Origin of the sequence: Catenulispora yoronensis (assembly GCF_039531695.1) — a bacterium.
Taxonomy (GTDB): Bacteria; Actinomycetota; Actinomycetes; order Streptomycetales; family Catenulisporaceae; genus Catenulispora; species Catenulispora yoronensis.
In genome coordinates this window covers 115,344-159,271 of sequence record NZ_BAAAQN010000019.1, presented here as the reverse complement: position 1 = coordinate 159,271, position 43,928 = coordinate 115,344, and the positions used below count along the sequence as shown (strand labels likewise).

Here is a 43,928-nt window from a genome sequence, read left to right as displayed (position 1 = left end):
CCCCGCCCCTCCACACGCCCCCCACTCCCAGGCGGCCGCTCCAACGAAACAGCAGCCAACACATCCAAGATCCCCGCCCCATACCGCGCATCCCGCACAGCCCCATGCATATCAGCCGGCTTATCAGCAGTAGCCTCCAAAGCCGCCACCACCTCCCCAGCCGTCCACCCCGGATGCGCACTCCTCACCAAAGCCGCAGCCGCCGAAACATAAGCCGTAGCCTCCGAAGTCCCATCCGAATACCCCACCCTCCCCCGATTATCATCCCGCAAAATATGCACCCCAGGCGCCACCAAATCAACATCATCCCCCCAATTAGACCGATCCCACACCCGCCCCGAACTATCAATAGCCCCGACACCCACAACACCCGGCCAAGCCGCCGGATAGTACTGCCGCGAGGTCCCATCGTTACCAACAGCCGCAACAACGATAATGCCTCTAGACTTGGCGCGCATGATTGCATTATAGATTTCCGGGTCGTTGGCGGTGCTGGTTAAAGCTAGGTTGATAACCGTCGCATGGTTCGTGATCGCATAGTTAATTGCAGGTGTAATTCCGAAGACCAATCCGGCGCCCGGGCCATCAGATGCCTTGATTGGAAGGATGCGAGCCTCGGGTGCTAGGCCGTAAATTCCGTTCTGATTTGACCGTTTGACGCCTGCGATTAGACTGGCCTCGCCCGTGCCGTGGCCGTACTCATCGACATCAATGCGGCCGTCTCCAATCGAAGCGGTAGTCGACATGTTAGAGAAGTCGGCGCCTGCTAGTAGATTCAGAGACAGGTCGGCAATGGGCTCTACACCTGTATCCACTACAGCGATAGTTTGATGCGCGCCGCGTGTAGTGCTCCATACATCGGTCGCCCTCAGGAACTGTAACGCCCACTGATTTTGTGGGTTGAATCCAGTTGTGGAGATAAGAGGGGCAACCAGCGGAAGTACTATGAGCGCTTGAACCAGTCCGGCGTTAGGATACCGTCTGCTGGTGCGGCGATTGTTTCGGAGACCCATACGCTCTTTCGTTCTGTGAGGTATGCGGGGCGGGGGTTGCGGTTCCCTCTCCCATGCCCTGCTGATCCAATGACTCCGAACGAGGGTGGAATCATCCCCGGTTCCTGTTGGGCGTCGATTTTAACGACTCTGTGACGACTTGTCGATTGAGCTCCAATCGCCGCGGCTGCGTGGTCGCTTTGGCCGGATGAGAGATAGCTCGCCGTGGGCGTCATATCGGTAGGTTGGCGAATTCCTCTTCCATCCACGGTCATCTTGTTAATGCTCTCTGCGGGCCCACTCGGTGAGCTGACGGCTGTGCTGTTGTTGGGGCTGTAGTTATAGTGTGGACCAGGCTCAGGAGTGACAGTGCTATAAATGGGCCAGCCTTCATGGGTATAACTCTCATGCTGCTGAGTCGACGCATACATCCCGTCAGGACTGCTTTCTTTGTGCACTTCCTTAGTTGGGTCGAGGCCTACTTCTCGCGGGGTCTGCTCTCCCGGATGACTATCGATCTCACTCTTTGATAATGTGTGACTTGGGTTGCGATTTGACCACTGACTGCCTTGTTCGACGGTGAAGCTAGTGACTTGCGTGGTTTGTTCTTCTGGGGCGCCGGGATGACTAAAAGCGGGATCGAGATGGGAACCCCTCTCCGACCCTACTTTGAGGCCCGCGATGCCACTATTTACATTAGTGAAAGACTCTACTTTCAAGTACTCTTTAGCTTGCTTAAGTGTCATTGGCGTGCTTGCGATTAGAGTGGAGCTATTGGGTTTTCTATTCTCCTCGGCTTCATACTTAGCAGATGGGGGCGGAGTGTTTCGGGCTTGCGGGGAGTTGGATCTAGTGACCCTATCTGTAGGGGCTTGGTTACTTTCGACTCGCGGATTTAACGTGGAGAACTGTGTTTGATTCTCTTCCGCAAAATTCTCTCCACGTAGTGAAGTCGATGCCGCGAGTTGGCTCCGTGTTTCCACGTATTGCGCAGCGATACCATTGACAACTTGTACTGCCTGCTCGCGCGCCGACTGGTAAGCAGCATCTTGTCGAGCTGCCTCCAGCGCTTCCATTGAAGTGGCCGGCCGGTCGATTACAGCAGTTACACCCGGATCGGGAAGTTCGGGAATATTTGCCATCTGATGTTGCTGTTCGGCAACGATAGTTGCGCAGCGGCTTACCGCGGTTGCAGCGGCTAGGGCGCTGTCTTGAAAGTCTTGGGCTTCTGTTGCGGCGCGGCGGAGGGTGGCGGCTGCTTGGTCGGCGGCGGGGCCTTTCCACCAGTTGGGGAGGTCGGATTGGGCGCGGGTGAGGAGGTCGGCTACTTCGGCTACGCGGGTGGCTAGGTGGTGGAAGGTGTCGGGCATGGCTTGGAGGGTGGTTAGTTGGGGGGAGGTGGCTAGGGTGCGGAGTTCGTTGAGGGTGAGGTGGGAGTAGTTGAAGGTGGGTTCGGTCATGGGGTGGTGACTTTGGTGGCGGCTGTGGCGGTGGCTTCGTCGGCTGCTGTGTAGGTTGCGTGGGTGCGTTCGGCGGCTGTGGTTATGGCTGTGATGGTTTCTTGGATTTGGTGGTACCAGGCTTCGAGGCGGTGGACGGTTTCGGTGTGGGTGTCGCCCAGGGGGTCGGCCTCGGCCAGTAGTCCATATACATATGACGCGGTGTCGCCTTTGGTGGTGCGCCACGCCGCGGGGCCGAGGTGGAGGCGGGGGTCGATGGTGGGCCAGGTGTGGGAGTGGGGGGCGGTGAGGGTGGTTTCGAGGTCGGCGAGGGTGCGGCGGAGGGCGGCGAGGTGGTCGAGGCAGACGTGGAAGTCGTAGTTGGTGGTCATGGGGGCGTCCTCCTGAGGAGTGGAGAGGAGGGAGGGGGCGGGAGGATGTTGGTGGGCCGTGGCGGCCTATTGAGGCATATGGGTGTTATGGGTGATATGAGAGATACGGGACGTCGGGGGTGGTTGGCAATAGCTCTGCGGGTGGTTGCGGAGGGCCGCATAGCCAAAGAGTTGAAGGGGTGTTGAAGCGCCGGCTGGGTGAAGGAGCGGGGAAATGCCGCGCGCTGGGTAACGGGGGAGTGGGGAGCAAGCGACCGACACGCCGCTGCAGAGGTCGGTCGCCAAGCCGTCGGCCGGCCGGCAAGCAAGCCCGCCCCCGCCCACCCCGCAAAACCCCCACCAGAACGGTGGTACCGTAAACACTCGGCCGCGAGCTGGTGAAGTCCCCCGTGTAGACGACCGGGGGCGCTGGGCGGTCGGATCGCATACCTGACGAGGAGTGACGCGTGTCTCTGGACGCAGCCACCAAGAAGAAGATCATTGAGGACTACGGCACCAAGGCCGATGACACGGGCTCCCCGGAGGTGCAGATCGCTCTGCTGACCTACCGCATCAACGAGCTCACCGAGCACCTCAAGTTCCACAAGCACGACCACCACAGCCGTCGGGGTCTGCTGCTGCTCGTCGGTCAGCGGCGGCGGTTGCAGGGCTACCTGCAGCGGACCGACATTGTGCGGTACCGCGCGCTGATCGAGAAGCTGGGCCTGCGCCGCTAGTCGGTTCGGGAGTGTTGACGGGAGCGGTCCGTGGTCACGGACCGCTCCTGTTGCGTACCCGCTGCGCACATGGGCGGCCCAAGCTGCCGACTTTTCCGGTTAGAGTGGGTACCGGAAAAGTTCAAGACGTTTTAGGGAACTGAAGAGGCACTGCGCGAGTACGACCTGGCGTCTAAGTGGCCGGTTGGGCGCCGATCTTCGGTAGTGGCCTTCGGGACGGATGTGCCCCGGGGGCTTCGATCGAAGACCGGGCCGCCACACGGCGGCGTCAGCACCGACAGAGCCGCGTCCTCTTCAGCTCGCCATCGAACTGAGGAGTACCTCTTGTCTGAGGGTGTTTTCACCACCGAGGCCGTTATCGACAACGGTCCCTTCGGCACGCGGAGCGTGCGTTTCGAGACCGGCCGTCTGGCTCGCCAGGCCGCGGGGTCGGTCGTCGCTTATCTGGACGACGAGACGATGGTGCTCTCGGCCACCACCGCCTCCAAGTCGCCGAAGGACTCGCTCGACTTCTTCCCGCTGACGGTGGACGTCGAGGAGCGCATGTACGCCGTGGGCCGCATCCCCGGCTCGTTCTTCCGGCGGGAGGGCCGGCCCAGTGAGGACGCGATCCTCACCTGCCGGCTCATCGACCGTCCGCTGCGTCCGTCCTTCGCCAAGGGCCTGCGCAACGAGGTGCAGGTCGTGGCCACCGTCATGGCGCTGAACCCGGACCACCTGTACGACGTCGTGGCGATCAACGCCGCGTCCGCGTCGACGCAGCTGGCCGGCCTGCCGTTCTCCGGCCCCATCGGCGGCGTGCGGGTCGCGCTGATCCAGGACCGCTGGGTCGCCTTCCCCACCCACACCGAGCTGGAGGAGGCCGTCTTCGACATGGTCGTCGCCGGCCGGGTGCTGGACGACGGCGACGTCGCCATCATGATGGTCGAGGCCGAGGCCACCTCGCAGACCGTGGCCCTGGTGGCCGGCGGCTCCACCGCCCCCACCGAGGAGGTCGTCGCCGACGGCCTGGAGGCCGCCAAGCCCTTCATCAAGGCGCTGTGCGTCGCCCAGCAGGAGCTGGCCGCCTCCGCCGCCAAGGAGACCGCGGAGTTCCCGCGCTTCCTGGACTACCAGGACGACGTCCTGGAGGCGGTCTCCGCCACCGCCAAGACCGAGCTGGCCGCCGCGCTCACCATCGCGGGCAAGCACGAGCGCGAGGAGGAGCTGGACCGCGTCAAGGCGCTGGTCGTGGAGAAGCTCGCGCAGCAGTTCGAGGGCCGCGAGAAGGAGATCGGCGGCGCCTTCCGGGCGCTGACCAAGAAGCTGGTGCGCGAGCGCATCATCCGCGACCAGGTGCGCATCGACGGCCGCGGCGTGCGGGACATCCGCCCGCTGTCCGCCGAGGTCGAGGTGGTCCCGCGGGTCCACGGCTCGGCGCTGTTCGAGCGCGGCGAGACCCAGATCCTGGGCATCACCACGCTGAACATGCTCCGCATGGAGCAGCAGCTGGACACGCTGAACCCCGAGACGCGCAAGCGCTACATGCACAACTACAACTTCCCGCCGTACTCCACCGGCGAGACCGGCCGCGTGGGCTCGCCCAAGCGCCGCGAGATCGGCCACGGCGCCCTCGCCGAGCGCGCCCTGATCCCGGTCCTGCCCGCCCGCGAGGACTTCCCCTACGCGATCCGGCAGGTCTCCGAGGCGCTGAGCTCCAACGGCTCCACCTCGATGGGCTCGGTCTGCGCCTCGACCATGTCGCTGCTGAACGCCGGCGTGCCGCTGCGCGCCCCGGTGGCCGGCATCGCCATGGGCCTGGTCTCCGCGGAGATCGACGGCAAGACCGAGTACGTCGCGCTGACCGACATCCTCGGGGCCGAGGACGCCTACGGCGACATGGACTTCAAGGTGGCCGGCACCAAGGAGTTCGTCACCGCGCTCCAGCTGGACACCAAGCTCGACGGCATCCCGGCCTCGGTGCTGGCCGCCGCGCTGAAGCAGGCCAAGGACGCCCGCCTGCACATCCTGGACGTCATGATGGAGGCCATCGACGTCCCGGACGAGATGAGCGAGTTCGCCCCGCGGATCATCACGGTGAAGATCCCGGTGGACAAGATCGGCGAGGTCATCGGCCCGAAGGGCAAGATGATCAACCAGATCCAGGAGGACACCGGCGCCGAGATCACGATCGAGGACGACGGCACGATCTACATCGGCGCCGCCACCGGCTCGGCCGCCGAGGCCGCGCGGGCCACGATCAACCAGATCGCCAACCCGCAGATGCCCGAGGTCGGCGAGCGCTACCTGGGCACCGTGGTGAAGACCACGACCTTCGGCGCGTTCGTCTCGCTGATGCCCGGCCGCGACGGCCTGCTGCACGTCTCCCAGCTCAAGAAGCTGGCCGGCGGCAAGCGGGTGGAGAACGTCGAGGACGTGGTCAAGGTCGGCGACAAGCTCCAGGTGGAGATCGCCGAGATCGACTCGCGCGGCAAGCTCTCCCTGATCCCGGTGCTGCCGGAGGGCGAGGGCGACGCCGCCGAGGCCAAGGCTGCCGAGGCGAAGGCCGAGTAACAGCCTTGTACCCGGTTGAGACCCTGATCGCCGGGCAGAACGGCAACGGCACTGTGCGCCGTACCGTCCTGCCCGGCGGTCTGCGCGTGGTCACCCAGACCATGCCCTCGGTGCGCTCGGTGACGTTCGGCATCTGGACCGGCATCGGCTCGCGCGACGAGCACCCGGAGGAGTCCGGCGCCACGCACTACCTCGAACACCTGCTGTTCAAGGGCACGGCGAAGCGCTCCGCGCTGGAGATCTCCGCGGCCATCGACGCCGTGGGCGGTGAGATGAACGCCTTCACCGCCAAGGAGTACACCTGCTACTACGCGCGGGTGCTCGACGCCGACCTGCCGCTGGCCATCGACGTGATCTGCGACCTGGTCACCTCGGCGCTGATCCGGCCCGAGGACGTGGACTCCGAGCGCAACGTCATCCTCGAAGAGATGGCGATGACCGAGGACGAGCCCGCCGACCAGATCCACGACGAGTTCGCCTTCGCCCTGCTGGGCGACTCCCCGCTGGGCCGCCCGATCCTGGGCTCGGTCGAGTCGGTCAACGCCCTGACCCGGGACGCCATCGCGGAGTACTACCACTCCCACTACACCGACGACCACCTGGTGGTCTCGGCGGCCGGCAACCTGGACCACGACGTCGTGGTGGCCCTGGTCGACCAGGCCTTCGCCGCCGCGCGCGGCACCCGGGACCCGGACCGCTCGCCGGTGGTGCCGCGGATCGGCGGCGACGCCGGCACCGCGCACGCCGGTCTGCGCCTGCTGTCCAAGCAGACCGAGCAGACGCACGTCGTGCTGGGCGTGCCCGGCGTGGCCCGCACCGACCGCCGCCGCTACCCGCTGGGCATCCTGTCCACGGTCCTGGGCGGCGGCATGTCCTCCCGGCTGTTCCAGGAGGTCCGGGAGAAGCGCGGCCTGGCCTACTCGGTGTACAGCTTCTCCACGCACCACGCCGACTGCGGCATGTTCGGCGTCTACGCCGGCTGCCAGCCGGAGAACTTCACCGAGGTGCTGAAGATCTGCCGCGACGAGATCGCCAAGGTCGCCGAGGACGGCGTCACCGAGGAGGAGCTGCGCCGCGGCATCGGCCAGGTGCGCGGCTCCACGGTGCTCTCGCTGGAGGACACCGGCTCGCAGATGACGCGCATAGGGAAGAACGAGCTCGTCTACGGCGAGCACCTCACCGTCGAGGAACTGCTGGCCCGCGTGGAGGCGGTGACAGTCGACGACGTCAAGGCGGTGGCCGCGGACTTCCTCCGGCAGCCGCAGGCTGTCGCGGTCATCGGCGACTACGAGGACGCCTCGTCGTTCGCGGGGGTCCTGGACGGGACGGAAGGGGTGTCGCTGTGAGCGCCGCGCTGGAGCAGGCTGTCGTGAAGGTCGCGGTGTTCGGGGCGGCCGGCCGCATGGGCCAGGCGGTGTGCCGGGCCGTGCAGGAGGCCCCGGGCCTGGAGCTGGTCGCGCAGATCGACGTCGACGACGACCCGCGGCGCGCGGTCGAGGCCGGCGCCGAGGTCGCGGTCGATTTCACCCACCCCGGCGTGACCATGCAGAACATCGCGTTCTGTGCGAGCAACGGCATCGACGTCGTGGTCGGCACCTCGGGCTTCGACGAGGCCCGCCAGGCCGAGGTCCGGGCGCTGCTCGACGGCGGCGATGGCGGTCATGGCGGCGATGGCGGCGACGGCGGTCACGGCCGCTCGACCCGGGTCCTGGTGGCCCCGAACTTCTCCATCGGCGCCGTGCTGATGATGCGCTTCGCCGCGGCCGCCGCGCCGTACTTCGAGAGCGTCGAGATCGTCGAGCTGCACCACCCGGACAAGGTCGACGCCCCGTCGGGGACCGCGACCCGCACCGCCGAGCTGGTCGCCGAGGCCCGCGCGGCCGCGGGCAGCGCTCCGATGCCCGACGCGACGCTGCGTTCATCGACATCTCCTGCGCTCGACGGAGCCCGCGGCGCCGCCGTGGACGGCGTCCCGATCCACTCCGTCCGGCTGCGCGGCCTGATCGCGCACCAGGAGGTGCTGCTCGGCTCGGTCGGCGAGACGCTGACCGTCCGGCACGACTCGCTGGACCGCGCCTCGTTCATGCCGGGCGTGGTGCTGGGCTGCAAGAAGATCGCGACGCTGCCGGCCGGGTTGACCGTCGGCCTCGACGCGCTGCTGGACCTGTAGGACCTGTAGGAATTCCCGCACGGCATCGTTAGGCACCCTCATGCGCAACCGCACCACGGCCCTGGTCCTGGTCGTCATCCTGTGCTTCTACCTGCTGCTGGCCGTCCAGCGCGGGGTGTGGCTGGTGGCGACCGGCAAGCCGGTGCTGGTGCTGTTCGGCATCGGGGTGCTGATGCTGCCGGTGGTCGGGGCCTGGTTCGTGGTCACCGAGGTGCGGATCGGCAACGCCTCCTCCCGCCTCGGGGCCCGGCTGGAGGCCGAGGGCCGGTGGCCGACCGACGAGATCCCGACCCGGCCCTCGGGCCGGCCGGACCTGGCGGCCGCCGACGAGATCTTCGCCGAGCGCAAGGCCGAGGTCGAGGCCGATCCCGAGGACTGGCGCGGCTGGTACCGGCTCTCGCTGGCCTACAACGACGCCCGGGACCGGCCACGGGCCCGCAGGGCCCTGCGCCGGGCGATCGAGCTGGACCGGCAGCACAGGACCGCCCCGAACTCCGCCCTGAACCCTGCCCCGAACTCCGCCCCGAACTCCGCCCCGAACTCCGCCCTGAACCCTGGCCGGGACGCCGACGGCACCGCGCCGGACGGCGACCGGGACGCCGAGGCCGCCCGGAACCGCCAGCACAGCTGACGCGATCCGGCCATCGGACCTCCCTCGTATCGACAGTGCCCTGATACCGGGCTACTGTCCCACCCGCTGACGCCCAGGTCAGTGACCGGCCCATCGCTGCCAGTGATCAGCGTGGTCGGTCCCGGCGTTTTCGGGAGGAACTGTGAGGCTCAGACGCAAGTGGCCCGTCATCATCGGGCTTGTCGCGCTCGCCGCGTTCGCGGCGCCGTTCGCCAAGGCGGACCAGCGGACGCCGATCGCGTCCCCGGCCGCCCGGTCGGCGGTGAAACCCCTGGACTGCTCCACCAACCGCGCCATGTGCACCGAGGTCGACGACAGCGAGTTCGTGTTCGGGGAGGACCACTACGTCGGCCACGACGAGCCGGCGAACCTGTTCTACAGCGACACCCCGGGTGCGGGTAACGACAACACCTACTTCCTGCGCCTGCCCAAGGACCCGCCGCAGCAGCCGGTGCAGGACGGTTCCGGCTCCAGCTGGAACTTCCAGCTGCATCCGGCGTTCTGGTTCGGCATGGCGATGTGCGACGACCAGTCGGCGCCGGCGCCCGGCGCGAACGCGGCGTGCCGGCCCGACAGCGACAGCAACATCTACACCGACACCGACGTGAACTCGCCGCACTACATCGGCAAGCACCCCGGTGCCGGCTTCATGGAGATGCAGTTCTACCCGCCCGGCTGGGTGCCGTTCCCGAACGGCGTCAGCTGCGACCCGACCAAGTGGTGCGCCGCGCTGAACATCGACAGCTTGTCGCTGAACTACAACACCGGGACCTTGAACAACGCCGACTGCCTGAACAAGGCCGGCGAGGAGTACGTGAACTACGCGTTCCTCACCAACAGCGGCGCGGCCACTACCCCGGCCGACCCGACCAACAACGACCGGTTCACCGTCGACCCCGCGCACGACGCCTTCTACAGCTCCGGCGACGTGCTCAAGGTCCACATGTTCGACACCTCGGCCGGGTTCCGCGTCGAGGTCACGGACGTCACCCAGCACCGGGTCAGCTCGATGACGGCCTCGGCGGCCAACGGCTTCGCGCAGGTCGCGTTCCAGCCCGCCGCCACCACCTGCCAGACCGTCCCGTCGGCCTTCCACCCGATGTACTCCACCTCCAGCGAGGCCACCCGCGTGCCGTGGGCCGCGCACGGCTACAACATCGCCTTCTCCGACGAGATCGGCCACTTCGAGTACTGCGCCGCCGCCGATCCCGGCACCGGCAACTGCACGCAGGCCGCCGGAGGCGACGGCACCGTCGACGCCGACGACAACTTCTGCTTCAACCCGTCCGACTCGGTACTGGTGAAGATCGGGGGATGCGTCGGCGAGGCCCCGACCGACGACGACTACGACGGGGTCTCCTACACGAAGGCCTGGCCGGGCAGCGGCGGCACTACACCGACTCCGGACCCGATCGCCTTCAGCAGCCCGTTGATCCACGGGACCCGGAACTTCGAGCGCTCGGCCTTCGAGACCGACCTGCCGCGGATCGAGGACAACGACACCCTGCCGCTGCCCTGCAACCGGCAGACCGGCGTGAACTGCGTGAATCCGCCGCCCGGATCGCAGTTCTACCCGATCTTCGTCACGCACCAGCTCAACCCGGCGGCGTGCGTGTGGCAGGAGGGCGGGCCGGCGATCCCCGGCGCGTCGAAGACCTTCGGCGGGACGTCGCAGGCCGAGTTCGGGAGCCTGCTTCCGCTGTCGTATCCACGCCCCGGCGGCCCGACGACCGTCTACAACAACTTCCGGCGGGTGCTGCCGTCCAACCCGTGCTCGGCGCTGCCCGGCGAGGCGTTGGGAGCGTTGATGGGGCACAAGCTGTAGCGGGGGCCAGGTGAAACGGCGCGGCGGGCCGGATCCGTCCAGGCCCGCCGCGCCGTCGGCCTCAGGGGCCGCTGCGCCTAGATGATCGCGGTCGCCTCGACCTCGATCAGCGCGTCCGGCAGGAACAGGCTGGAGACCTCGACCGTGGTGCTGGTCGGCGGGGTGAGCCCGTCGAGGAACTCGGCGCGGACGTCGCCGTATTCGCTGATCCGCGAGATGTCGGTCAGGAATGTGCGCAGGTTGATGACATCTTTGTAGGTCGCGCCGTACGCTGCGAGCACTTGGCCGATCAGCTCCATGACGCGCCGCGACTGCGCGCGCATGTCGTCGACACCGACGATCTGGTGGTCGTCGCCCCAGGCCACCTGGCCGGCGAGCATCAACAGGGTGCGCTCGCCGAGCGGGACGACGGCGACGTTGGAGAAGGCTTTGTGCGGCGAGCTGGGCACACCGGCGGGGTTGTCGAGGGTGAAGTTGCTCATGGCCCGAAGGTATTTTCCGCACCGTGATACCACTAGCGAATAGTTGGCATGGTTGCCATTCCTGAGTCGCATGGATCGGCGTTAGCATGGCCGGTCATGGACACCGCGTTGCTCGAAGTCTTCCTGGAGGTCGCGCGGCGCGAGTCGTTCACGGCGGCGGCCGCGCCGCTGGGCTTCACGCAGTCCGCGGTGTCCCGACAGATCGCGACGCTGGAGGCGGCCGTCGGCGCGCCGCTGTTCGACCGGCTCCCACGGGGCGTACGGCTGACCGAGGAGGGCCGGGCCCTCCTGCCCCACGCGGAGGCCGTCGTGGGCCGTCTACGGGCCGCTGTGGGCGATGTACGGGCTGTGCGGATACTGGGCGGCGGGCGGCTGCGGCTCGGAGCGATCCCGACGGCCGAGATGGCGTTGGTGCCGCGAGCGATCGCGGCGTTCCGGCGGGCGCACCCGGGCGTGGCCGTGACGCACGCCGAGGGGCTCACCAGAGGACTGACTGCGGCGCTGCGGGCGGGGGACCTGGACCTCGCGGTCATCGGGACGCCGGATCCGGAGCCGGTGTTCGAGGGCGTACGGCTACGGCGCCTGATGGGCGATCCGCTGGCCGTCGCGCTGCCGGTCGGACACCGGCTGGCCGGCCGGGACGTGGTGCGGCTGGCCGACCTCGCCGGCGAGAACTGGATCGCCGGGCAGGCGCGGCCGGAGGAGACGCTGATCGCCGGTGTTCGGATCGCGCAGGACAAGAGCCTTCGAGGACGGGCTGCCGAAGCCGGCGCCGCCACCCGCGATGCCCAGGAGCCGGACGCGGCGTTCCGGCCGGTGATCGACTACGTGGTGCTGGAATGGGCGGCGAAGCAGGGCTTCGTCGCCGCCGGGCTGGGAGTGACGCTGATCCCGTCGCTCGCGGCCGCGGCCGTGCGGTCCGACGTGGTGGTCGTGGCGCTGGATCCCGAGGAGGTGGCTCCTCGGTCGGTGTTCGCGGCCACGCCGGAAGGGGTCGCGGACAGCGCGGCGGTGACGGCCTTCTTGAAGCTGCTGACGCCGATCCGCTGAGGTCGGCCCCGGGAAGACGGCTCGGACCCGGCCGGGAGCGCACCGTTCGGTGCCCGGTGACCGGTCCGAAATCCGCCGGTATCGGCCGTGCCGGGAGTGGAGCATTGAGGCATGCACACCGAACCCGGTATCAAAGTCCTGTACTTCGGAACCCCGGTCGTCCTCATCACCACGCGCAACGAGGACGGCACTGCCAATATCGCCCCCATGTCCTCGGCCTGGTGGCTGAGCAACAACGCGATGCTGGGCCTGGGGAACCACTCGCAGACCGCCATCAACATCGCCCGCGAGGGCGAGTGCGTCCTGAACCTGCCGTCCTCGGACATGGTCGAGTACGTCGACCGGATCGCCATGACCACCGGCAACCCGCAGATCTCGGCGCACCGGCTGGAGCAGGGGTATCGCACGGTCCGCGACAAGTTCGGCCTGGCCGGCCTCACCGAGCAGGCCTCGGACCTGGTCGCCCCGCCCCGGATCCGGGAGTGCCCGATCCAGATGGAGTGCCGCCTCACCGACGGCCACCCGATCGGCGCGGGGGCCCGGATGACGGCGTTCGAGGTCGAGGTCCTGCGCACGCATGTCGAGGAGCGGCTGGTGATACCCGGCACGCACTACATCGACCCGGTGGCCTGGGATCCGCTGATCATGAAGTTCTGCGAGTTCTTCGGCGGGGGAGTGCCGGTGCACTCCTCGAAGCTCGCGGTCGGCTGGCAGATGCCGCACCGGCTGGGGCCGGCCGCCGAGCAGCCGGCCCTCAGTGGGTCAGCGTCAGCTTGATCGCCAGTCCCGGCAGCAGCAGGCCGAACGCGGTGAAGGCCAGCGGGCCGTTGGCCCCGCAGTGCAGCCGCCGGGTCCCGCCCTCGCGCACCGCGACCGTGACCTTCTTGGAGTACATGCCGTCCAGGGACAGCTCGACCAGGTGGTCCCCGGGCTCGACGGCGAACTCGGCGGCGCCGTTGTGCGGGAGGCGGCCGACCGCGACGCCGTCGATCCACACCTTGTAGGGGCGGGGGCGCAGCTGGAAGCCGCTGCGGCGGGTGAGGGTTATCGTCCCGGACATGCGCAACCTGCTTAATTCGGACACTGGGGGTGCACAGGAGCATAAGCGGGCGGGGCGGCACCGGAATCCGGTGCCGCCCCGCCGTTGCGCGATCGTTGCCTACTCAGGACGCCGCCGCCGCTGCGAAGCGTGACATGGCGTGCTCCACCAGGCGGATGAGGGTCAGCTTGGTGGACTCCCGGCTGCGGGCGTCGCAGGTCACCACCGGGACGTCCGGCGGGATCGACAGCGCCTCGCGGACGTCGGCGACCTCGTGCGTGAGCATGCCGTCGAAGCAGTTCACGCCGACGATGTAGGGCAGGCCGGCGTCCTCGAAGTAGTCGATGGCCGAGAAGCAGTCGGCCAGCCGCCGGGTGTCGACCAGCACCACCGCGCCGATGGCGCCGCGGCACAGGTCGTCCCACATGAACCAGAAGCGGTTCTGGCCCGGGGTGCCGAACAGGTACAGGATCAGCTCGCGGTCCAGGGACACCCGGCCGAAGTCCATCGCCACCGTGGTGGTGACCTTGCCCGGCACCACCGTGAGGTCGTCCACGCCCTCCGACGCCGCGGTCATCACGGCCTCGGTGGTGAGCGGGGCGATTTCCGAGACCGCGCCGACGAAGGTGGTCTTGCCCACGCCGAAGCCGCCGGCGACGACGATCTTCACCGACGTGGTCGGACCCGCCGCGGGCTGCTGAGGTGCCGCGGGAGCCTGTCCGTACGGGGAGTAGTTCATTGCACGGCCTCCTTTCTACAGATTGCGGAGCCCGATGAGGACTCGTTCGAGGAGCGCGAGGTTGGGCTGGCCGTTGTCGGTCTCGCCGGGCTGCTGGATGGCCACCAGGCCGGCGTCGGACATGTCGCCCAGCAGCACCCTGACCACCCCCAGCGGCATCCGCATCAGCGCCGCCACCTCGGCGACCGACTTCAGCTCGACGCACAGCTCGCAGATGCGCTGGTGCTCCGGTTCACGCCCGGGGACACGCGACCGTCCGTTGTCCGTCGTCGACACCAGCGCCTCGATCGGCAGCTGGTAGCGGGCCCGTGTGCGGCCCCGGGTGAGCGCGTAGGGACGGACGAGGGGCGAGGAATCGTGCGCGCTGCTCACGGCCGCGTGCTCCTGTCGCTCGTCACAGCAGGGGGAAGGGTGGTCACCGGGCTTCCTCTCAGCGCGGCAGGGACGACTGGAGCTCGGCACGCAGCGCCGGCGTCAGGACGTCGCCGGCGCGCTCCACGAGCAGGGCCATCTCGTAGCCGATCAGACCCATGTCGCAGTCCGAGGAGGCGAGCACGGCCAGGGCCGAGCCGTCGGAGATGGCCATCACGAACAGGAAGCCGCGGACCATCTCCACGACGGTCTGCGTCACCGAGCCGCCCTCGAAGATCCGGGCCGCGCCGGAGGTCAGCGACGACAGCCCGCTGGCCACCGCCGCGAGCTGGTCGGCGCGGTCCCGGGGGAAGCCGTCGGACACCGCCAGCAGCAGGCCGTCGGAGCTGACCACCACGGTGTGCGCCACGCCCGGGACGCGGTCGACGAAGTTGGTGATCAGCCAGTTGAGATTCCGGGCGGCTTGGGTGAGGTTCGGGTCGTTCACGGTTGCTCAGTCCTGCTTTCCTGGCTCGGGGCACCGAAGGCGGCCGGGCCGTCGGACGCGGTGGGGTTGGTGGCGGTGTCGGTCGGCTGCGGGTCGCCGGGACCGCCGGCGGCGTCCCGGCCTTGGCGCAGCCCCTGGTGGAAGCTGGCCAGCCGGCTGCGCACGGCCTCGGCCGAGCGCGCCGGGATCGGCGGGGCGGCGGCCTTGGCGGCGCCGACGCCGTCGGCCGAACCCGGAACCAGGTTGGAGCGCGGGACGCGCTTGGGCAAGCCCTTCGGGGTCAGACCGGCCGCGACCGGCTTCTTCACCACCTCGGCGGCCCTCCACCCCTCGTCGCCCGGGGACTGCCAGGGCTGGCCCGCGGAGCTCTGGTCGTCGTTCATGGGCTCCTTGCGTTCCTCGTGCGGCGTGGCCTCGTGCGGTGCGGGAGCCGGCGCGGCGGGGCCGGCGCTCGGCGGGGTCGGGACGTCCGCGCCACCGCCGAACGGCGAGGCCGGAACGGTGGGCGGGACCGGCGGTGCGACCGGGGGTGCGGTCGGCGGTGCGGTCGGGGGCGCGGCCTGGAACGCGGCCTGCGGCGCCTCGGCCGCCGGAGCGGTCCGCGGGGCCTCGGGCTCCGGCGGGGCCGCCGGCGGCGGGAGGACCGTGGCGCCGGGCGGCACCACCGGGGACACCGGCGTGGCCGGGGCGACCGGCGTGCCCGGCGGCAGCGGCGCGGCGGCCGGCGGGGCGGCCTCCACCCGCGGCTCGGGGATGATCGGGCGGACCGGCTCCACCGGCACCGCGCCCGCCTCCAGAGCGCTCTGCGCCGGCGTGGCGCCCTGGGCGCGGACCCGGAACCACTCGGACTCGATCGCGTTGAAGATCGCGGTGTCGTGCGGGTCGGAGTCCATCGGGACCGACTCGATCGGCGCGGTCAGCGGGTCGGTCGCGAAGTCCAGGCCGGAGCCGGACAGCGGATCGGCCGGGGCCCCGTACGCCGGGCCCGCGAGCGGCTCGCCGGTCGGCGGCGCGAGGCCGTCGGCGGGGGCCGTGAACGGGTTGGCGGCGGCGTCGCTCAGCGGAGTGGCGAAGCCGGAGCCGGAGTCGGACAGCGGGGCGCTGAAGGAGCCGGTGTCGCCCAGCGGGGTGCCGAAGGACCCGGAGTCGCTCAGCGGCGTGCTGTAGGAGCCGGAGTCGCTCAGCGGCGTGCCGTAGGAGCCGGAGTCGCCGAGCGGGGTGTGGAAGCCGGATCCGGAGTCGGACAGCGCGTCGCCGGCCGGGGCGCCGGGGGCCGCGAACGGGTTCGCGGGGGCGTCGAAGCCGGCCAGCGGCTCACCGGTCGGGGCCGGGGGTCCGGCCGGCGCCGCGAAGGGGCTCGCGGCGGCGTCGGACAGCGGGGTGGCGAAGCCGGACCCGGAGTCCGACGGGCCGTCGCCGCCGGGGGCGAACGGGTTCCGCTGGAACGACGGGGACTGGCCGGCCGGGGCGCCCGGGTGGACGCCGAACGACGGGGCCTGGCCGCTCGGGGCGGCGAACGGGTTCACCGGCTCGGCGGGCGCCGCTCCTGGGTGCTGCCCGAACGACGGCGCGTCGCCGCCGGCCGGAGCGCCCTGGACCGGGTACTCGCCGCTGCCGAGCGCCGGGAACTCGCCGCTGCCCGGCGTCCCGAAGGCCGGGAACTCGCCGCTGCCGCCCGGACCGCCCGGGAGGTTGGTGGCGCCCGGGGTGGGGGCGCCCGGCGCCGGGTACTCGCCGCTGCCCTGCGGTTCCGGGAGGGCCGGAGCCTGCGGAGCGCTGCCGAACCCGCTGTCCCGGTGCCCGCCGAACGGGGTCATCCGCACCTCGCCCGGCGCCGCGAACGGATCGCCCGCCGCCAGCTCCGCGCCGAGGTCGTTGTTCATGCCGCTGCCGGACTGGGCCTCGCCGCTGCTCGGGCCGGTGCCCGGGCGGAAGTCCGCGGCCGTGGTGCCCGCCGGGGTCGGGCCGGAGCCGAAGCTCGGGCCGCTCGGCGGCGGCAGCAGCAGGTCGTCCGGCTGGTCCTGGGCGTCGCGGTAGGCCGCGAACTCGCCGGTCTGCTCCATCTCCGGGATGTTCGGCAGCAGGTCGTCGAAGCTGGAGCTGAGGTTCAGGCCGCCGGTCGGCGCCGGGGGCGCCGGCGGCGGGGTCGGGGCGTTCCCGACGTTGAAGTTCAGCCGCATGTCGCCGCCGTCGTCGGCGCTGATCCGGAACTGGCCGCTGTTCTCGGCCTGCTCCGGCGGCCCCGGGCGCCGGTCGGCGCCCGGGCGGAAGTCGTACGTCGCGGAGTTGTCCAGGGCCTCGGCCAGCCGGCCGTCGAGCTCCGGCTCCGGCACCGAGAAGGCCGGGCGCTCGAAGGCGCTGCCGGAGTCGCCGGCGTCGCCCTCGCGGATCACCGGCACCACGCCGCCGGACATCGGGTCGGTCTCGGCCAGCAGGTCGGCCAGGTCCGGCGGGGTGGAGCCGGTGCCGCGGTACGGCGGCGCCGCCGGGCTCACGTCCTCCCAGCCGTCGCCGGCGCCCGGGCCGCGGCCGCCGGGGCCGTCCAGGCCCAGCGGCGCGGCCGAGACCCGCTCGCCGCCGAACGGCCCCTGCGGGGGCTGCGGCAGCTGGGGCCGGCCCATCGGGGGCAGCTCCGGGGTCTGACCGGGCAGCTCGCGCTGGTCGGCGCGGACCGGGCCGCCGGGCCGCCGGGGCAGCCCGGTCGCGGTCACCGCCGGCTGCTGGCCGGTGTCGGTGGTCAGCTCGCCCAGCGCGTTGCGGCCGATGGCCGGGGCGTCGGCCAGGTTGCCGGCCAGCAGCGCGGCCGGCACCAGCACCAGGGCGGTGATGCCGCCGGTGGCCGAGCGGCGCAGCCGGACCTGGATGCCGTGCCGGGTGGCCAGCCGCCCGACCACGAACAGGCCCATGCGGCGGGAGATCGCCACGTCCACCACCGGCGGGTTGGCCAGTCGCTCGTTGGCGTCGTCCAGTTCCTCCGGGGTCATGCCGATCCCGGAGTCCTCGATCTCCAGCATCACGCCGCCGGTGTTCAGCAGGTTGCCGGTGACCGAGACCTTGGTCTCCGGCGCGGAGAACGAGGTCGCGTTCTCCAGCAGCTCGGCGACCAGGTGCACGACGTCGTTCACGGCGCGGCCGGCGACCTCGACGGTCGGCAGGTCGCGCAGCGTCACCCGCTCGTACTGCTCCACCTCGGAGGCCGCGGCGCGCAGCACGTCGATCAGCGGCACCGGCTGCGACCAGCGGCGGCCGGGCTCCTCGCCGGCGAGCACCAGCAGGTTCTCACCGTTGCGGCGCATACGGGTCGCCAGGTGGTCCAGCTTGAACAGCGAGGCCAGCTGGTCCGGGTCCTGCTCGGCGTTCTCCAGCTCGTCGATCAGCCGCAGCTGGCGCTGCACCAGCGACTGCGAGCGGCGCGAGAGGTTGGTGAACATCGCGTTGACGTTGTTCCGCAGCATGGCCTGCTCGGTCGCCAGCCGGACCGCCTCGCGGTGCACCTCGTCGAACGCGCGGGCCACCTGGCCCACCTCGTCGGTGCTGGTCAGGGCGATCGGGTTGATCGGCTCCAGGGGTTCGGAGCCGTCGGCGTCGCGCAGCCGGCGGACCATCTCCGGCAGCCGGCTGCCGGCGATCTCCAGCGCGGTGTTCTGCAGCACCCGCAGCGGCCGCACCAGCGACCGCGCGATCAGCGCGGTGGCGATCGACACGATGATCAGCACGCCGATGATGACGCCGATGTTCAAGTACATGGTGTTACGGGCGTCGTTGGCCAGCGCGTTGGCCCGGTCCACCAGGACCTTGGCCTGCGCGGCCCGGACCTTCTGGTACTTGTTCAGCACCGAGTCGTACTTGAAGTAGACGGTGCCGGGGACCAGCTGTACGCCGTTGTCGACGCCGCTGGCCAGCTCGTCACCGATGGTGGTCAGGTACTGGTTGGCGCCGGTGTAGGAGTCGCCGACGTCCACCGTGTCGCTGAGCATCTGCTGCATCTGCGAGCCGGCGATGGTCTTGAACTCGGCCCGGGTCGAGGCCAGGTCGGACACCAGGCCCTGGAGGGTGCTGCTGTTGTCCTTGGCCTGGTTGGGGTCGAAGTGCACGGACAGCGCGGTGAGGAACCCGCGCTCGCGCGAGGTGGTCTCGGTCATCTTCGCCAGGTCGCTCAGCGCCCGGGCGTTGTTGATCAGCTGCTGGTCGCCGGCGTCGGCGGCGACGAACTGGTACAGCGTGTTCAGGCTGTCCAGCAGCTTGTTGTACTGGTTGAAGACGTCCATCGGGTTCGAGAACGGGCGGTTCACCGCCTGGATGAGCGAGCTCTCGGTGGACATGTTCGCCTTGGCGTCGGCGATCGCCGCCAGCGTGTCCTTCGGGTAGCTGCCGTCGATCTTGTTCAGCACCGGCAGGATGGTCGCGCGCGCCTTGTCGGTGGTCTTGCGCAGCTGCTCCACGCCGGTGTTGAGGTTGCTCAAGGTGGCCTGGTCCGGGGTCTTCTGGTCCCGGAAGGCCATCATCTCCACGGAGTTGTCGCGCTCGTTGTGCAGGGCGTCGATCAGGTTCGACAGCGGGCCCTCGGCGGCGGCCATGGTCTTGGCGTGGTCGTAGGTCTGCACGTTGCCGACCTGCTGCGCGATCCGGGCCGCGGCGCCGACGATGGTGGCCACCAGCGGCACGATGACCAGCACCACGAGCCGGGTGCGCACGCGCCAGTTCTTGGGCGAGAAGCGGTTCGCCTGCCCGCTCGGCGGCGGGGGCGGCGGGGCCTGCCCGCCGGCGTCCCCGGCCGGATCGGCCGCGGGGATCGGACGCTGCCCGGGCAGGACCGAGTCCCGGGGTCCTCGGGGGACGGGGCGGCCAGCCGCCGCGTCGGATATCGATCCGCCGGACGGCGGCCCGTCCACACCGCGCTCCGGGAAGGGAGCCGGCGGACGGCGCGGGGTCACGGGTCGTGTCTGCACTGGCCCTCACAGCTTTCTTTGCGACCGGGCCTCGTCTGCGGCGGGTGGGGCGCTCATGGGCTCTCGGTCTCTAGGTTTCAAGCAACGCATTCCAGCACAGAGAAGCGAGCCCAGCCAAGGGCGGGGGTATGGCCCCGGGTGATTCGCATTCATAAAGCGGGATATAGCGGGCGACGACTCCCCGCATATGCGTACCCTTACTCGTCCGGGTGTGCTAGTCGATCTCAACGGCGCCGTGGGGGTGTGCGCGCCCATGTATTACGATGCGCCGACCGGAGTCATCAGAAACCTTTGCAGGGGGCAACGCAGTGCGAACAGCCAATCCTCGAGCGCGTTCGCGGCGGACGTCGGCGATCCTGCTGAGCGCGGTCCTCGCGATATCCGCGCTGGGGGTCGCCGCGTGCGGCGGAAGCTCCTCGTCCGGCGGCGCGAGCACGCCGGCCCACGGCCCGCTGGAACAGAACCATCTGCGCATCGGTGTCCCCAAGGACGAAATCGGGGCGCTTCCCATCTTCACCGGCGTGGACAAGGGCTACTTCAAGGACCAGGGCATCGACGTCACGGTCGACGACAGCTACCCGACCTACCAGGCCGCGCTCAAGGCGCTCACCGACGGCAAGGTCGACCTGGTCTACGACGACTATGTGCACGCCATTCTGGCGCAGTCCACCGGCACCATCCGACTGCAGCTGGTCGCCGAGGGCTACACCGCCGGCGACGGCAGCGTGCAGCTGCTGAGCAAGGTCACCGACAACCGCAGCGAGGCGCAGATCAAGGCGGTGTTCGGGGCGGCCGGCGGGTTCCTGACGCCGATGTCCGGCACCGGCGACGCCGACACCGAGTACACCGTCCCGACGGTGATGCTGATGACCCGGCTGCCGGACATCGCCAACAGCCTGAAGATCCGGGCCGACGCCACCGGTGAGGCCCACCTGAAGCCGATGACGGCGAACGCCATCGGCGACAAGCTGACCGGCACGGCGGACCCGAACGTGGCGGCGGTGCAGCCCGAGCCGTACTTCAGCTTCACGGCCGGCAACAACAAGGTCGTCAAGCTGATGGACCTGACCCGCGGCTCGACCCAGGCCATGCCGATGGGCGGCTACTTCACCAAGCAGGACTTCGCGGTGACCGACGTGAACCTGTTCAAGGCGTTCACCACCGCGCTGAACCAGGCGAAGGCGGTCACCGCCCAGCGGGCCACCGCCATGGCCGAGATGCAGGCGCACTACGGCACCATGGCCTCCTCCACGGTGGTCGCCAACATCTCCTTCGGCACCTTCCCGACCACGGTGAGCGTGGACCGGCTGGGCCGGGTGGTGACCCTGATGCAGGGCGTCGGCCTGGCACCGTATTACAACATCGACACGATGATGCCCCCGGACGCGGAGCGCGGGCAGGGCTGACATGCTCGTCATAGCGTCGGCATCAGCCGTTTCGGGCCGGTAGGCTCAACCGGTGAGTGATGCATTGGAGAACGTACGGTTCCGTTCCGACATGACGGTGGAACTGGTGAAGGCGTCGGCCTCGGACAGCGACGTGCTGTGGGCGGCCCGGGTCTCGACCAAGGGCGAGCAGTCGCTGGAGGACGCCGGCGCCGACCCGGCGCGCTCGGCCGGTTTCATCAACTTCCTCATGCGGGACCGGCACGGCTCGCCGTTCGAGCACTCGACCATGACCTTCCTGGTGTCCGCGCCGATCTTCGTCTTCCGGGAGTTCATGCGGCACCGGGTGTGGTCCTACAACGAGGAGAGCGGCCGGTACCGCAAGCTGGAGCCGGTGTTCTACGTGCCGGGCCCGGATCGGAACCTGGTGCAGGAGGGCAAGCCCGGCCGCTACGTGTTCGTGCCGGGCACCGCCGAGCAGCACAAGATCGCCGACGAGGCGGTGCGCCAGTCCTGCCGGGACTCCTACGCCACTTATCTGGAACTGCTGGAGGCCGGGATCGCCCGCGAGGTGGCCCGTACCGTGCTGCCGGTGGGCATCTACTCCTCCATGTACGCCACCTGCAACGCCCGCGCGCTCATGCACTTCCTGTCGCTGCGCACCAAGCGCGAGGACTCGACGTTCCCGTCCTTCCCGCAGCGGGAGATCGAGATGGTGGCCGAGCAGATGGAGGCGCACTTCGCCGAGCTGATGCCGCTGACCTACGCGTCGTGGCAGGCGAACGGCCGGGTCGCGCCGTAGCCTCGGCCCCCCCCGGAGAGTGGCATGTCACGGAACCTTCGCGCCCGGTAGTCCTAAAGAGTGAAAAACGACCGCCGCTGCCCGCTCCACCCGTAACGCCCCTGTCCGGCGCCGGTTATCCACGGCGGACCCCGTCCCCACCGGACCCCCGAGCGGTGGAGACGGGGTCCGTCCAGATTCAGCTGAGCTGTGCGATTCCCGTAAGCAGCGTCAGATATTCGATCACCCGGTCGGGCCGGTACCTTTAGCACCATGGCGCAGACCCCCACGGACGCTCGGTCCAGCACAGACTCCACCGCCTGGACCGCAGGCGCCCCGTTCGGCCGGATGATCACCGCGATGGTCACCCCGTTCCGGGCCGACGGCTCGCTGGACGCCGACGGCGCCCGCCGGCTGGCCGCGCACCTGGTCGACGCCGGGAACGACGCCCTGGTGATCTCCGGCACCACCGGCGAGTCGCCCACCACCTCCGACGCCGAGCAGGCCGAGCTGCTGGCCGCCGTCGTGGACCAGGTCGGGGACCGGGCCCGGATCCTGGCCGGGGTCGGCACCAACAACACGGCGCACACCCTGGAGCTGGCCCGGCAGGCCGAGGCCGCCGGCGCGCACGGGCTGCTGGTCGTCACCCCCTACTACAGCCGCCCGACCCAGGAGGGCCTGTTCCGGCACTTCACCGCGGTCGCCGACGCCACCGCGCTGCCGGTGATGCTCTACGACATCCCGGTACGCTCCGGGATCCCGATCGAGGTCGACACCCTGATCCGGCTGGCCGGGCACCCGAACGTGGTGGCGGTCAAGGACGCCAAGGCCGACCTGATCGCCGGGGCCACGGTCATCGCGAACACCGATCTGGCCTACTATTCGGGGGACGACCCGCTGACGCTGCCCTGGCTGGCGGTCGGCGCGGTGGGCGTGGTGAGCATGTCCTCGCACGTCGCGACGCCGCGCATCCGGGCGATGATCGCCGCCTACCTGGGTGGCGACGTTGCCGAGGCCACCCGTCTGCACCAAGAACTGCTGCCGGTGCACGCCGGTGTGACCCGCCTGCCAGGTGTGATCTCCCTCAAGGCGGCAATGAACATGCTGGGGCTTCCCGGCGGCCCGGTGCGGCTGCCCCTGGTCGACGCGACCGGCGAACAGGAAGCCGAGCTCAAGACGTATCTCGCCGCTGGCGGCGTGAAGATCTAGCAAGGAGCGGACCAGTGGTCCGCGGAACACAAAGGAAAACTGCATGAGCCATCCGCATCCGGAACTCTCCGGACCCCCGCCGCTGCCGGCCGGTGCGCTGCGCGTGACCCCGCTCGGCGGTCTCGGAGAGATCGGTCGCAACATGACCGTCTTCGAGTTCGGCGGCAAACTGCTCATCGTCGACTGCGGCGTCCTCTTCCCGGAGGAGGCCCAGCCGGGCGTGGATCTGATCCTGCCCGACTTCAGCTCCATCCGGGACCGGTTGGACGACGTGGTCGGCGTGGTGCTGACGCATGCCCACGAGGACCACATCGGCGGGGTTCCCTACCTGCTCAAGGAGTCCGGGGACATCCCGCTGATCGGCAGCAAGCTGACCCTGGCGCTGGTCGAGGCCAAACTGGCCGAGCACCGGATCCGGCCCTACTCGCTGCAGGTCGCCGAGGGCGACGTGGAGCAGATCGGGCCGTTCGCCTGCCGCTTCGTGGCGGTCAACCACTCCATCCCGGACGCCATGGCGGTGGCCATCACGACGCCGGCCGGCACCGTGTTCCACACCGGCGACTTCAAGATGGACCAGCTGCCGCTGGACAACCGGCTGACCGACCTGGCGACCATCGCCGAGCTCGGCAAGTCCGGGATCGACCTGCTGCTGTCGGACTCCACCAACGCCGAGGTGCCGGGCTTCGTCACCTCCGAACGGGAGATCACCCCGGTCCTGGACCGGGTGTTCGGCCGGGCCAAGGGCCGGATCATCGTGGCCTCCTTCGCCTCGCACGTGCACCGGGTGCAGCAGGTCTGCGACGTCGCCGCGGCGCACGGCCGCAAGGTGGCGTTGGTCGGCCGCTCCATGGTGCGCAACATGGCGGTGGCCCGGGACCTGGGCTACCTGAAGGTGCCGGCCGAGCTGATCATCGACCTCAAGGAGATCGACGATCTGCCGGACGACCGGGTGGTGCTGATGTGCACCGGCTCGCAGGGCGAGCCGATGGCGGCGCTGTCCCGCATGGCCAACCGGGACCACCAGGTCCGGATCACCGGCGAGGACACCGTGATCCTGGCCTCCTCGCTGATCCCGGGGAACGAGAACGCGGTGAACCGGGTGATCAACGGGCTCACCCGGTGGGGCGCCACGGTGGTGCACAAGGGCAACGCCATGGTGCACGTCTCCGGGCACGCAGCGGCCGGCGAGCTGCTGTACTTCTTCAACCTGGCCAAGCCGCGCAACTTCATGCCGGTGCACGGCGAGTGGCGCCACCTGCGGGCCGCCGCCGACCTGGCGATCAAGACCGGCGTGCCGCGGGACCGGGTGGTGATCGCCGAGGACGGCGTCACCGTGGACCTGGTCGAAGGGGTCGCGCGGATCACCGGCAAGGTCGAGGCCGGCTACGTCTACGTGGACGGCAGCTCGGTCGGCTCGGTGACCGAGGCCTCGCTGAAGGACCGGCGGATCCTGGGCGACGAGGGCTTCGTGTCGGTGTTCGTGGCGGTCTCGGCCGACACCGGGAGCATCGTCACCGGCCCGGTGATCACCGCCCGCGGCTTCGGCCTGGACGACCAGACGCTGGAGCAGGCCAAGCCGCTGATCGTGGACGCGCTGGCGACCGCGGCCGCCGAGGGCATCGGCGACACCCACCAGCTGCAGCAGCTGGTGCGGCGCGCGGTGGGCCGCTGGGTGTCCAACACCACCCGGCGCCGGCCGATGATCCTGCCGGTGGTGGTCGAGGTCTGACCGCCTGACCCGCCGGGCCGGCGTCCGGCGATACCCCTACGGGCCATCCTTTCGGTGCTCCATCGAAAGGATGGCCCGCGTCGTCGCGTCCGGCTCTAATGGATGACGGGAGAGCGACGGCCTTCGTGGGGCGGAGCCGACGCTCTGACCGGGGGAACCCAGCGAAGGCACCTACGGGGGGTCCGGGGCGGGTTCACAGGGGGAACGGGGGAACGGGGAAAACGGGGGAACGGGGAAAGCACGGGGGCGATCGGGGGTGGCCGGGACCAGCGGTCCGCAATCCGGCGGACGCGCGGCCCGGCCAGGCACGTCCTCGTGGGCGGACCGTCGGGGAGGACCCCACGCGAGTGGGGACGGGGACCACCGGCGGTTCGCCGCGACCGGTTCCGGGCCGATGGCCGGGGGCCGGCGGTATCAGGCCGATGGCACGGGGCCGATGGGGCGGTACCGATGGGACCGATGGCCCGGGTTCGGCGTGGCCGACCAACGCAGCTGCGGTGCGCACTACCGGCGGTTCGCCGCCAGCAGATCCGCGCCCAGACCGGTCAGCCGGTGCCGCACGCTGCGGCCGGTGCGTTCGGTGACGATCAGCCCGGCGGTGCGCAGCGCCGCGGCGTGGGCCGAGGCGGTCGGCGCCTTCACTCCGAGCCGGTTGGCCAGTTCGCCGGTCGTGGGATCGTCGCCGATGGCGCGCAGCGCCGCCGCGCGGGCCCGGCCGATCAGCGACGCCAGGCCGTCGCCGTCGGTGTCCGCGCCGTCCAGCGTCTCGGCCGCCTCCAGCTCCGGGACCGGGTAGGCCATCACCGAGCGCCGGTTGGGCACGATCAGCAGCCCGACGTACTGCCCGAACACCGAGGGCGTGAAGGTCAGCCCCTCGCCGCGCAGGTCGTACTGCCAGTCCGGGACCCGCGACAGCGCCAGCGACAGCTGATCGGGCTCCCAGCTCAGCTTCGGGTGCAGGTCGTTCAGCATGGCCCCGGGGCCCTCGGCGGCCATCCGGCGGGCCCGGCGCGCGATGTCGGTGTCCAGGGCGCGGCGGATGTCCGGCCAGTCGTCGGCCACGCAGGCCCGGTACAGCGCGTGCATCGCGTCGGTCAGCAGCGGGATCAGCTGCTCGCCGCGGTCGCGCAGGGCGTCGTAGACCCGGGAGGGACGGCGCTCCCAGGTGTCGAAGATCTTGAAGTCCTGGAGCAGGTCCTCGTCGCGGACCGCGCGCAGCGCGTCCAGCTCCTCCTGCACGGTGCGGTGGGTGCGGCCGCCGGCCGGGACGTCCGGGATCAGGAACGCCGGGGCGTAGTTCGGGATGGCGCTGAGCAGCTCCACCACCGGGCGCGAGCGCTCCGGGATGAGCCGGCGGGCGTCGGCCAGCCAGCGCCGGTGCGAAGCCGGGATCGCCCGGGTCGAGCCCAGCGGGTCCAGCCCGCGGATCAGGTTCAGCAGCGGCGAGGTCTCGAAGGCGATGCGGCCCATGTCCGCGCTGCTCATCGGTATGCCGACCACATCCCACCCCCCGCCTGAAGGTTCCGCCGGTCTCCGTCTTCCCGCGCGGGGCATGCCGGGCAGGCCCCTGGCGCCGGTGCCCGCCGCGAACTGTCGCGGTTTCGCATGATACGCCGCAGGCCCCCGACCCGGGCGGGTCGGGGGCCTGCGATACGTGGAGCGGCGCGAGTGGCTACCGAGGTCCACCCGCGACCATGAGCGCTCGGCTCAGGCGGCGGCCTCGGCCAGGTCGGCGGCCGGAGCGGTCAGCTTCTCCGAGAGCGTCTTCCAGGCCGGGGCCTTCGCGCCGAACTTGGCGGCCAGCTCGGCCACCTCGGCGTCGATCTTCCCGCGGTCCGCGCCCTCGATGGCGGACAGGATGGTGAACAGCTCCTCGGAGTCCACCTTCAGGTGCAGGCTCTTGCCGTCGCTGTTGGCGAAGTAGCAGAAGCCACCGCCCAGCGGCGTGAACCGCTTCATGTCACCGAAGACGCGCGCGCCACCGGCGCCGCCGGCACCGGCGCGCACAGATGCGCGTGCTGTCTTGCTTTCCTTCTTGGCACCGGCCACGACGGCCCTCCTCGATTGCCCCGGCGCGCCTGATGAGGGCGCGGACGAACCTGCTAGATCGACTACAGCATTGGAATCGACCCGCGCTGTTCCGGCACGGTCATCACGGGGATGCACCACACCGACACGGGGCCGACCGAACTACTTTAGCCTGAATGCCGCGCAGGACGGGAATCCGGGCCCGGAGCCCGCGTACGGGGGGACTTGCGTGTGGCGGGCGGTGTCGATGGGACATCACCGGTAGCCTGGTCATCATGGCCACCCGTACGCCCTCCAAGAACAGCAAGGCAACGGCAGCCACATCCGCGTCCAAGGCCGGCGGCGCGGCGGGGACCGGCGGTTCCGGGGGCACCGCCAAGAAGGGCCGTGGCAAAGCCGCCGCCTCGTCCTCGTCGTCCGCCACGCCGGCCAAGGGGGCCGCGGCCTCGGCGTCCGGGTCCGGGTCCGGCACCGGCAAAGCGGCGCCGAAGAACCCGCGCTCGCGGGCGGCCCGCACCCCCGGTCCGCTGGAGAAGGGCATCGGCCGGCTCGGCTCGGCCTCCCGGCGGGCTACCGTGCGCAGTGCCGGCCGGGCCTCCCAGGGGGCCAAGGCGCTGCATCCGGACCACCGCCGGGACGGGATCGGGTTCGCGCTGATCGGCCTCGGGATAGTGATGGCCGCGGCACTGTGGCACGGGTTCCCCGGCGCGGTGCCGCAGGCCATCGTCTCGTTGGTGGCCGGCGCGTTCGGCCGGGTGGGGGCGTTCACTCCGCTGCTGGTGTTCGGGCTGGCGATCCGGGTCATCCGGCGGCCGGAGGAGGCCGCCGACACCAATCGGATGTCGATCGGCTGGAGCGCCTTCACGGTCGCCGCCGTCGGCCTGATCCACATCTCCGGCCACATGCCGCGGCCCTCCGACGGCGCCACCGCGATGCGCAACGCCGGGGGGTGGGTCGGCTGGCTGATCTCGGCGCCGCTGGTGAACACCGTCTCGGCGTTCGTGGCCGTGCCGCTGCTGATCCTGCTGCTGCTGTTCGGGGTGCTGGTGATCACCGCCACCCCGGTCTACCGGATCCCGGAGCGGATCCGGGCCGGGCGCGGACACGCCGGGGGCTTCCTGCACTGGATGATCTTCGGCGACCGCGAGGAGCCCGACGTCCTGGCCGACGAGGCCGACGACCCCTACGGGATACTCGCCGACGAGGACGACCCGTCCGACAACACGGTGCGCACCCGGCGGCTGCAGAAGACCGTCGAGGTCGAGAACGAGCCCACGATCTTCATCCCGATGCTGAACGAGGCCGCCGAGCAGGACGCGGCGCCGGAGTTCGTGCCGGTCACCGACGACGGGACCCAGGTCGGCATCCCGGTCGCGGTGCCACGCAGCCGCAAGTCCGGGACCAAGAAGACCGCCGCGGCCGCCGCGGCCGCCGGGCCGGCCGGCGGCGCCACGCCCAAGGACGCGGTCCAGGCGGCGATGGAGCTCTACACCGCCAACGCCGACCCGGACGCCGAGTACCGGCTGCCGCCGCCGGACATGCTGCGGGTCGGCGCGCCGCCCAAGACCCGCTCGAAGGTCAACGACGCCGTGGTCGCCGCGCTGGCCGAGGTGTTCCAGCAGTTCAACGTCGACGCCAAGGTCGTGGGCTTCACCCGCGGCCCGACGGTGACCCGCTACGAGGTGGAGCTGGGCCCGGCGGTGAAGGTGGAGCGGATCACCGCGCTGTCCAAGAACATCGCCTACGCGGTGGCCTCGGCGGACGTGCGGATCCTGTCGCCGATCCCGGGCAAGTCGGCGATCGGCATCGAGATCCCGAACACCGACCGGGAGCACGTCTCCCTGGGCGACGTGCTGCGTTCGGTGGAGGCCACCGGCGAGAGCCACCCGATGCTGGTCGGCCTGGGCAAGGACGTCGAGGGCCGGCACATCGTGGCCAACCTGACCCGGATGCCGCACCTGCTGGTGGCCGGCGCCACCGGCGCCGGCAAGTCCACCTGCATCAACACCCTGATTGTCTCGATCCTGCTCCGGGCCACCCCGGAGCAGGTGCGGCTGATCCTGGTGGACCCCAAGCGGGTGGAGCTGACCAGCTACGAGGGCATCCCGCACCTGATCACGCCGATCATCACCAACCCGAAGAAGGCGGCCGAGGCGCTGCAGTGGGTGGTGCGGGAGATGGACCTGCGCTACGACGACCTGGCCGACTCCGGCTTCCGGCACGTCGACGACTTCAACGCCGCGGTGCGGTCCGGCAAGCTCAAGCCGCTGCCCGGCTCCGAGCGGGTCTACCAGCCCTACCCGTACCTGCTGGTGATCGTCGACGAGCTCGCGGACCTGATGATGGTGGCCCCGCGCGACGTCGAGGACTCGATCGTGCGCATCACCCAGCTGGCCCGGGCGGCCGGCATCCACCTGGTGCTGGCCACCCAGCGGCCGTCGGTGGACGTGGTGACCGGCCTGATCAAGGCCAACGTGCCCTCGCGGCTGGCCTTCGCCACCTCCTCGCTGGCCGACTCCCGGGTCATCCTGGACCAGCCCGGCGCCGAGAAGCTGGTCGGCCAGGGCGACGCGCTGTTCCTGCCGATGGGCGCCTCCAAGGCCCAGCGGCTCCAGGGCGCCTACGTCTCCGAGGCCGAGATCGCCTCGGTCGTGCGGTTCGCCACCGAGCAGCTCAAGCCCAGCTACCGCGAGGACGTGACCGGCCAGGCGGCGTCGAAGAAGGCGGTGGAGGAGGAGATCGGCGACGATCTGGACCTGCTGCTGCAGGCCGCCGAGCTGATCGTGTCGACGCAGTTCGGCTCCACCTCGATGCTCCAGCGCAAGCTGCGCGTCGGCTTCGCGAAGGCCGGACGCCTGATGGACCTGCTGGAGACCCGCGGCGTGGTCGGCCCCTCGGAGGGGGCCAAGGCGCGGGACGTGCTGATCCGGCCGGACGATCTCGAAGGCATGCTGGACTCGATCCGCGCGGAGGCCGGGGCGTAGCACCCCGCCTCCGCGGTCCCGCGCTCGCGCGTTTCTGTGGTCTTGACGCCTCGGCGCCCCGGTGCGGACGAGGGCTCGCGGTCGTGTCGACAAGTCGATTGCAGTGGCCCGCTCCGCCCTATCAATACGACATACGGGCGAATCCACACCCGGAGCGGCCTCAATCCCCTCGATCCCGGGCATAGCCGACTGTGCGGGGGCGTGCGCGGCGGGAGGTCCGGCGGGCTTACGGGTGAGGTGAATCGAGGCGGTGTCGCATGGGCGGTCAGCGGGCTGAGGACGAGCGGGACGGCGCGGCCGTCGGGCTCGATGAGGCGGACGGCCGGCGGGGCGAGAGGTTCTCCGAGGACGCGGCCGGCGGCGCCGGCGCCGGTGCGCGAACTGCGGCGCGCACCGGCGCCGAGCCGGCGGAACCGGCCCCGGGGCAGCTGCCGGAGCAGCAACCGGACAAAGCCGCGGTCCCGGCCGCGGCGACCGGCGCGGACGGGCAGGACGCCGCGGCGGCGGCCAGGGCGGGGGAGCAGTTCCCGTCCGGGCTGACCGACTCGCAGGTCCTCGGCCGCCGCCTGGCCCTGGCCCGGCAGCAGGCCGGGCTGTCGATCGAGGAGGTGGCGGCGGCCACCCGGATCCGGCCGGGCATGGTGCGGGAGATCGAGGCCGGGGACTTCATCCACTGCGGTGGCGACGTCTACGCCCGCGGGCATGTGCGGGCGATCGCGAAGTCCGTCGGCGTGGACCCCGAGCCCCTGATCGAGGCCCATCCGCCGGTGGTGCCGACCGAGCTGCCGGCCCGGCCCCGGGCGCGGATCGTGGCCCGGGCCGACCAGGCCGCCGGGAAGCCCGGCGGGCAGCCCGGCGACTCCGGCAAGACCGCGCAGCCCGCGTCGTCGTCCGGGTCGTCGTCCGAATCGTCGTCCCCGACAGGCGGCGCGACAGCCGGCCCGGCGGACGGCCCGGCGGACGGCTCGGCGGACGGCTCAGCGGGCGCGAGCACCGCGAGCCGGCCGGCCTCCGCGGCGGTGCCGACCAGCGCCGCCCGGGACAACGCCGCCCGCTTCGCGGCCCGGGTGCCGAGCCGGGTGATCCGTCCGGCGGCCGAGGGTGCGACGCTGCGCATCAGCACCAACGGCTACGCCTCGGCGGGCACCGGCACCGGGACGTCCGGCCCGGGCTCCGGCTCGCTGCGTCCGCCGCAGCCCGGCCGCAAGGACGACCCCGGCACCATCGAGCGCCACCCCAAGTCGGCGAACTGGACCGCCGCGATGCTGGTCGCCCTGCTGGGCCTGGTGGTCTTCGCCGGCGTCCAGCTGGTCGGCGGCGACGGTGACAAGCACGCCGCCGCCCTCCCGGCCCCGGCCCCCAAGCCGGCCGTCGTCGCGCCCCCGCCGGCTCCGGCCCCGCCGCCGGTCCCGAAGGACGTCGAGGTCAGCATCGCCGCCGTCGGCGCCGACAGCTGGCTCAACGTGACCGGCGCCGACGGCCGGGTGATCTTCGACAGCCTGCTGCCGGCCGGCGGCACGCAGAGCTTCAAGGACGCCAAGCAACTGGGCGTCACCCTCGGCAACGCCTCGGCGGTCCACATGAACCTCAACGGCAAGGACCTCGGCCCGGCCGGCGGCCAGGGCCAGGTCGTGCACTGGACGCTGAACCCGACCGGGGCCGTGAACAGCTGACCGACGCGGCGGCAACGAGAACGGCGGGAACGGAGAAGGGCGGCGACCACGTGGTCGCCGCCCTTCTCCGTCTGTGTGCGGGCCTAGCCTTCCTCGTCCGCGGCCGCCTTCTCCAGCAGCTTCGCCACCACCGTCAGCTCGTCCTCGGTCAGCCGCGCCAGGCCGGGCGCCGGCTCGGACAGGATCTGGATCGCGGTGATCGCGATGGCGCGCCCCTCTTCGGTGAGGTCCACCAGCTTCGCGCGCCGATCGTCCGGAGCGACCGTCCGCGTGACCAGGCCGCGCTGCTCCAGGTCGTCGATCACGATCGTCGTGTACGGCTTGTCCCAGCCCAGACGCGCCGCCAGTTCGCTCATCCGCAGCGGCCCGTGCACCAGGCGGCGCAGCGCCCGGACCCGCGTGAAGCTGACACCTGTCGCCTCCGCCACGGCCGTGCGCACGTCGCGCTGGTTCAGCACCAGCTTCTGCATGGCGGCGTGCGCCCGGTAGGCGTCGGCGGGGAAGGACTGAGTCATCGGAGTGCGGGAATCCCCGTATCGGTCGTCGGCTCGGCGAGCCGGGCGGCGGTGCGGGCCGCCGTCGCGACGGCTCGCGTTCCGGTCGTGAGCATACCGAGCACGAGCACTGCCAGGCCGCAGCCGACCAGGATCCACCAGCCCGCGTGGCTCGCCGCGGGCAGCCCGGTGCGGGCCGGGCCGGTGGCGCGCGCCACCACCACCGAGCCGATGACCGCCACGCCCAGGGTCTGGCCGACCTGGCGGCTCGTCGACGCCACCGCGGCCGCCACGCCGGCCTGGGCCCGGGGCATCCCGGACACCGCGGTGTTGGTGATCGGCGGGTTCAGCGCGCCGAAGCCCACGCCCAGGACGGCGTACGCGCCCAGCAGCAGCGCCACCGGCGTGGTCGGCGACAACCCGGTCAGCATCAGCGCGCTGACCGCGAGCAGGGCGCCGGCCAGCATCACCGGTCCGCGGGGGCCGTGGTTGGCCACGTAGCGTCCGGAGCGCGGCCCGGCCAGCACGCTGGCCACCGCGATCGGCAGCGTCAGCAGGCCGGCCTTCAGCGCGCTGTAGCCGAGCGCCTCCTGGAGGTACAGGGTGTTCATGAACAGGAAGCCGGACAGCGCCACGAACCCGGAGACCGCCATCAGCGTGGCGCCGGTGAAGGGCAGGCTGCTGAAGAACCGGGGGTCGATCAGCGGCTGCTCGCGGCGCAGTTCGTAGCGCACGAAGCCGACGGCCGCCGCGGCTGCCCCGGCGAACACCCCGAGGGTGCGGGCCGACAGCCACCCGACGTGCGGGGCCTCGATGATCGCGGAGGTGACGCCGGCCAGGAAAAGGATCCCCAGGATCTGCCCGACCGGGTCGAACCGGCGCGCGGTCGGCGCCTTCGAGGTCGGCACGAAGATCCGGGTCAGCACGATCGCCGCCACCCCGACCGGCACGTTCAGCCAGAAGATGGCCCGCCAGCTCCAGGCGCCCAGCAGCAGGCCGCCGACCACCGGGCCGAGCGCCATGCTCACCCCCATCGCCGCGGACCAGACGCCGATCGCCCGGGCCCGCTCCTTGGCCTCGGTGAACACGTTGGTGATGATCGACATCGCCACCGGGTTCATCATGGCGCCGCCGACGCCCTGCGCGGCCCGGGCCCCGACCAGCGTCGCCAGGCTCGGCGCGACCGCGCACAGGATCGATCCCGCGGTGAACAGCGACAGCCCGGTCAGGAACACCCGCCGGCGGCCGAACCGGTCGCCGAGCGAGCCGGCCAGGATCAGCAGCGACGCCAGCGTCAGCGTGTAGGAGTCGATGGTCCACTGGAGTCCGGAGACCGTCGTGTTCAGGTCGGCCTGGATCGCCGGCAGGGCGATGTTGACCGCGGTGTTGTCGATGCCGACGAGCAGCAGGCTCATGCAGCAGATGGTGAGGATCAAGAATCGACGGCGGTCGGAGAACTCCGGCACGGCCCCTCCCAGGAACATTGTGTCTACATAACCATTGTAAGCACACAACTGTTGTGTCAGTCCAACTATTCCTCGCGTTGTAGCCTGGTGACCATGTCAGGCACCCCGTCGTCCGCCCCCGCCTCCGCGCCCGAACGCCGCACTGTGGCCCTGGTCACGCTGGGCTGCGCCCGCAACGACGTGGACTCCGAGGAACTGGCCGGCCGGCTCGCCGCCGACGGCTGGGACCTGGTCGAGGACCCGAACGGGGCGGACATCGCGGTGGTGAACACCTGCGGGTTCGTCGAGGCCGCGAAGAAGGACTCGATCGACACCCTGATCGCGGCCGCCGACGCCAAGGAGGAGGGGACCGGCCCCAAGGCCGTCGTCGCCGTCGGGTGTCTGGCCGAGCGCTACGGGCAGCAGCTCGCCGAGGCGCTGCCGGAGGCCGACGCGGTCCTGAGCTTCGACGACTACCAGGACATCAGCAGCCGGCTCGGCGCGATCCTGCACGGCGAGCGGCCGGTCTCCCACGTCCCGCGCGACCGCCGCACCCTGCTGCCGCTGAGCCCGGTGGACCGGCAGGCGGCCAAGGACGGCGTCGCGGTCCCCGGCCACGGCGACCACGCCGCCGCCACCGCGGACGACGCGACTGGCACGACTGGCACGAACGGCGCGACCGCCGCGACCGCCGCGACCGACCAGCGCCCGGACGACCCGACCCTGCCCACCGTGGCCCCGCCGAACCGCAGCGTCCTGCGCAAGCGGCTCGACGACGGCCCCTCGGCGCCGCTGAAGCTGGCCTCGGGCTGCGACCGCCGCTGCTCCTTCTGCGCGATCCCGGCGTTCCGCGGCTCCTACCTCTCCCGCCGCCCGCACGACATCCTCGACGAGGCCCGCTGGCTGGCCTCGCAGGGCGTGCGCGAGCTGGTCCTGGTCTCGGAGAACTCCACCTCCTACGGCAAGGACCTCGGCGACATCAAGCTGCTGGAGACCCTGCTGCCGGAGCTGGCCGCGATCGGCGGCGTGGACTGGCTGCGCGTCAGCTACTTGCAGCCGGCCGAGATGCGCCCGACATTGATCGACGTGATGGCCTCCACCGAGGGCGTGGTGCCCTACTTCGACCTGTCGTTCCAGCACTCCGCGCCGGGGGTGCTGCGGCGCATGCGCCGGTTCGGCGGCACCGAGCCGTTCCTGGAGCTGCTGGACACCATCCGCGGCCGGGTGCCGCACGCCGGCGTCCGCTCCAACTTCATCGTCGGCTTCCCCGGCGAGACCGAGGCCGACTTCGAGGAGCTGGAGACCTTCCTGTCCCAGGCCCGCCTGGACGCCGTCGGCGTGTTCGGGTACTCCGACGAGGACGGCACCGAGGCCGCCGGCTACGCCGACAAGCTCGACGAGGACGAGATCGCCGAGCGCGTGGCCCGGCTGACCGGCCTGGCCGAGGAGCTCACCGCGCAGCGCGCGGAGGACCGGATCGGCGAGCGGATCGACGTGCTCGTGGAATCCGTGGCCCAGGACGGGGTGGCCGAGGGCCGCGCCGCGTTCCAGGGCCCGGAGGTCGACGGCTCGGTGCTGCTGGTCCCGGCGCTGGAGCCCGGCGCTCCGGCGGTGGACCTGGTGCCGGGCGCCATCGTGCCCGCGAAGGTGGTGGGCAGCGAAGGGGTCGACCTGCACGCCGTGGCGATCACTCCCCTAAGCTTGGTCGGGTGAAGCCCGCGCCCCCGGACCCGCTGACGCAGGAGGCTTCCAAAGCGGGGCTGTGGAACATGGCCAACATCCTGACCATGGTCCGGCTGCTGCTGGTCCCGGTGTTCGGCGTGCTGCTGGCGCACGACCACGGCCAGTCCACCGCGTGGCGCTCGGCGGCCTGCGTGGTGTTCGTGATCGCCAACATCACCGACACCCTGGACGGCCAGGTCGCCCGCTCCCGCAACCTGGTCACCGACTTCGGCAAGATCGCCGACCCGATCGCCGACAAGGCCCTGATGGGCACCGCGCTGGTGATCCTGTCCGCGCTCGGCGAGCTGCCCTGGTGGGTCACGATCGTGATACTGGTCCGCGAGCTCGGCGTCACGCTGCTGCGGTTCTGGGTCCTGAAGTACGGCGTGATCGCCGCCAGCCAGGGCGGCAAGCTCAAGACCTTCCTCCAGGGCTTCGCGATCCTGTTCTACCTGCTGCCGATCTCGGCCCACTGGTGGCACTGGGTCGCGGTGGCCACGATGGCCGCCGCGCTGGTGCTGACGGTGGCGACCGGGCTGGACTACGTGGCGCGGGCCCTGCGGCTGCGCTGGGGCGGGGAGAAGCGGTGAGCGGGCCCGAGCGGTGCGCGGGGTGACGGAGTGAGCAGGGTGACGCGGTGAGCAGGGTCCGGCCGTGAGCGGGGACGCCGAGCAGGTCGCGGCGGTCGCCCGCACCCTGGTCCAGGGCGCGACGCCGCTGGGCCGCACCCTGGCCGTCGCCGAATCGCTGACCGGCGGCCTGGTGGCGGCCGCGATCACCGCGGTGCCCGGCGCCTCGGCGGTCTTCCGCGGCTCGGTCACCGCCTACGCCACCGAGGCCAAGGCCTCGGTGCTCGGCGTGGACCCGGACCTGCTGGCCCGGGTCGGCGCGGTGGACCCCGAGGTGGCGCGGCAGATGGCGGTCGGCGTCCGGCGGCTGTTCGGTGCCGAGCTCGGCCTGGCCACCACCGGCGTGGCCGGTCCGGCCGAGCAGGACGGCAAGCCGGTCGGCCTGGTCTACATCGCCTGCGCGTTCGGCGACTTCGCCCCGGTCGCGATGGAGCTGCGGCTCGACGGCGACCGCGAGCAGATCCGCGCCCGGACCGTCGTCCGGACGCTTTCGCTGGCGCTCTCAACCTTCGGCCACTGAATCCCGTTCTACTAGGCAGGTGCCTAGTACGGGAGGGACATTGGTTCGGCAGGCAGGGGAGGACTACAGCTTCGACGAGTTCGTGGCCGCGCGGGCCCGCAGTCTGTTCCGCACGGCCTACCTGCTCGTGCACCACCGCGAGAGCGCCGAGGACCTGGTGCAGTCGGCGCTGGAGCGGGCCTACCCGCGCTGGCGGCGGATCCAGGGGATGGGCGCGCCGGAGGCCTACATCCGGCGGATCATCGTCAACCTGGCGAACGAGCAGTGGCGTTCCCGCAAAGGGGTGCACTGGCAGGAACTCGACGACGACCACCAGCCCCGGCTCGTCCCGCCGAACGCGTCGGACGCGGCCGACCCGGCGGACCGGGTCGCCACCCGCGACGCGCTGATGCGGGCCTTGCGCGCGCTGCCCTTCGGTATGCGCGCGGCCCTGGTGCTGCGGCACTGGGAGGGCCTGACCGAACGCGAGACCGCCGACGTGCTGGGGGTCTCGGTCGGCACCGTGAAATCACAGACCAACCGCGGCCTGGAACGGCTGCGGGCCGCGGTCGGACCGCCCGGAGCGCTCGGGGAGCGCACCGGCCCGGGTCCGGACCCGGTGCCCGCGCTGTGCGGACCGCCGTCCCGGAGGAGGAGCGCGTTGTGACCGACCACGACGACGACGGCTTCGTCCACGACTACGACTTCGAATGGGAGCTGTACACGGCGATGGCCGAGGAGACGAACGGGCTCGGGCCGCCCGAGCTGGACCTGGACCGGGTGTACAACGCCGGGCGGCGCCGCCGGACGGTGCTGGTCGGATCGGGCGCGGCGGCGGTGCTGGCCGGGGCGGCCGTCGTGGCCGTGGTGGTCGGCGGGTCCGGCGGCTCGGGCGGCTCCGGGCCGTCCGGGGCGGGCAACGCCGTGGTCGCCGCCGGGAGCGTGGCCGCCACGAGCGGTCAGCCGACGCCCTCGACGCCCCCGACATCCCCGACACCCTCGGCTTCCGCCGGGACGGCGTCCCCGTCCGGGCTGTGCGACAACATCCTGATTCTGACCCCGCCGCCGCCGTTCGCCAGCGTGCCGTCGAAGGGCGGCGGCAAGACCCCGACCACCGGACCGTCGTCGCCGACCCGCCCTGCCTACACCTCGGTGCCGGACTGCCACCTGGTCGTGTTCGCCTCGCCGTATTCGAGCAACGGCAAGCCGAACTTCACCGCGCCCACCGGAGCGCCGGGTTTTCTGGGCACATCGGCCCCTACCGGTCGGTCGAGCGGCTGACGCCGATCCGGAAGCCGAGGATCCGCGCCACGACGAACAACGCGGCACCGCCCAGCGCGTAGGACCCCAGCACGTCGGACAGCCAGTGGTAGTCCATCCACACCAGGGCCGATCCCACCGCCAGCGCCAGCAGCGTCATGCCGGCGGCGATGAGCAGGCGCAGCGGTCGCCCGGTGAAGACGAAGGCCAGGATCAGTGCGGACGTGCCGTAACACAGCATCGTGGTGCCGGTGTGCCCGGACGGGAAGTAGCCCAGTCCGTCGCTGAACACCTGCCCGGCCATGCTCGGGCCGGGGCGGTTGCCGACCGCCTTCAACACCAGGACCACGCCCAGTGCCGCGTAGCCGGCGGCCGCCGCGGCCACCGGCCGCCAGCTGCGGCGCACCGCCGCCGCCAGCAGGGCCACCACTCCCAGCAGCACCATCCCCAGCTGGATGTGCCCGGACCCGCCGGGCACGGCGACGCTGCCGCCGAGGTCCGCGGTGTGCTTGATCAGCCGCCAGCGGTGCGCGCCGTCGAGGTCGGCGTGCGCGGAGTCCTGGACGCGGTCGCGCACCCAGAGGTCGAAGGAGGTCAGGAACGTCGGGCGGGCCAGTACCAGCGTCCAGAGCACCAGGTAGATCCCGAGCAGAGCCAGCGGGATCCAGGTCCCGGGCCGGCGGAGGGTGCGCCGCCATCTGCTGCCGCGACCTGTCTGTCCGGCGGGAACGGCAGGTCGCGGCGTGCTCCGGTCCTCGGGTTCGGCCCCGGACTCGATGGGGCCGGACGCCGAGGCGGCCATGTGCGTGTCAGTCATCAAGAGAAACTGTTCCACAGGCAACCCGCTAGCGTGACGCTATGGAATCCCGCGTCACCCTCATCACCGGCGGCGGCCGGGGCATCGGCCGCGCCACCGCGCTGCGCCTGGCCCGGGACGGCCACGACATCGCCTTCAGCTATCTCAGCGACGCGGCGGCCGCCGAGGCCACCGCCGCCGAGGTCCGTGACCTCGGACGACGCTGCGTGGCGGTCCGCATGGACACCTCCGACGAGGCCGACGTCGAACGATTGTTCGACACCACGCTCGCCGAACTCGGCGGGCTCACCGGGCTGGTGAACAACGCCGGCCTGACCGGGCCGCTGACCAAGCTCGTCGACGCCGACGCCGCGGACATCCGCCGGGTGGTGGACGTCAACGTGGTCGGCTACCTGCTGTGCTGCCGGCGCGCGGCGCAGGAGATGGGCAAGCGGGGCGGCGGCGCGATCGTCAACGTCTCCTCCGGCGCGGCCACCCGCGGATCGCCGAACGAGTACGTGCACTACGCCGGGGCGAAGGCGGCGGTCGACTCGATCACCGTCGGCCTGGCGCAGGAGCTCGGCCCGGTCGGGATCCGCGTGAACTCGGTCCAGGCCGGGATCACCCGGACCCGGATCCACGCCGACATGGGCGACCCGGAGCGGGCCGCGAAGCGCGGCGCGCTGCTGCCGCTCGGGCGGGCCGGCGAGCCGGAGGAGATCGCGGCGGCCATCGCCTGGCTGCTCAGCGACGAGGCGAGCTTCACCACCGGTGCCGTGCTGCGGGTGGCCGGCGGCAACTGAGCGGCGACGGGCCGGCGACGGGCCGGGTGAGAGCGGCCGGCACGGTCGCGGGCGCCCTCACCGGGCCCGGACCACGCCGCTCTCGTACGCCAGGACGACCAGCTGCGCCCGATCCCGCGCGCCGAGCTTGGCCAGCAGCGCCGACATGTGCGTCTTCACGGTCGACATCGACACGAACAGGTCGGCGGCGATCTCCGTGTTCGACCGGCCCCGGGCCACCAGGGTCAGCACCTCCAGTTCGCGGCCGGTCAGAGCGCTGAGATCCGGGGAGCCTGCCCGGGGACGCCCCGGACCGGCGCCCCCGGCCGCCGGCGCCCGCCCCCGCACGAACTCGCTGATCAGCCGCCGGGTCGCGGTGGGCGCCAGCAGCGCGTCCCCGCCGCGGATCACCTCGATCGCCTTGACGAGGTCGGCCGGCGGGGAGTCCTTCAGCAGGAATCCGCTGGCCCCGGCCAGCAGCCCCTCGTAGACGTACTCGTCCAGGTCGAACGTGGTCAGGATGAGGACCCGGACCCCGTCGGCGGCCGCGGTGATCCGCCGGGTGGCCTCGATGCCGTCCAGCACCGGCATCCGGACGTCCATCAGCACCAGGTCCGGCCGCAGCTCGCCGGCCAGCTTCACGGCCTGCGCGCCGTCCGCGGCCTCGCCGACCACCTCGCAGCCGTCGTACCCGTTGATCAGCGCCCGCAGCGAGGCCCGCAGCAGCGCCTGGTCGTCGGCGATCAGGATGCGGCTCATGCGGGGAACCTCGCCGTCACCAGGAAGCCGCCGTCACCGGTCGGACCGGCGGAGAACGTCCCGCCGAACAGCGCCGTGCGCTCGGCCATGCCGCGCAGGCCGTGGCCGGGCGGCCCGGCCGCCTTGGGCGGCAGCCCGTCCGGCGGCGGGGGACTGGCGACCGTGACCGCGACCGCCTCGGGCTCGAAGCGCAGCAGCACGGAGCCGGACGCGGTCTGAGCGTGGCGCAGGATGTTGGTCAGCGATTCCTGCACGATCCGGTAGACGGCCAGGCCCACCGCCGTCGGCAGCGGACGGGGCTCGCCCTCCTCCCGCAGGGTGATCCGCAGCCCGGCCTGCGCGGTCTGGGATATCAGGGTGCCGATCTCGAACAGGTCGGGAACCGGGGCCAGATCCGGGGCCAGATCCGGTGCCGGCGCTGGCTCGGGCTCCGGTGCCGGCTCCGGGCCGTCGGCCGAGCGGCCCGGTGCCGGGCCCGCCCGCAGCACGCCGAGCAGCTGCCGCATGTCCACCATCGCCGTGCGCCCGGTCTCCTCGATCGACACCAGCGTCGCGCGCATTCCGGACGCCTCGTGCTCCCGGAACACCGCGACCCCGGCCTGCACGGTGATCAGGCTGAGCGCGTGCGCCACCACGTCGTGCAGCTCCCGGGCGATCCGCAGTCGCTCCTCGGCCAGCCGGGTCGAGACCTCGGCCTCGATCTTCCCGGCCTGCTCGGCGGCCATCGCCCGCTGGTGTTGGCGCTGCTGTCGCACGGCGTAGCCGGCCGTCGCCGGGGCGATCGCGACCGCGGCCGCGCTGAGCACCGTCGTCGACGGCGCCGTGTGCAGGTGGGCCAGCACCACCAGCGCCAGGCCCAGGATCCCGGCGGAGGCCAGCGCGGTGGTGCGGCCGGAGCGGGCGGTGGCGACGGTGTAGAGCGCGAACATGATCGCGAAGGGCTGGTAGGCGTTGTAAGGAGCCGGAGACGCCGCCAGCGTCAGCGTCCCCAGGGTCAGCAGCAGGAAGACCGTCAGCGGATAGCGGCGCCGGGCCAGGAACACCAGCGAGATGGCCACGACGACCAGCGACAGCAGCGGATTCGTATACACCGGGCCGGTCACCCGCGGCGAGCCGAACGGTGCCAAGAACAACAGGGCTATGACGACGTCCACGAAGATCCGCTGCCACGGCCGCAGTCGTGCCTTGCGCAGGGCTGCGGTGTCGACCATGTCCCGACGGTAAGCCTGGCGGCCGAGGCCGATCAACGACGCGGGCCGAAAACCGTACCGGGGTAGGAGACGCGGGAGGCGCGGGACCGGACCCGGCTCCGATGTGCCGCCGGCCCGCCGCTGCGAGCGTTGACGCGTGATCGAGATCGAGAGCCTCAGCAAGCGCTACGGCGACACGTACGCCGTCCGGGACCTGTCCTTCGAAGTGCGCCCCGGCCGGGTCACCGGGTTCCTGGGACCCAACGGCGCCGGGAAGTCCACCACCATGCGCGCCGTCCTCGGACTGGACCTGCCGACCGCCGGCCGGATCCTGGTCGACGGCCGGCCCTACGCCGCGCTGGAGCGGCCGCTGACCCACGTCGGCGCGCTGCTCGACGCCGGCGGCGTGCACCCGGGCCGCAGCGCCCGTCAGCACCTGCGCGCGGTCGCCGCCGCCGGGAAGCTGCCGGAGCGCCGGGTGGACGAGGTGCTGGGCCGCGTCGGCCTGGCCGCGGTGGCCGACCGCCGCGTCGGCGGCTTCAGCCTGGGCATGCGCCAGCGCCTGGGCATCGCCACCGCGCTGCTCGGCGACCCGGGGATCCTGCTGTTCGACGAGCCGGTGAACGGCTTGGACCCGGAGGGCATCCGCTGGATCCGGGACCTGATGAAGGCACTGGCTGCCGAGGGCCGGACGGTGTTCGTCTCCAGCCACCTGATGAGCGAGATGGAGCACACCGCCGACCACCTGGTCGTGATCGGCCGGGGCCGGCTGATCGCCGACATCGCCGCCCGGGAGCTGATCGCCCGCTCGGCCGGCGGCTTCCTGACGGTCCGCACCGACGATCCGGGCCCGCTGATCGCGCTGCTCGCCGGGGCCGGCGGACAGGTGACGCCGGACGGCCCGGACACGCTGCGGGTGGCGGGCCTGGACGGCGACCAGGTGGCGCGGCTCGCGCACCGCGCCGGGATCCTGCTGCTGGAGGTGACGCGCCAGTCGGTCTCGTTGGAGGACGCGTATCTGCGGCTGACCGACGCGTCGGTCGAGTACCGGGGGGCCTGATCATGATCAAGTCGGAGTGGATCAAGCTGTGGAGCGTGCGCTCCACTTGGTGGGCGCTCTATGTCGCGGCGGTCGGGATGATCGGGATCGCCGTGGCCTACGCGCTGGTCGTCAAGCCGGACCAGGCCTCGCCGACCGACGCCCTCCAGGGCACGGCCTTCGGCCAGCTGGCCTTCGGCGTGCTGGGCGTGCTCGTGGTGTCGACGGAGTACAGCACCGGGCTGATCCGGACCACGTTCGCCACCGTGCCCCGGCGCCGCCTGGTGATCGCGGCGAAGGCCGGCCTGCTGTTCGCGGTGCTGCTGGTCGGGGGCCAGGCCGCGGCGCTCGCCGCGTTCCTCGCCGCGCAGGTCCTGCTGGGACACCGCGGCGTGCACTTCTCGCTGGCCGACCACGACATGCTGATCTCGGTGCTGGGCTGCGGCTGCTACCTGGTGTTCATCGGCATGTTCGGCTTCTGCGTCGGGGTGCTGCTGGAGCGGACCACGGCGGCGGTCGCGACGTTCTTCGGGATCGTGTTCGTCGGCATGGGGGTGATCCCGAACCTGATGCCGGGGTCCGTCAAGGCCGACATCGCCCGGCTGACCTTTCTGAGGATCGGCGAGGCGATGTCGACCCCGGCGCGGACGCTGCCCCGGGAGCCCGCCGGCTGGCTGTTGGGCACCGGCGCGGCGTGGGGGGTGTGCGTGCTCTACCTGGCGGTCGTGCTGGTGGTCCCGCTGCTGGTGGTCACGCGGCGGGACACCGGCTGACGGTCACATGTGGACGGCGGCCTGCCCCTCGGGGTCGCCCTTGGGCGCGCCGGGCCGGTACAGGAAGAAGCAGATCACCGCGCCGGCCACGAAGAACCAGGCCGACCAGCGATAGGCGGTGGCGTAGCTGTGCAGCTGCGCCTGCGCCTGCAACAACTGGCTCGGCGGCTTGCCCTTGACGTAGTTCGTCGCGGCGGTGGCGGCCAGGCTGGACAGCAGCGCGGTACCGATGGAACCGCCGACCTGCTGACAGGTGTTCACCATCGCCGAGGCGACGCCGGCGTCGTTCGCCTGGACCCCGTAGGTGGCCATCGCCATCGCCGGGGCGAAGATCAGACCCATGCCGACCCCGACCACCAGCAGCGGCGGCAGGACGTGCGCGGCGTAGGTGCTGTCCAGCTCCAGGCCGGTCAGCCAGAACATGCCGGCCGCGCCGCAGGCCATGCCGAGCGGCACCAGCGGCTTGGGGCCGACCCTGGGCAGCAGCACGATCGTCGCCACCTGGGCGGCCACCATCAGCGCCGCGATCATCGGCAGGAACGCCAGACCGGTCTTGACCGGCGAGTACTGCAGGATGGTCTGGAGGTAGTAGGTCAGGAACAGGAAGACGCCGAACATGCCGGCACCAGTGATGAACATGCCGAGGTAGGACGCGCCGCGGTTGCGCTCGCCGGGCACGCGCAGCGGCAGCAGCGGGTGCTCGGCGCGGGTCTGCCACCAGGCGAACACGGCCAGCAGCACCAGGCCGACGATCAGGCTCACCCAGCACTGCGGGGAGCTCCAGCCCTCGGACTCGGCCCGGGAGAAGCCGAAGACCAGTAGGAACAAGCCCGCACAGGCCAGGAACGTGCCCGGCAGGTCCAGCGTGGGCCGCCCCTCGGGGCGGTGGTTCGGGACGAACATCCGGGCGCCGAC

Annotated in this window: 38 protein-coding genes and 1 pseudogene (1 of these 39 only partly in view); 22 read left to right on the top strand and 17 right to left on the bottom strand. The window is 71.2% G+C overall.

Annotated elements, in window-relative coordinates; genetic code table 11:
* The 3 genes from ABD481_RS18100 to ABD481_RS18090 form a co-directional block, all read right to left on the bottom strand.
* On the bottom strand, positions 1 to 815 hold an 815-nt coding region (locus ABD481_RS18100; protein WP_344666845.1), incomplete at its 3' end, for a S8 family serine peptidase.
* A 128-nt stretch (positions 816 to 943) separates the two neighbouring features.
* Complete coding sequence (locus ABD481_RS18095) at positions 944 to 2,362, bottom strand: hypothetical protein (protein WP_344666844.1); 1,419 nt, start codon at positions 2,360 to 2,362, stop codon at positions 944 to 946.
* 86 nt (positions 2,363 to 2,448) lie between these two features.
* Positions 2,449 to 2,823: a hypothetical protein gene (locus tag ABD481_RS18090; protein WP_344666843.1), complete on the bottom strand. Its 375-nt coding sequence runs from the start codon at positions 2,821 to 2,823 to the stop codon at positions 2,449 to 2,451.
* 446 nt (positions 2,824 to 3,269) lie between these two features.
* Here ABD481_RS18090 and rpsO point away from each other — a divergent pair, with 446 nt between their 5' ends.
* The 6 genes from rpsO to ABD481_RS18060 all read left to right on the top strand — a co-directional run bounded on the left by rpsO (position 3,270) and on the right by ABD481_RS18060 (position 10,718).
* On the top strand, positions 3,270 to 3,539 hold the full coding sequence (gene rpsO / locus ABD481_RS18085; RefSeq protein ID WP_344666842.1) for a 30S ribosomal protein S15: 270 nt from the start codon (positions 3,270 to 3,272) through the stop codon (positions 3,537 to 3,539).
* Positions 3,540 to 3,863: 324 nt separating this feature from the next.
* The gene (locus ABD481_RS18080; RefSeq protein ID WP_344666841.1) at positions 3,864 to 6,092 is read left to right on the top strand and encodes a polyribonucleotide nucleotidyltransferase; all 2,229 of its coding nucleotides are present in this window, start codon (positions 3,864 to 3,866) and stop codon (positions 6,090 to 6,092) included.
* A 5-nt stretch (positions 6,093 to 6,097) separates the two neighbouring features.
* Entirely contained in the window at positions 6,098 to 7,438 is a 1,341-nt protein-coding gene (locus tag ABD481_RS18075; protein ID WP_344666840.1) for a M16 family metallopeptidase, read from the top strand.
* On the top strand, positions 7,435 to 8,262 hold the full coding sequence (gene dapB, locus ABD481_RS18070) for a 4-hydroxy-tetrahydrodipicolinate reductase (protein ID WP_344666839.1): 828 nt from the start codon (positions 7,435 to 7,437) through the stop codon (positions 8,260 to 8,262). The genes ABD481_RS18075 and dapB overlap by 4 nt, the downstream gene beginning before the upstream one ends.
* Positions 8,263 to 8,302: 40 nt before the next feature.
* The gene (locus ABD481_RS18065; protein WP_344666838.1) at positions 8,303 to 8,893 is read left to right on the top strand and encodes a hypothetical protein; all 591 of its coding nucleotides are present in this window, start codon (positions 8,303 to 8,305) and stop codon (positions 8,891 to 8,893) included.
* A gap of 142 nt (positions 8,894 to 9,035) precedes the next feature.
* The gene (locus ABD481_RS18060; protein ID WP_344666837.1) at positions 9,036 to 10,718 is read left to right on the top strand and encodes a hypothetical protein; all 1,683 of its coding nucleotides are present in this window, start codon (positions 9,036 to 9,038) and stop codon (positions 10,716 to 10,718) included.
* Positions 10,719 to 10,795: 77 nt separating this feature from the next.
* On the opposite strand, the gene ABD481_RS18055 is transcribed toward ABD481_RS18060, so the two are convergent.
* Positions 10,796 to 11,200, bottom strand: coding sequence for a RidA family protein (locus tag ABD481_RS18055; protein WP_344666836.1), 405 nt, complete (start codon positions 11,198 to 11,200; stop codon positions 10,796 to 10,798).
* Positions 11,201 to 11,296: 96 nt separating this feature from the next.
* Here ABD481_RS18055 and ABD481_RS18050 point away from each other — a divergent pair, with 96 nt between their 5' ends.
* Together ABD481_RS18050 and ABD481_RS18045 are read left to right on the top strand one after the other, a co-directional pair.
* Positions 11,297 to 12,250: a LysR family transcriptional regulator gene (locus ABD481_RS18050; RefSeq protein WP_344666835.1), complete on the top strand. Its 954-nt coding sequence runs from the start codon at positions 11,297 to 11,299 to the stop codon at positions 12,248 to 12,250.
* Between the two features lie 111 nt (positions 12,251 to 12,361).
* Positions 12,362 to 13,027, top strand: a complete 666-nt coding sequence (locus ABD481_RS18045; RefSeq protein ID WP_344666834.1) for a flavin reductase family protein — start codon at positions 12,362 to 12,364, stop codon at positions 13,025 to 13,027.
* Here ABD481_RS18045 and ABD481_RS18040 read toward each other — a convergent pair.
* The 5 genes and pseudogenes from ABD481_RS18040 to ABD481_RS18020 all read right to left on the bottom strand — a co-directional run bounded on the left by ABD481_RS18040 (position 13,005) and on the right by ABD481_RS18020 (position 19,821).
* The gene (locus ABD481_RS18040; RefSeq protein ID WP_344666833.1) at positions 13,005 to 13,310 is read right to left on the bottom strand and encodes a hypothetical protein; all 306 of its coding nucleotides are present in this window, start codon (positions 13,308 to 13,310) and stop codon (positions 13,005 to 13,007) included. The two genes, ABD481_RS18045 and ABD481_RS18040, sit on opposite strands and share 23 nt — an antisense overlap.
* Before the next feature lie 103 nt (positions 13,311 to 13,413).
* On the bottom strand, positions 13,414 to 14,028 hold the full coding sequence (locus ABD481_RS18035; RefSeq protein WP_344666832.1) for a GTP-binding protein: 615 nt from the start codon (positions 14,026 to 14,028) through the stop codon (positions 13,414 to 13,416).
* A gap of 15 nt (positions 14,029 to 14,043) precedes the next feature.
* Positions 14,044 to 14,379 (bottom strand): annotated as a pseudogene (locus ABD481_RS18030) (DUF742 domain-containing protein); the annotation flags it as partial.
* A gap of 79 nt (positions 14,380 to 14,458) precedes the next feature.
* Complete coding sequence (locus ABD481_RS18025) at positions 14,459 to 14,887, bottom strand: roadblock/LC7 domain-containing protein (protein WP_344660005.1); 429 nt, start codon at positions 14,885 to 14,887, stop codon at positions 14,459 to 14,461.
* Entirely contained in the window at positions 14,884 to 19,821 is a 4,938-nt protein-coding gene (locus tag ABD481_RS18020; RefSeq protein WP_344666831.1) for a nitrate- and nitrite sensing domain-containing protein, read from the bottom strand. Before ABD481_RS18020 ends, ABD481_RS18025 begins: the two co-directional genes overlap by 4 nt.
* Before the next feature lie 323 nt (positions 19,822 to 20,144).
* Here ABD481_RS18020 and ABD481_RS18015 point away from each other — a divergent pair, with 323 nt between their 5' ends.
* From ABD481_RS18015 to ABD481_RS18000, 4 genes are all read left to right on the top strand, one after another.
* Positions 20,145 to 21,242, top strand: coding sequence for an ABC transporter substrate-binding protein (locus tag ABD481_RS18015; RefSeq protein ID WP_344666830.1), 1,098 nt, complete (start codon positions 20,145 to 20,147; stop codon positions 21,240 to 21,242).
* Between the two features lie 91 nt (positions 21,243 to 21,333).
* The gene (gene thyX, locus ABD481_RS18010; RefSeq protein ID WP_344666852.1) at positions 21,334 to 22,023 is read left to right on the top strand and encodes an FAD-dependent thymidylate synthase; all 690 of its coding nucleotides are present in this window, start codon (positions 21,334 to 21,336) and stop codon (positions 22,021 to 22,023) included.
* A gap of 252 nt (positions 22,024 to 22,275) precedes the next feature.
* Complete coding sequence (gene dapA / locus ABD481_RS18005; protein WP_425559206.1) at positions 22,276 to 23,211, top strand: 4-hydroxy-tetrahydrodipicolinate synthase; 936 nt, start codon at positions 22,276 to 22,278, stop codon at positions 23,209 to 23,211.
* A 43-nt stretch (positions 23,212 to 23,254) separates the two neighbouring features.
* Entirely contained in the window at positions 23,255 to 24,940 is a 1,686-nt protein-coding gene (locus ABD481_RS18000; RefSeq protein WP_344666829.1) for a ribonuclease J, read from the top strand.
* A 504-nt stretch (positions 24,941 to 25,444) separates the two neighbouring features.
* Here the strand turns inward: ABD481_RS18000 and ABD481_RS17995 are convergent.
* Together ABD481_RS17995 and ABD481_RS17990 are read right to left on the bottom strand one after the other, a co-directional pair.
* Positions 25,445 to 26,425 (bottom strand): DUF5937 family protein, encoded by a 981-nt coding sequence (locus ABD481_RS17995; RefSeq protein WP_344666828.1) that lies wholly within the window; start codon positions 26,423 to 26,425, stop codon positions 25,445 to 25,447.
* A 222-nt stretch (positions 26,426 to 26,647) separates the two neighbouring features.
* A complete protein-coding gene (locus tag ABD481_RS17990) occupies positions 26,648 to 26,989 on the bottom strand; it encodes a hypothetical protein (protein ID WP_344666827.1) in 342 nt (113 codons plus the stop codon).
* A gap of 254 nt (positions 26,990 to 27,243) precedes the next feature.
* Here ABD481_RS17990 and ABD481_RS17985 point away from each other — a divergent pair, with 254 nt between their 5' ends.
* Positions 27,244 to 29,952: a DNA translocase FtsK gene (locus ABD481_RS17985; protein ID WP_344666826.1), complete on the top strand. Its 2,709-nt coding sequence runs from the start codon at positions 27,244 to 27,246 to the stop codon at positions 29,950 to 29,952.
* A gap of 257 nt (positions 29,953 to 30,209) precedes the next feature.
* The gene (locus ABD481_RS17980) at positions 30,210 to 31,625 is read left to right on the top strand and encodes a RodZ domain-containing protein (RefSeq protein ID WP_344666825.1); all 1,416 of its coding nucleotides are present in this window, start codon (positions 30,210 to 30,212) and stop codon (positions 31,623 to 31,625) included.
* An 83-nt stretch (positions 31,626 to 31,708) separates the two neighbouring features.
* On the opposite strand, the gene ABD481_RS17975 is transcribed toward ABD481_RS17980, so the two are convergent.
* Positions 31,709 to 32,140 carry a MarR family winged helix-turn-helix transcriptional regulator gene (locus tag ABD481_RS17975; protein WP_344666824.1) on the bottom strand — a complete coding sequence of 144 codons (432 nt, stop codon included), beginning with the start codon at positions 32,138 to 32,140 and terminating at the stop codon, positions 31,709 to 31,711.
* Entirely contained in the window at positions 32,137 to 33,534 is a 1,398-nt protein-coding gene (locus tag ABD481_RS17970; protein ID WP_344666823.1) for an MFS transporter, read from the bottom strand. Before ABD481_RS17970 ends, ABD481_RS17975 begins: the two co-directional genes overlap by 4 nt.
* A 144-nt stretch (positions 33,535 to 33,678) precedes the next feature.
* Between ABD481_RS17970 and rimO the strand changes: the two genes are divergently transcribed.
* The 5 genes from rimO (at position 33,679) to ABD481_RS17945 (ending at position 37,695) form a co-directional block, all read left to right on the top strand.
* Entirely contained in the window at positions 33,679 to 35,277 is a 1,599-nt protein-coding gene (rimO, locus tag ABD481_RS17965) for a 30S ribosomal protein S12 methylthiotransferase RimO (RefSeq protein WP_344666822.1), read from the top strand.
* Positions 35,274 to 35,876, top strand: coding sequence for a CDP-diacylglycerol--glycerol-3-phosphate 3-phosphatidyltransferase (gene pgsA, locus ABD481_RS17960; protein WP_344666821.1), 603 nt, complete (start codon positions 35,274 to 35,276; stop codon positions 35,874 to 35,876). The genes rimO and pgsA overlap by 4 nt, the downstream gene beginning before the upstream one ends.
* Positions 35,877 to 35,982: 106 nt before the next feature.
* The gene (locus tag ABD481_RS17955) at positions 35,983 to 36,435 is read left to right on the top strand and encodes a CinA family protein (RefSeq protein WP_344666850.1); all 453 of its coding nucleotides are present in this window, start codon (positions 35,983 to 35,985) and stop codon (positions 36,433 to 36,435) included.
* Between the two features lie 40 nt (positions 36,436 to 36,475).
* Positions 36,476 to 37,081, top strand: a complete 606-nt coding sequence (locus tag ABD481_RS17950; RefSeq protein ID WP_344666820.1) for a SigE family RNA polymerase sigma factor — start codon at positions 36,476 to 36,478, stop codon at positions 37,079 to 37,081.
* Positions 37,078 to 37,695 (top strand): hypothetical protein, encoded by a 618-nt coding sequence (locus tag ABD481_RS17945; protein WP_344666819.1) that lies wholly within the window; start codon positions 37,078 to 37,080, stop codon positions 37,693 to 37,695. The genes ABD481_RS17950 and ABD481_RS17945 overlap by 4 nt, the downstream gene beginning before the upstream one ends.
* Here the strand turns inward: ABD481_RS17945 and ABD481_RS17940 are convergent.
* On the bottom strand, positions 37,673 to 38,491 hold the full coding sequence (locus ABD481_RS17940) for a phosphatase PAP2 family protein (RefSeq protein WP_344666818.1): 819 nt from the start codon (positions 38,489 to 38,491) through the stop codon (positions 37,673 to 37,675). The two genes, ABD481_RS17945 and ABD481_RS17940, sit on opposite strands and share 23 nt — an antisense overlap.
* A 41-nt stretch (positions 38,492 to 38,532) precedes the next feature.
* Between ABD481_RS17940 and ABD481_RS17935 the strand changes: the two genes are divergently transcribed.
* A complete protein-coding gene (locus ABD481_RS17935) occupies positions 38,533 to 39,273 on the top strand; it encodes a glucose 1-dehydrogenase (protein WP_344666817.1) in 741 nt (246 codons plus the stop codon).
* 57 nt (positions 39,274 to 39,330) lie between these two features.
* Here the strand turns inward: ABD481_RS17935 and ABD481_RS17930 are convergent, their stop codons facing one another.
* On the bottom strand, positions 39,331 to 40,011 hold the full coding sequence (locus ABD481_RS17930) for a response regulator transcription factor (RefSeq protein ID WP_344666816.1): 681 nt from the start codon (positions 40,009 to 40,011) through the stop codon (positions 39,331 to 39,333).
* Complete coding sequence (locus ABD481_RS17925) at positions 40,008 to 41,222, bottom strand: sensor histidine kinase (RefSeq protein WP_344666815.1); 1,215 nt, start codon at positions 41,220 to 41,222, stop codon at positions 40,008 to 40,010. Before ABD481_RS17925 ends, ABD481_RS17930 begins: the two co-directional genes overlap by 4 nt.
* Before the next feature lie 136 nt (positions 41,223 to 41,358).
* Between ABD481_RS17925 and ABD481_RS17920 the strand changes: the two genes are divergently transcribed.
* A complete protein-coding gene (locus ABD481_RS17920; RefSeq protein ID WP_344666814.1) occupies positions 41,359 to 42,261 on the top strand; it encodes an ABC transporter ATP-binding protein in 903 nt (300 codons plus the stop codon).
* A gap of 2 nt (positions 42,262 to 42,263) precedes the next feature.
* Entirely contained in the window at positions 42,264 to 43,013 is a 750-nt protein-coding gene (locus ABD481_RS17915) for an ABC transporter permease (RefSeq protein WP_344666813.1), read from the top strand.
* Between the two features lie 3 nt (positions 43,014 to 43,016).
* Here ABD481_RS17915 and ABD481_RS17910 read toward each other — a convergent pair whose 3' ends face one another.
* Positions 43,017 to 43,928, bottom strand: partial view of an MFS transporter gene (locus ABD481_RS17910; protein WP_344666812.1) — the 3' portion only. It continues 603 nt past the right edge of the window; 912 of the gene's 1,515 nt are visible here — the last part of the coding sequence; the start codon falls outside the window, past its right edge; its stop codon occupies positions 43,017 to 43,019.

What these genes read in the sequence shown, in the direction of transcription:
- ABD481_RS17980 (WP_344666825.1), top strand. Translation starts at nt 30,210, where the DNA reads ATGGGCGGTCAGCGGGCTGAGGACGAGCGGGACGGCGCGGCCGTCGGG.
- ABD481_RS18090 (WP_344666843.1), bottom strand. Translation starts at nt 2,823, where the DNA reads ATGACCACCAACTACGACTTCCACGTCTGCCTCGACCACCTCGCCGCC.
- ABD481_RS18050 (WP_344666835.1), top strand. Translation starts at nt 11,297, where the DNA reads ATGGACACCGCGTTGCTCGAAGTCTTCCTGGAGGTCGCGCGGCGCGAG.
- ABD481_RS18095 (WP_344666844.1), bottom strand. Translation starts at nt 2,362, where the DNA reads ATGCCCGACACCTTCCACCACCTAGCCACCCGCGTAGCCGAAGTAGCC.
- dapA (WP_425559206.1), top strand. Translation starts at nt 22,276, where the DNA reads ATGGCGCAGACCCCCACGGACGCTCGGTCCAGCACAGACTCCACCGCC.
- ABD481_RS18055 (WP_344666836.1), bottom strand. Translation starts at nt 11,200, where the DNA reads ATGAGCAACTTCACCCTCGACAACCCCGCCGGTGTGCCCAGCTCGCCG.
- ABD481_RS17915 (WP_344666813.1), top strand. Translation starts at nt 42,264, where the DNA reads ATGATCAAGTCGGAGTGGATCAAGCTGTGGAGCGTGCGCTCCACTTGG.
- thyX (WP_344666852.1), top strand. Translation starts at nt 21,334, where the DNA reads ATGACGGTGGAACTGGTGAAGGCGTCGGCCTCGGACAGCGACGTGCTG.
- ABD481_RS18065 (WP_344666838.1), top strand. Translation starts at nt 8,303, where the DNA reads ATGCGCAACCGCACCACGGCCCTGGTCCTGGTCGTCATCCTGTGCTTC.
- ABD481_RS17935 (WP_344666817.1), top strand. Translation starts at nt 38,533, where the DNA reads ATGGAATCCCGCGTCACCCTCATCACCGGCGGCGGCCGGGGCATCGGC.
- ABD481_RS17985 (WP_344666826.1), top strand. Translation starts at nt 27,244, where the DNA reads ATGGCCACCCGTACGCCCTCCAAGAACAGCAAGGCAACGGCAGCCACA.
- ABD481_RS17995 (WP_344666828.1), bottom strand. Translation starts at nt 26,425, where the DNA reads ATGAGCAGCGCGGACATGGGCCGCATCGCCTTCGAGACCTCGCCGCTG.
- ABD481_RS18000 (WP_344666829.1), top strand. Translation starts at nt 23,255, where the DNA reads ATGAGCCATCCGCATCCGGAACTCTCCGGACCCCCGCCGCTGCCGGCC.
- ABD481_RS17925 (WP_344666815.1), bottom strand. Translation starts at nt 41,222, where the DNA reads ATGGTCGACACCGCAGCCCTGCGCAAGGCACGACTGCGGCCGTGGCAG.
- ABD481_RS18035 (WP_344666832.1), bottom strand. Translation starts at nt 14,028, where the DNA reads ATGAACTACTCCCCGTACGGACAGGCTCCCGCGGCACCTCAGCAGCCC.
- ABD481_RS18040 (WP_344666833.1), bottom strand. Translation starts at nt 13,310, where the DNA reads ATGTCCGGGACGATAACCCTCACCCGCCGCAGCGGCTTCCAGCTGCGC.
- ABD481_RS17940 (WP_344666818.1), bottom strand. Translation starts at nt 38,491, where the DNA reads ATGACTGACACGCACATGGCCGCCTCGGCGTCCGGCCCCATCGAGTCC.
- ABD481_RS17930 (WP_344666816.1), bottom strand. Translation starts at nt 40,011, where the DNA reads ATGAGCCGCATCCTGATCGCCGACGACCAGGCGCTGCTGCGGGCCTCG.
- rimO (WP_344666822.1), top strand. Translation starts at nt 33,679, where the DNA reads ATGTCAGGCACCCCGTCGTCCGCCCCCGCCTCCGCGCCCGAACGCCGC.
- ABD481_RS17975 (WP_344666824.1), bottom strand. Translation starts at nt 32,140, where the DNA reads ATGACTCAGTCCTTCCCCGCCGACGCCTACCGGGCGCACGCCGCCATG.
- ABD481_RS18045 (WP_344666834.1), top strand. Translation starts at nt 12,362, where the DNA reads ATGCACACCGAACCCGGTATCAAAGTCCTGTACTTCGGAACCCCGGTC.
- ABD481_RS17970 (WP_344666823.1), bottom strand. Translation starts at nt 33,534, where the DNA reads ATGAGCCTGCTGCTCGTCGGCATCGACAACACCGCGGTCAACATCGCC.